General features: G+C 62.0%; 48 protein-coding genes (2 of these 48 cut by a window edge). 24 read left to right on the top strand and 24 right to left on the bottom strand.

Annotated elements, in window-relative coordinates; all coding sequences use genetic code 11:
- The 5 genes from accC to ACLH0J_RS00475 all read right to left on the bottom strand — a co-directional run.
- Positions 1 to 1011, bottom strand: the 5' portion of a protein-coding gene (gene accC / locus ACLH0J_RS00495) for an acetyl-CoA carboxylase biotin carboxylase subunit (protein ID WP_010563410.1). It extends 351 nt beyond the left edge of the window; only the first 1011 of its 1362 coding nucleotides appear in the window; its start codon is at positions 1009 to 1011; its stop codon lies off the left edge, out of view.
- Between the two features lie 17 nt (positions 1012 to 1028).
- Positions 1029 to 1487 carry an acetyl-CoA carboxylase biotin carboxyl carrier protein gene (gene accB / locus ACLH0J_RS00490; protein WP_411390435.1) on the bottom strand — a complete coding sequence of 153 codons (459 nt, stop codon included), beginning with the start codon at positions 1485 to 1487 and terminating at the stop codon, positions 1029 to 1031.
- Between the two features lie 24 nt (positions 1488 to 1511).
- Positions 1512 to 1967, bottom strand: a complete 456-nt coding sequence (gene aroQ / locus ACLH0J_RS00485) for a type II 3-dehydroquinate dehydratase (protein ID WP_010563412.1) — start codon at positions 1965 to 1967, stop codon at positions 1512 to 1514.
- 223 nt (positions 1968 to 2190) lie between these two features.
- Positions 2191 to 4152, bottom strand: coding sequence for a methyl-accepting chemotaxis protein (locus ACLH0J_RS00480; protein WP_411390434.1), 1962 nt, complete (start codon positions 4150 to 4152; stop codon positions 2191 to 2193).
- Positions 4153 to 4205: 53 nt separating this feature from the next.
- Positions 4206 to 5876, bottom strand: a complete 1671-nt coding sequence (locus ACLH0J_RS00475) for a diguanylate cyclase (protein ID WP_411390433.1) — start codon at positions 5874 to 5876, stop codon at positions 4206 to 4208.
- A gap of 388 nt (positions 5877 to 6264) precedes the next feature.
- Between ACLH0J_RS00475 and ACLH0J_RS00470 the strand changes: the two genes are divergently transcribed.
- From ACLH0J_RS00470 to speA, 4 genes are all read left to right on the top strand, one after another.
- Positions 6265 to 7242: a DUF2333 family protein gene (locus ACLH0J_RS00470; RefSeq protein WP_411392756.1), complete on the top strand. Its 978-nt coding sequence runs from the start codon at positions 6265 to 6267 to the stop codon at positions 7240 to 7242.
- Positions 7243 to 7244: 2 nt separating this feature from the next.
- On the top strand, positions 7245 to 7781 hold the full coding sequence (locus ACLH0J_RS00465) for an NUDIX hydrolase (protein ID WP_411390432.1): 537 nt from the start codon (positions 7245 to 7247) through the stop codon (positions 7779 to 7781).
- A 226-nt stretch (positions 7782 to 8007) separates the two neighbouring features.
- The gene (locus ACLH0J_RS00460; RefSeq protein ID WP_010563417.1) at positions 8008 to 8379 is read left to right on the top strand and encodes a translation initiation factor Sui1; all 372 of its coding nucleotides are present in this window, start codon (positions 8008 to 8010) and stop codon (positions 8377 to 8379) included.
- 143 nt (positions 8380 to 8522) lie between these two features.
- Positions 8523 to 10436 (top strand): arginine decarboxylase, encoded by a 1914-nt coding sequence (gene speA, locus ACLH0J_RS00455; protein ID WP_411390431.1) that lies wholly within the window; start codon positions 8523 to 8525, stop codon positions 10434 to 10436.
- 72 nt (positions 10437 to 10508) lie between these two features.
- On the opposite strand, the gene ACLH0J_RS00450 is transcribed toward speA, so the two are convergent.
- Both ACLH0J_RS00450 and ACLH0J_RS00445 read right to left on the bottom strand, forming a co-directional pair.
- Positions 10509 to 10898, bottom strand: a complete 390-nt coding sequence (locus ACLH0J_RS00450; RefSeq protein ID WP_411390430.1) for a hypothetical protein — start codon at positions 10896 to 10898, stop codon at positions 10509 to 10511.
- A gap of 116 nt (positions 10899 to 11014) precedes the next feature.
- A complete protein-coding gene (locus tag ACLH0J_RS00445) occupies positions 11015 to 12376 on the bottom strand; it encodes an MATE family efflux transporter (RefSeq protein WP_411390429.1) in 1362 nt (453 codons plus the stop codon).
- Positions 12377 to 12753: 377 nt separating this feature from the next.
- Here ACLH0J_RS00445 and ACLH0J_RS00440 point away from each other — a divergent pair, with 377 nt between their 5' ends.
- The 8 genes from ACLH0J_RS00440 to ACLH0J_RS00405 all read left to right on the top strand — a co-directional run bounded on the left by ACLH0J_RS00440 (position 12754) and on the right by ACLH0J_RS00405 (position 27508).
- Complete coding sequence (locus ACLH0J_RS00440) at positions 12754 to 13272, top strand: Hcp family type VI secretion system effector (RefSeq protein ID WP_411390428.1); 519 nt, start codon at positions 12754 to 12756, stop codon at positions 13270 to 13272.
- Positions 13273 to 13353: 81 nt separating this feature from the next.
- Positions 13354 to 15426: a type VI secretion system tip protein VgrG gene (locus ACLH0J_RS00435; RefSeq protein WP_411390427.1), complete on the top strand. Its 2073-nt coding sequence runs from the start codon at positions 13354 to 13356 to the stop codon at positions 15424 to 15426.
- Positions 15411 to 16244: a DUF4123 domain-containing protein gene (locus tag ACLH0J_RS00430; RefSeq protein ID WP_411390426.1), complete on the top strand. Its 834-nt coding sequence runs from the start codon at positions 15411 to 15413 to the stop codon at positions 16242 to 16244. The genes ACLH0J_RS00435 and ACLH0J_RS00430 overlap by 16 nt, the downstream gene beginning before the upstream one ends.
- A gap of 1 nt (position 16245) precedes the next feature.
- Positions 16246 to 19263, top strand: coding sequence for a hypothetical protein (locus ACLH0J_RS00425; protein ID WP_411390425.1), 3018 nt, complete (start codon positions 16246 to 16248; stop codon positions 19261 to 19263).
- Entirely contained in the window at positions 19256 to 20227 is a 972-nt protein-coding gene (locus ACLH0J_RS00420; protein ID WP_411390424.1) for a tetratricopeptide repeat protein, read from the top strand. Before ACLH0J_RS00425 ends, ACLH0J_RS00420 begins: the two co-directional genes overlap by 8 nt.
- 16 nt (positions 20228 to 20243) lie before the next feature.
- Positions 20244 to 21284, top strand: a complete 1041-nt coding sequence (locus tag ACLH0J_RS00415; RefSeq protein ID WP_411390423.1) for a tetratricopeptide repeat protein — start codon at positions 20244 to 20246, stop codon at positions 21282 to 21284.
- Between the two features lie 136 nt (positions 21285 to 21420).
- Positions 21421 to 22392, top strand: a complete 972-nt coding sequence (locus ACLH0J_RS00410; protein WP_411390422.1) for a tetratricopeptide repeat protein — start codon at positions 21421 to 21423, stop codon at positions 22390 to 22392.
- Between the two features lie 220 nt (positions 22393 to 22612).
- Positions 22613 to 27508, top strand: a complete 4896-nt coding sequence (locus ACLH0J_RS00405) for an alpha-2-macroglobulin family protein (protein WP_411390421.1) — start codon at positions 22613 to 22615, stop codon at positions 27506 to 27508.
- 114 nt (positions 27509 to 27622) lie between these two features.
- Here ACLH0J_RS00405 and ACLH0J_RS00400 read toward each other — a convergent pair whose 3' ends face one another.
- A complete protein-coding gene (locus tag ACLH0J_RS00400) occupies positions 27623 to 27913 on the bottom strand; it encodes a hypothetical protein (protein ID WP_010567661.1) in 291 nt (96 codons plus the stop codon).
- Between the two features lie 99 nt (positions 27914 to 28012).
- On the opposite strand from ACLH0J_RS00400, the gene pbpC reads away from it, so the two are divergent.
- From pbpC to ACLH0J_RS00370, 6 genes are all read left to right on the top strand, one after another.
- On the top strand, positions 28013 to 30343 hold the full coding sequence (pbpC, locus tag ACLH0J_RS00395) for a peptidoglycan glycosyltransferase PbpC (protein ID WP_411390420.1): 2331 nt from the start codon (positions 28013 to 28015) through the stop codon (positions 30341 to 30343).
- A gap of 99 nt (positions 30344 to 30442) precedes the next feature.
- The gene (locus tag ACLH0J_RS00390) at positions 30443 to 30751 is read left to right on the top strand and encodes a MazG-like family protein (RefSeq protein WP_411390419.1); all 309 of its coding nucleotides are present in this window, start codon (positions 30443 to 30445) and stop codon (positions 30749 to 30751) included.
- The gene (locus tag ACLH0J_RS00385) at positions 30744 to 31493 is read left to right on the top strand and encodes a methyltransferase (RefSeq protein WP_411390418.1); all 750 of its coding nucleotides are present in this window, start codon (positions 30744 to 30746) and stop codon (positions 31491 to 31493) included. Before ACLH0J_RS00390 ends, ACLH0J_RS00385 begins: the two co-directional genes overlap by 8 nt.
- A gap of 24 nt (positions 31494 to 31517) precedes the next feature.
- Positions 31518 to 32120 (top strand): DUF4136 domain-containing protein, encoded by a 603-nt coding sequence (locus ACLH0J_RS00380; protein ID WP_411390417.1) that lies wholly within the window; start codon positions 31518 to 31520, stop codon positions 32118 to 32120.
- 45 nt (positions 32121 to 32165) lie between these two features.
- Complete coding sequence (locus tag ACLH0J_RS00375) at positions 32166 to 32723, top strand: DUF4136 domain-containing protein (protein WP_411390416.1); 558 nt, start codon at positions 32166 to 32168, stop codon at positions 32721 to 32723.
- Positions 32724 to 32827: 104 nt separating this feature from the next.
- Positions 32828 to 34774 (top strand): pilus assembly protein TadG-related protein, encoded by a 1947-nt coding sequence (locus ACLH0J_RS00370; protein ID WP_411390415.1) that lies wholly within the window; start codon positions 32828 to 32830, stop codon positions 34772 to 34774.
- On the opposite strand, the gene ACLH0J_RS00365 is transcribed toward ACLH0J_RS00370, so the two are convergent.
- Positions 34759 to 37497, bottom strand: a complete 2739-nt coding sequence (locus tag ACLH0J_RS00365; protein ID WP_411390414.1) for an ATP-binding protein — start codon at positions 37495 to 37497, stop codon at positions 34759 to 34761. The two genes, ACLH0J_RS00370 and ACLH0J_RS00365, sit on opposite strands and share 16 nt — an antisense overlap.
- Positions 37494 to 37937 carry a TadE/TadG family type IV pilus assembly protein gene (locus tag ACLH0J_RS00360; RefSeq protein WP_411390413.1) on the bottom strand — a complete coding sequence of 148 codons (444 nt, stop codon included), beginning with the start codon at positions 37935 to 37937 and terminating at the stop codon, positions 37494 to 37496. The genes ACLH0J_RS00365 and ACLH0J_RS00360 overlap by 4 nt, the downstream gene beginning before the upstream one ends.
- Before the next feature lie 72 nt (positions 37938 to 38009).
- On the opposite strand from ACLH0J_RS00360, the gene ACLH0J_RS00355 reads away from it, so the two are divergent.
- Positions 38010 to 38459, top strand: a complete 450-nt coding sequence (locus ACLH0J_RS00355; protein WP_411390412.1) for a prepilin peptidase — start codon at positions 38010 to 38012, stop codon at positions 38457 to 38459.
- A 125-nt stretch (positions 38460 to 38584) separates the two neighbouring features.
- Positions 38585 to 39373: a response regulator transcription factor gene (locus ACLH0J_RS00350; protein WP_411390411.1), complete on the top strand. Its 789-nt coding sequence runs from the start codon at positions 38585 to 38587 to the stop codon at positions 39371 to 39373.
- Positions 39374 to 39385: 12 nt separating this feature from the next.
- On the opposite strand, the gene ACLH0J_RS00345 is transcribed toward ACLH0J_RS00350, so the two are convergent.
- Genes ACLH0J_RS00345 through cpaB form a run of 8 tightly spaced genes read right to left on the bottom strand, consistent with a single transcriptional unit; the run spans position 39386 to position 46792 of the window.
- The gene (locus ACLH0J_RS00345; RefSeq protein ID WP_411390410.1) at positions 39386 to 39655 is read right to left on the bottom strand and encodes a DUF3613 domain-containing protein; all 270 of its coding nucleotides are present in this window, start codon (positions 39653 to 39655) and stop codon (positions 39386 to 39388) included.
- Between the two features lie 10 nt (positions 39656 to 39665).
- Positions 39666 to 40373, bottom strand: coding sequence for a tetratricopeptide repeat protein (locus ACLH0J_RS00340; RefSeq protein ID WP_411390409.1), 708 nt, complete (start codon positions 40371 to 40373; stop codon positions 39666 to 39668).
- A 10-nt stretch (positions 40374 to 40383) separates the two neighbouring features.
- Positions 40384 to 41271 carry a type II secretion system F family protein gene (locus ACLH0J_RS00335; protein ID WP_411390408.1) on the bottom strand — a complete coding sequence of 296 codons (888 nt, stop codon included), beginning with the start codon at positions 41269 to 41271 and terminating at the stop codon, positions 40384 to 40386.
- Position 41272: 1 nt separating this feature from the next.
- Positions 41273 to 42154 (bottom strand): type II secretion system F family protein, encoded by an 882-nt coding sequence (locus ACLH0J_RS00330; RefSeq protein ID WP_411390407.1) that lies wholly within the window; start codon positions 42152 to 42154, stop codon positions 41273 to 41275.
- Between the two features lie 13 nt (positions 42155 to 42167).
- Positions 42168 to 43436: a CpaF family protein gene (locus tag ACLH0J_RS00325; protein ID WP_411390406.1), complete on the bottom strand. Its 1269-nt coding sequence runs from the start codon at positions 43434 to 43436 to the stop codon at positions 42168 to 42170.
- A complete protein-coding gene (locus ACLH0J_RS00320; RefSeq protein WP_411390405.1) occupies positions 43433 to 44626 on the bottom strand; it encodes a pilus assembly protein in 1194 nt (397 codons plus the stop codon). The genes ACLH0J_RS00325 and ACLH0J_RS00320 overlap by 4 nt, the downstream gene beginning before the upstream one ends.
- Positions 44623 to 45840 (bottom strand): type II and III secretion system protein family protein, encoded by a 1218-nt coding sequence (locus ACLH0J_RS00315; protein WP_411390404.1) that lies wholly within the window; start codon positions 45838 to 45840, stop codon positions 44623 to 44625. The genes ACLH0J_RS00320 and ACLH0J_RS00315 overlap by 4 nt, the downstream gene beginning before the upstream one ends.
- Before the next feature lie 19 nt (positions 45841 to 45859).
- Positions 45860 to 46792, bottom strand: a complete 933-nt coding sequence (gene cpaB / locus ACLH0J_RS00310; protein ID WP_411390379.1) for a Flp pilus assembly protein CpaB — start codon at positions 46790 to 46792, stop codon at positions 45860 to 45862.
- 330 nt (positions 46793 to 47122) lie between these two features.
- Here cpaB and ACLH0J_RS00305 point away from each other — a divergent pair, with 330 nt between their 5' ends.
- Both ACLH0J_RS00305 and ACLH0J_RS00300 read left to right on the top strand, forming a co-directional pair.
- Entirely contained in the window at positions 47123 to 47320 is a 198-nt protein-coding gene (locus tag ACLH0J_RS00305; protein ID WP_411390378.1) for a Flp family type IVb pilin, read from the top strand.
- 49 nt (positions 47321 to 47369) lie between these two features.
- Positions 47370 to 47771, top strand: a complete 402-nt coding sequence (locus tag ACLH0J_RS00300) for a response regulator (protein ID WP_411390377.1) — start codon at positions 47370 to 47372, stop codon at positions 47769 to 47771.
- A 29-nt stretch (positions 47772 to 47800) separates the two neighbouring features.
- Here ACLH0J_RS00300 and ACLH0J_RS00295 read toward each other — a convergent pair whose 3' ends face one another.
- The 4 genes from ACLH0J_RS00295 to ACLH0J_RS00280 form a co-directional block, all read right to left on the bottom strand.
- The gene (locus ACLH0J_RS00295; RefSeq protein WP_411390376.1) at positions 47801 to 49483 is read right to left on the bottom strand and encodes a ShlB/FhaC/HecB family hemolysin secretion/activation protein; all 1683 of its coding nucleotides are present in this window, start codon (positions 49481 to 49483) and stop codon (positions 47801 to 47803) included.
- Between the two features lie 183 nt (positions 49484 to 49666).
- A complete protein-coding gene (locus ACLH0J_RS00290) occupies positions 49667 to 50887 on the bottom strand; it encodes a collagen-like triple helix repeat-containing protein (protein WP_411390375.1) in 1221 nt (406 codons plus the stop codon).
- A 300-nt stretch (positions 50888 to 51187) separates the two neighbouring features.
- On the bottom strand, positions 51188 to 52036 hold the full coding sequence (locus ACLH0J_RS00285; protein WP_411390374.1) for a MaoC family dehydratase: 849 nt from the start codon (positions 52034 to 52036) through the stop codon (positions 51188 to 51190).
- 2 nt (positions 52037 to 52038) lie between these two features.
- Complete coding sequence (locus ACLH0J_RS00280; protein WP_411390373.1) at positions 52039 to 53382, bottom strand: 3-oxoacyl-ACP reductase; 1344 nt, start codon at positions 53380 to 53382, stop codon at positions 52039 to 52041.
- 103 nt (positions 53383 to 53485) lie between these two features.
- Here ACLH0J_RS00280 and ACLH0J_RS00275 point away from each other — a divergent pair, with 103 nt between their 5' ends.
- Together ACLH0J_RS00275 and ACLH0J_RS00270 are read left to right on the top strand one after the other, a co-directional pair.
- The gene (locus ACLH0J_RS00275) at positions 53486 to 54763 is read left to right on the top strand and encodes an acetyl-CoA C-acetyltransferase (RefSeq protein WP_411390372.1); all 1278 of its coding nucleotides are present in this window, start codon (positions 53486 to 53488) and stop codon (positions 54761 to 54763) included.
- A 134-nt stretch (positions 54764 to 54897) separates the two neighbouring features.
- Positions 54898 to 55797, top strand: coding sequence for a PA4780 family RIO1-like protein kinase (locus ACLH0J_RS00270; protein ID WP_010567652.1), 900 nt, complete (start codon positions 54898 to 54900; stop codon positions 55795 to 55797).
- Positions 55798 to 55878: 81 nt separating this feature from the next.
- Here ACLH0J_RS00270 and cueR read toward each other — a convergent pair whose 3' ends face one another.
- Together cueR and ACLH0J_RS00260 are read right to left on the bottom strand one after the other, a co-directional pair.
- The gene (gene cueR, locus ACLH0J_RS00265; RefSeq protein WP_411390371.1) at positions 55879 to 56283 is read right to left on the bottom strand and encodes a Cu(I)-responsive transcriptional regulator; all 405 of its coding nucleotides are present in this window, start codon (positions 56281 to 56283) and stop codon (positions 55879 to 55881) included.
- Positions 56280 to 57671: the 3' portion of a heavy metal translocating P-type ATPase gene (locus ACLH0J_RS00260; protein ID WP_411390370.1), read on the bottom strand. It continues 810 nt past the right edge of the window; the window shows 1392 of its 2202 coding nt (coding positions 811-2202); its start codon lies beyond the right edge, outside the window; the stop codon is at positions 56280 to 56282. The genes cueR and ACLH0J_RS00260 overlap by 4 nt, the downstream gene beginning before the upstream one ends.

Raw genomic sequence — 57671 nt, 5'->3', positions numbered from 1 at the left:
GTGGATCTTCACGTCGTCCTGGGTGAAGGACAGTTCGTTACCGGCGGCGATGCTCAGCATCTCCTTGACGATGTCGATACCGGTGACCATCTCCGAAACCGGGTGTTCCACCTGCACGCGAGTGTTCATCTCGATGAAGTAGAAACGACCGTTCTCGTAGAGGAACTCGAAGGTACCGGCGCCACGGTAGTTGATGTCGATGCACGCCTTGACGCAACGCGCCAGCACTTCCTCGCGGGCTTTCTCGTCGAGGCCCGGTGCCGGAGCTTCTTCCAGTACCTTCTGGTGACGACGTTGCAGCGAGCAATCGCGGTCGCCCAGGTGGATGGCGTGGCCCTGGCCGTCGGACAGTACCTGCACTTCCACGTGACGTGGGTTGGTCAGGTACTTTTCCAGGTAGACCATCGGGTTGCCGAACCAGGCCGCCGCTTCGGAGCGCGTCTGCTTGGCCGCTTCGATCAGGTCTTCTTCCTTGTGCACCACGCGCATGCCGCGACCACCACCGCCACCGGCGGCCTTGATGATCACCGGGTAACCGACTTCGCGACCGATGCGCAGAGCGGTTGCCTCGTCTTCAGGCAGCGGGCCGTCGGAACCTGGAACGGTAGGCACGCCGGCGGCGATCATGGCGTCCTTGGCCGAGACCTTGTCGCCCATCAGGCGAATGGTTTCGGCTTTCGGGCCGATGAAGGCAAACCCGGATTTTTCCACCTGTTCGGCGAAATCGGCGTTTTCCGCGAGGAAGCCGTAGCCCGGGTGGATGCCATCGGCGCCGGTCACTTCTGCCGCAGCGATGATGTTCGAGACTTTCAGGTACGAGTTCGCAGCCAGTGGCGGGCCGATGCAGATGCTTTCGTCCGCCAGTTTCACGTGCATCAATTCGGTATCGGCCGTCGAGTAAACAGCGACGGTCTTGATGCCCTCTTCCTTACAGGCGCGCAGGATACGCAGCGCGATCTCGCCGCGGTTGGCGATCAGGACTTTTTGCAGTTTCTTCGCAGGTTTCAACATCGAAGGCGCTCCGCGGTTCAAACGATGGTGAACAGCGGCTGGTCGTACTCAACCGGCTGACCGTTTTCCACCAGGATGGATTCGATGACGCCGGCTTTTTCAGCGGTGATGTGGTTCATCATTTTCATCGCTTCCACGATGCAGATGGTGTCGCCCACTTTCACGGTCTGGCCCACTTCAACGAAGGCTGGCGAGGTCGGTGCCGGGGTGCGGTAGAAGGTACCGACCATTGGCGACTTGACCACGAAGCCGTTCAGCACTGGCGCGGCCGGTGCGGCAGGCGCAGCGGCAACAGGTGCGACGGCCGGAGCGGCAGCAGGTGCCGGCGCGTGCATTTGGGGGGCGTAGAACTGTTGTGCCGGGGTCTTGCTGTGGCGGCTGATCCGTACGGACTCTTCGCCTTCCTTGATTTCCAGCTCGTCGATACCGGATTCTTCCAGCAGTTCGATCAGTTTCTTAACTTTACGGATATCCATGAATCATCAACTCCCAAGGGTCGGTCAGGGGCGCTTGGCCTGTTCTTCAAGCTGTTCCAGGGCGGCCTCCAGGGCCAGTCGGTAACCGCTGGCGCCAAGGCCGCAGATCACTCCTACCGCTACGTCGGAGAAGTAAGAGTGATGGCGGAAAGGTTCGCGTTTGTGCACGTTGGACAAATGCACTTCGATGAATGGGATGCTCACCGCCAGCAGCGCGTCACGTAATGCAACACTTGTGTGCGTAAAAGCGGCGGGATTGATCAGGATAAAGTCCACGCCTTCGCCGCGCGCGGCATGGATGCGATCAATCAATTCGTACTCGGCATTGCTTTGCAGGTAGAGCAAATGGTGGCCGGCTTCACGGGCCCGTCGCTCCAGATCGAGGTTGATCTGTTCCAGGGTCACTGCCCCGTAGACGCCCGGTTCGCGGGTGCCGAGCAGGTTCAGGTTGGGTCCGTGAAGAACCAGTAAGGTCGCCATCGGCTGTTCCTTGTTTTTGATGTGGGTACGGCAGAACCCGGCGACTATGCCGCAAAGCCTTTATGACTGTCCAGTTCTATGCAGTAGGCGGCACGATTAGCGAGGATTGCGCGAAATTTGTGACTGCGAGTCTGAATCCAGTCATTGGCAATACCGTCTCGAGATCGACGCAGGCCCACCGCCATCGCTGGCAAGCCAGCGCCTACCATTGATCTTCGTGGGGTCAGACGCGGAAGGCCTGCACGGCGGTGTTGAGTTGCCCACCCAGTACCAGCAGGTGCTCGCCCTGGCTGCGGCTCTGGCCGATGCGCAACAGATTGTCCTCGCCCAACTGGTGAATCCGCTCGCTGTTGTCGCGAATTTCACTGACGGCGCCACTTTGCTGCGCGGTCACATCGGCGATGCGCACGGCGGTGTCGGAAATGGTCTGGATCGCGCCGACGATTTCATCCAGCGCACCATCCGCCGCCTGCGCTTGCTGGGCGGTGGCTTCGGCGTGTTCGACCTGGGCGCGCATGCCTTCCACCGATTGGCGCGCGGCGGTTTGCAGGCCGGCGATCAGGCCCTGGATTTCGGCGGTGGCGCCAGCGGTGCGCTGGGCCAGGGAGCGCACTTCGTCGGCGACCACGGCAAAACCCCGCCCGGCGTCTCCGGCGCGGGCGGCTTCAATGGCGGCATTGAGCGCCAGCAAGTTGGTCTGGTCGGCAATCGAGCGGATCACCGTCAGCACGCCGCCGATGGTGGCGGATTCTGTGGAGAGTTTTTCGATCATCTGCGCGTTCTGCTGCACTTCACCCACCAGCGCATACAGCCCGGTCAGGCTCAGGCCGATCACCCGCTGGCCTTGCTCCACCGCCTGGCCGGCACTGCGACTGGCGCCGGCGGCCTGGCTGGCATCGCCGGCGACTTGCTGGATGGTCGCTTCCAGTTCGCCCAACGAGTCGCGAATCTGCGCGGTGTCCCCGGCCTGCCGTTCGGCGCCGTCGTGCAGGCCGCTGCTCAGTTCGGCGAGGGCGCGGCTGCTGCCGGCCACTTCTTCGGCATTGCCGCGAATGGTGCCGACCAGGTCCACCAGGTAGGCGCGCAAGCGGTTGAGGGACGCTTCGATGTCGCGCAGTTCACGGTTGGTCTTGCCCAAGGCGATCGGCTGGCTGAAGTCGCCTTCGGCCCAGGTCGACAAGGCCGGTGCCAGATTGGTCAGCACCCGCGCCAGGCGCCGCTGGAGGGTGTCGATCAGCAGGGCGATCAGCAGGATCAGGCCGATCATCAGCCCTTGCATCAGGCGCACTTCGCCCTGGATTTTGCCGTGCTGGGCGCGCACCACCGGCTCAAGGCCAGCGATAGCCTGCTGCACGGCGGCAATTTTCAGGTGGGTGCTCGCGGCCAGGTCGGCGCGTTGCCGGATCTGTTCGCGGGTGCGCTTGAGTTCGGCGGGGTAGCGGGTGAGCAGGGTGTTGAGTTCGCGCTTGAGGTCGACGCCGGTGTCCTGGGCTTCGGCTTTTTCGGTGTTTTCCAGGCCCATCAGCGCAGAAAAGTCATCGGCACCGGATTCGGTGCTGGCCTTCACGCCAAGCAACGGCAGTTGTTCCAACTGATCGGCCTGGCTGCGGATATTGCCGACTTCGCGCTCGACATCGTCTGCCAGCTCCGCGCGCCCGCTGCTCACCAGCTTGTCGCGGGCCAGGGACAACTTGCCCAGGTGCTGGGACGCTGCCAGCAGCGGCGGCAGGTAACGCGCCGCTTGCGCCGAGTTGACGCCGATGGCGTATTGGCTCAGTTGCTCCAGGTTCGCGCCCAATTCGCGCTCGGCTTGCAGCAACAGGGCTTGTGGGTCGCCCGCCAGCTTGCCGGCCGCGAGCAGTTCGGTTTTGCTGAAAGTATCCAGGTCCGTGAGGCTGGGGCGCAGGTTGCGGGCGAGATCGGCGGGCAATTCGTCCAGGTGCTGCAGCAGGCTTTCCAGGCTCTGGCTGGCGTTGCTCAAGCGCAGCGCATCCCCGCTGGCCAGGTAGTCGTCGATATTGCGCGCCGCCTGATTCTGGAAGGTCTGCGACAGGCCCAGGTAGCGCTCCATCAGCAAGTAAGGCTGCTCCAGCGCACGTTGCGACCACCAGAGCGTGGCCCCAAGGGCCAGGCAGACCGCCACCAGCAGGAGGGTATTGAGATTGGTCAGCAGCTTCAGGCGCATGCGGAATATCAACCGACAGCAAAGGGTAAGTGCCTGAAGTTATTGCGTTTGCGTTACAGAGTTATGACGGAATCAGTGGAATCCGATGAAAAGATGGCACTTTGCTTTGATGTGCGCGCAGCTTGCACGCGATTGCGTCCGGCATCCTTGGCGCGGTACAGCGCTTCGTCGGCTTCGGCGGCCATCATCAGGCTGTCGGACCCGTCGCACAGTTCAGCCACTCCGGCGCTGAAGGTGCACCACAAGTCTTCGGGCTGGGCCGGGTAGTGAATTTCGGCAAAGCGCCCGCGAATGTCGTCCAGCACGCGGCAGGCCGATTCCAAGTCGGTGTCGGGCATCACAATCGCGAACTCTTCACCGCCGTAGCGCCCGATGTAGTCGGTCTTGCGCAGGCGCTGCTTGAGAAACAGCGCCAGGCTCTTGATCACCCGGTCGCCCATGGGGTGACCGTGGCTGTCATTGACCCGCTTGAAGTGGTCGATGTCGAGCATGGCAAAGCTCAGCGGCTTGTTCTCGCGACGGGCGCGAAAGCTGCAGTCTTCGAGCAATTGCAGGATATGAGTGTGGTTGTACAGCCCGGTCAGGCTGTCGCGCACCATCCGTGCCTTGAGGTTGCGCGCGCGGGCGGCGCGGTTGCGCACGGTGGTGATCAGGTGACGCGGCTTGATCGGCTTGGTGAGGAAGTCGTCGCCGCCTTCGCTCATGGCGTCCAGTTGTTTATCCAGGTCGTCTTCGGCCGACAGGTAGATGATCGGCACGCTGACGTAGCGGTCGTTGTGGCGAATCACCTTGGCCAGTTCGGTGCCGGTACAGGCCGGCATGTACATGTCGAGGATGATCAGGTCGGGCTGGAAATCCGCCAGCTCGGCCATGGCCTGGATCGGCTCGATCAAGGTACGAGTGATGATGCCGGCGCTGTTGAGCAGCCGTTCGGTGTGCATCGCCTGGGCCCGCGAGTCGTCGATGATCAGCACTTTGTAGGGGTCGTACTGCGCGACGCAGGTCAGCACTTCGATCTTTTCCAGCAGGCTGGAGGCTTCCAGGGTGCCGGTGAGGAATTCCTGGCCACCGGCGCGCACGGCGGCGAGTCGAGTGGGGGTGTCGGTTTCGTGCAGGCTGAAAAACAGCAGCGGCAGCCGTTGCTCCAGGCCTTCCTGGGCTTCGGCGGCGAGCATGAGGCCAAGGCCGGCGCCGCAGAAATCCACGTCCATCACAATGGCCGACGGCAGGCGTTCGGCCATGCACGCACGAAACGCCTCGATGCTGTCCAGAGGCTGGGCGCTCATGCCAAAGAATTCCAACTGCTTGGCCAGACGTTCGGCGCGGTCGTAATCGTCGAGCATCACGTAGATCGGCTTGCGCATCGGCGGCAGGAAGGTTTGTTCCAACTGATCGCCCTGGCGCAGGCCGGTGCGGGACAGGCGCTGCATCAAGCGGTTGAGGTCGGTGATCAGGTGGCTGCTCAGGCGGCCGCGATTATCATCGACCGCCTTGAGGGATTCGCCGATGTGCTGCGCCAACTGGCTGTGCTCGGGCTGTTCGAAGCGCTCGGCAAAGCGCAGCAGGCGCAAGTTGGCTTCGCTGAGCTCAGAAAGATCGGTGCTGGACCATTCGCTGCGTTGCAGGCGCTGCCAGATCTCAAGAATTTGACGTGCCTGATGAATTACCCGCTGGGCAAAATGCTGCTTGAGGCGCTCACGGCTGGGGTCTTCTGGCTCGGTCATATCCTGACTACTAGTGAGGGAGCATACTGAGGTCGACTGGTGGCTGTATGCTAGCACCTCTTTTCCATGGGGTGAGTGTCATATATCAATTAACTGCCCGAGGTGGATATTCATTTATTGACCCATTGGTCTGGCAGCGGAAAAACTGTGCATCCCTTATAGTCGAACCTCCCTGGCGCGCCGGTTTGATGAAAAGCACCGCGCCGGCGGGCACGATGGGGTAGGGTTGTGGTCGGAGTGTTTGAACGCACGCCGTCAATTGAAGTGCATGAACTCAAGTGATTGAAAGGATATCGCCATGCTGGACTGGAAAAACCGTGCAGGCAGTGCCAAAGGCCCCGCGCCTGAGCCCAAGTCGGCCAATCGCGGCTATTTTCGTACGTTGCTGATGAGCCGAGCCTTGCTCAGCGTGATTGGCCTTTACCTGTTGGTCACCGGTGCCCTGGGTTGGTACTGGAGCGAAGAGCCGGCGCTGTTCCCGGTCCAGCAGAACGCCCAGCTTGCCGCCGAAAAGGAAGGCAAGCCGATGGTGGTGGGCTACACCACGGTGGAAACCCTCAAGACCGTGGCCGGCACCTTGCTGAACAAGCCCGGTGGCTATATTTCCAACGACCGTTTCCCGCCGGGCCTGTGGATGGACAACATGCCGAGCTGGGAGTACGGCGTGCTGGTGCAGGTGCGCGACCTGACCCGCGCCCTGCGTAAAGACTTCGCCCGTTCCCAGTCGCAGTCGGCGGAAGACGCGGACCTGGCCAAAGCCGAACCGCGTTTCAACTTCGACAACAAGAGCTGGGTGCTGCCTTCCAGTGAGTCGGAGTATCAGGAAGGCATCAACTCCCTGAGCCGCTATGAAGCACGCCTGTCCGACCCGAACCAGCGCGGCGCCCTGTTCTATGCGCGCGCCGATAACCTCAACAACTGGCTGGGCGATGTCGCCACGCGCCTGGGTTCGTTGTCGCAACGTCTGTCGGCCAGCGTTGGCCGGGTCAAGCTGAACACCTCTCTGAAAACCGAAGCGCTGGCGCCGGGTGAAGTGCCGCAGCTCGATGAAGAGGTGGTGGAAACCCCATGGATGCAGATCGACAACGTGTTCTACGAAGCCCGTGGCCAGGCCTGGGCCTTGTCCCATCTGCTGCGCGCCATCGAAGTCGACTTTGCCGACGTGCTGGCCAAGAAGAACGCCACCGTCAGCGTGCGTCAGATCATTCGTGAGCTGGAGGCGTCCCAGGAGCCGGTGTGGAGCCCGATGATCCTCAACGGTAGCGGCTTTGGCATATTGGCCAACCACTCGTTGGTGATGGCCAACTACATTTCCCGGGCCAACGCGGCGGTGATCGACTTGCGTCAACTGCTCAACCAGGGTTGATGATGGACGCCACTCAAAAGGAGGCCGCGCATCGCGCAGCCTCTGATGCGGAACTGATCTGTTGGGTGGACGAGCACGATAATCTGCTCGGCCACCTGGTCAGGTCCGACCTGCGTCAGCGCGGCCTCATCGGCCGCTGCACGTTTATCTTCCTGTTCAATTCGGCGGGTCTGCTGTGTGTGCATCGGCGCACACTGAGCAAAGCCCTGTACCCCGGTTTCTGGGACACGGCGGCCGGTGGAATGGTCGCAGCGGGCGAGTCCTATGCGGTGTCCGCTGCCCGCGAGCTGGAAGAAGAGCTGGGCGTCGGCGGGGTGGAGTTGATCGAGCATGACCACTTCTACTTCGAGGATGGCCATAGCCGCCTGTGGTGCAAATCCTACTCGGCGGTCTGGGATGGCCCGCTGAATCTTCAGCCTGAAGAGGTCATGGAAGCGCGCTTCTTACCGATTGAATCTGTGCTGCAGGAAGCCGAACAAAAGCCGTATTGCCCGGACGCCCGAGAGGGCTTGCGGCGCTATCTGGCCTCGCGTCGCTAAAGTTGCATGAATTGGCGCTATTTGGCTCTTAGCAAGTGAGCTTTTTGTGGTTACACTGCGCGACTTTTCACCCGAACCACCCTTGCTCCACCCCCTGATTCCTGTAGGAACGGGGGCCATGACGTTGGTGGTTCGGTAGCGCTGCCCCTGCCTGAGTGGGGCTTCGCGGTCGGTCATTCCCCTTTGCGGGTGCCGATCAGTCTTTGTCCTCCCAAGAGGATTGCCGGTGGCCAAAAAAGCCGCATCCTTCGCCGCCCTTGGTGGCCTGGTATTTTCCACCGACGCAGGTCGACACTGCCCGGACTGTCGTCAGCCCGTGGATTCGTGTACCTGCAAACAGACCCTGATCCCCGAAGGCGACGGCATTGCCCGCGTGCGCCGCGAGAGCAAAGGCCGCGGCGGCAAGACGGTGACCACCATCACCGGCGTGCCCCTGGCCGAAGACGCCCTTAAGGAACTCGCCACTGCGTTGAAAAAGCGCTGTGGCACCGGTGGTGCGTTGAAAGACGGCGTCATCGAGATCCAGGGCGATCACGTCGAGTTGCTGTTGGCCGAGCTGATCAAGCGCGGTTACAAGGCCAAGAAGTCCGGCGGCTGAAAGCCTCTTCCCAACCTGTGTCTAAACTCTGTCCTGCGAGTGGGGTCTACCTCTCTTACAGGCAAATCGTCATTTTCATTCTTTAGACTGCGCCTGCCTCGAACGAGGGGTGGCGCTTTCGCCTTCATTTATAGGGGACTTCGATGTCCGTACGACGCACACGCAAAGACGATGGCAGCCAATGGACAGTTGCGGACAGCCGCAGTGTCTACGGGATTCGCCATTGGGGGGCCGGGTATTTCGCGATCAATGATGCCGGTCGCGTTGAAGTCCGTCCGAACGGCCCGAGCAGCACACCTGTCGACCTTTACGAACAAGTGGACGCGCTGCGCAAAAGCGGTCTGTCCCTGCCGCTGCTGGTGCGTTTCCCCGACATCCTGCAAGACCGTGTGCGTCAGTTGACCGGTGCCTTCGACGTCAACATCGAGCGCCTGGAATACCAGAGCAAGTACACCGCGCTGTACCCGATCAAGGTGAACCAGCAGGAGGCGGTGATCGAAAACATCATCGCCACCCAGGACGTGTCCATCGGCCTGGAAGCCGGCTCCAAGCCTGAGCTGCTGGCCGTACTGGCCCTGGCGCCGAAGGGTGGCACCATCGTCTGCAACGGTTACAAAGACCGCGAGTTCATCCGTCTGGCGCTGATGGGCCAGAAGCTCGGTCACAACGTGTTTATCGTCATCGAGAAAGAATCCGAAGTCGGCCTGGTGATCGAAGAGGCCGCCAGCCTCAAGGTCAAACCCCAGGTCGGCCTGCGCGTGCGGTTGTCGTCCCTGGCGTCGAGCAAGTGGGCGGACACCGGTGGCGAGAAGTCCAAGTTCGGCCTGTCGGCGGCGCAACTGCTGTCGGTGGTCGAGCGCTTCCGCGCGGCCGGCCTGGACCAGGGCATCCGCCTGCTGCACTTTCATATGGGCTCGCAGATCGCCAACTTGGCCGACTACCAGCACGGCTTCAAGGAAGCCATCCGTTACTACGGCGAATTGCGCAACCTCGGCCTGCCCGTGGACCACATCGACGTGGGCGGTGGCCTGGGCGTGGACTACGACGGCACCCACTCGCGTAACGCCAGCTCGATCAACTACGACATGGACGACTACGCCGGCGTCGTCGTGGGCATGCTCAAGGAATTCTGCGATGCGCAGAGCCTGCCGCACCCGAACATCTTCTCCGAAAGCGGCCGCTCCCTGACCGCCCACCACGCCATGCTGGTGGTGCAGGTGACCGACGTCGAGAAGCACAACGACGAAATGCCGCAGATCGAAAACAAGGACAGCCTGCCGGAAACCGTGCAATGGCTGGTGGACCTGCTGGGCCCGACCGACATCGAAATGGTCACCGAAACCTACTGGCGCGCCACCCACTACATGAGCGACGTGGCCAGCCAGTACGCCGACGGCAAACTGACCCTGGCGGAAAAGGCCCTGGCCGAACAATGCTACTTCGCCGTGTGCCGCCGCCTGCACAACTCACTCAAGGCCCGCCAGCGTTCGCACCGCCAGGTGCTGGACGAACTCAACGACAAGCTGGCCGACAAGTACATCTGCAACTTCTCGGTGTTCCAGAGCCTGCCGGATACCTGGGCGATCGGCCAGGTGCTGCCGATCCTGCCGCTGCATCGCCTCGACGAAGAGCCGCTGCGCCGCGCGGTGCTGCAGGACCTGACCTGCGACTCCGATGGCAAGATCAAGCAATACGTCGACGAGCAAAGCATCGAGACCAGCCTGCCCGTGCATGCGCTGAAGGACGGCGAAGACTACCTGCTGGGGATCTTCCTGGTGGGCGCCTATCAGGAAATTCTCGGTGATATGCACAACCTGTTCGGCGATACCGACTCGGTGAACATCTACCAGCGTGAAGACGGTTCGGTGTTCAGCGCCGGTATCGAGACCCACGACACCATCGAAGACATGCTGCGCTATGTGCACTTGTCGCCGGAGGAGTTGATGACGCATTACCGCGACAAGTGCGCGAGCGCGAAGATCAGTGCCAGTGAGCGTACCCAGTTTCTGGATGCCTTGCGCTTGGGGCTGACGCGTTCGTCTTACCTGTCTTCCTGAGTTTTTCGCCGATCTTCTCGGAGGGCCGCTGCCAGTGCAGTGGCCCTTTTTTTACGTCTGTGGTTGTTGGTTTTACTGAACAATCAGGCAAAGGTCTTGTTGGCAGTTTTTCGTTTTTCCGATTGCCGTGACGTACTTCAAGCTGTTTTCTTTGTCGGCGGGTGTTATTGACACGGGGTATTGAGACATATCTCGTTCGAGGGTCTGCTTAGGGGCGAGCGTTTCTTTGAGCCCTTTCTGAACCACCAATACATTGACCGCACTGTTGTTCCTGATCTCAACTTTTTTCAGGGCCGGGGAGGGGTCTACACTCGGTGCCTGTACCGGGTCCACAGTGATTTGACCGTCGGGCAAAGTGTCCATTGGGCCCGCGTCAGAGCCGGTAGCGTCCAGCGCCAATGTGGCTTGCGCCCACAGGGCAATCAGTCCGATGACAATTCCTTTGCTTGCTTTCAGGTCCATTGGGCGACTTCCCGGGTTGTTGGGGCCACGGTAATGGAGGTGGTTAATCCTCCGCTATTCATAGCCTATTCAACGCTTGTCCCGACTGCTTGTAACCTGTGAAAACTAACAGGTGCTCATGTGCTCTCGACGTGAGCTGCGCCATTGAGCCAGCGGTCCTGCTTATTCAAGCGCCAGGCAATCGTCCACAGCGTAAGACTGCGCAGGGCCATGAACAGCAGGAAGCTGATCCACAGGCCGTGGTTGCCGTAGCCCTGCAACAGCCAGGCGAATGGCAGCAGGATCAGCACCGTCAGCAGCATGCCATTGCGCATCTCCCGCGCGCGCGTGGCGCCGATGAACAGCCCGTCCAGCACGTAGCTCCACACCGCAATCAGTGGCAGAACCGCCAGGTATGGCAGGTAGATGTCGGCGGTTTCGCGCACGCTGGGGATATCGGTCTGCATGGCGATAAACAGGTGGCCGGCGAAGGTGAAGAGCAGGGCGAAACCGACGCTGGCGATCAGCGACCAACCGCAGGCGACCACCAGTGAACGGCGCAACGCCTGACGGTCGTGCGCGCCAATGGCATGGCCGCACAGCGCTTCGACCGCATGGGCCAGGCCGTCCAGGGCGTGAGCGGTCAGCAGCAGGCCGTTGAGCAACAGCGCGTTGGCGGCCACGGTGGCGTCGCCCAGGCGTGCGCCCTGCACCGTGATCATGAAAAACACCGATTGCAGCGCCAGGCTGCGGATAAAAATGTCGCGGTTCACCGCCAGCAAGGGGCGCCAGTTTTGCCACACCTTCAACGCGGCCCAAGCGATATGCCCAGGGTAGGCGCGCAGGGCTTTTTGCGTGAGCGCCAGGCCCAGGACGGCGCCGGTCCACTCGGCGATCACCGAGGCACGGGCGGAACCGACCACGCCCCAGTCCAGGCCGAGGACGAACCACAGGTTCAGGGCGATGTTGACCAGGTTGGTGGTCAGCAGGATCGCCAGCGGCGCGCGGGCGTTCTGTGTGCCGAGGAACCAGCCGACCAGGGCGTAGCTGGCCAGGGCGGCGGGCAGGCCGAACAGACGGGTGTGGAAGAAGTCGCGGGTCAGTTGATTCAGTTCGGGGGAGGGTTGCATCCACCCCAGCGCCAGGTGGCTCAGCGGTATGCCCAGCGTGCCGAGCAGCATCGCCAGCCCCAGGGCCAGTAGCAAACCCTGCAACAGGATCTGTCGCAACGCCGCCCCATCGTTACGCCCGGCGGCCTGGGCGGCGAAGCCCGTGGAACCCATGCGCAAAAAGCCCATGGCCCAGGCCAGGAACGTATACAGGCTGGCCCCGACCGCCACGGCACCCAGTTGATGGGCGTGGGGCAGGTGGCCGATGACCATGCTGTCCACCAGGGCCACCAGCGGTACCGAGATGTTCGACAGAATCATCGGCGCGGCCAGGGCCCAGACGCGGCGATGGGTGGGGCGATGGCGCCAGTCGGTGAGCAGAACAGTCATTTGGGCTCCTTTGGGGGGCGCATTGTAACCGGCTGTCAGGGGGCAGCAGGACCCATGCAAAGCCTATTTCGTCACTCACCCCACATGGCAAAAAGTTGCACAGTAAAAAGCTGAAAAATCACCCCTAAATCCTCTACAGCCCTTGATTAACAAGGGCTACAGCCAAGTGCGCAAGAAGTTGCACAGCACTGTGCAACTTCTTGCGCACTTTTTCGCCTTTTTTCGTCCAAAAAAGCTGTTTTGTCTGCCTTTTTTAAGCTAAGTCACTGTTCTGTATAGCAATTATTTGTCTTGGCACGCTGTTTGATATGAAGACGCTCCCCAACGGGCAATTTCGCCCCTTGGGCACCTTCATTTTTCAAGCAAGGAGCATCTCCATGGCAACCCCCGCTTACATGTCCATCACCGGCACCAAACAAGGTCTGATCACCGCCGGGGCCTTCACTGCCGACTCGGTGGGCAACACCTATCAGGAAGGTCACGAAGACCAGGTCATGGTCCAGGGTTTCAGTCACGAAGTGATCATCCCCCGCGATCCGCAGTCCGGCCAGCCCACCGGCCAGCGCGTGCACAAGCCCGTCAAGATCACCAAGGTCTTCGATAAATCCTCGCCGCTGCTGCTCGCGGCCCTCACCTCCGGCGAGCGCCTGAGCGAAATCACCATCCAGTGGTACCGCACCTCGGCGGCCGGTACCCAGGAGCACTACTTCACCACCAAGCTTGAGGACGCAATCATCGTCGATATCAAGGACCACATGCACAACTGCCAGGACCCGGCGAACGCGCATTTCACTCACTTGGAAGACGTTGCATTCACCTACCGCAAAATCACTTGGACCCATGAAGTATCCGGCACTTCCGGCTCCGATGACTGGCGCGCGCCGGTCACTGGCTAAGCCTGGCTGACCCTGCGGGACATCGGCCAGCCGCACTGGCCGATGTCGTTTTTTTCGCGGCATGACAGAAGGAAAAACGGGATGTTCGCACCAGCCGACCAGACCCACTTCAGCCTCGCCCTCAAGGGGCTCAAATACGAGCTTCTAGTCCTTTCCCTGACGGGACGCGAAGCCATCAGCCAACCGTTCGCGTTCGACCTTGAACTGGTCAGTGAACACTCGTCGCTCGACCTCGAGAGCCTGCTGCACAAGCCGGCTTTTTTGCAGCTCGCACCGGACGGCCGCGGCATTCATGGCCAGGTTTATCGCGTGGCCCAGGGCGACGCCGGCAAGCGTCTGAGCCGTTACTCGATGACCCTGCGCCCGCAACTGGCGTACCTCGCGCACCGCTTCAACCAGCGCATCTTCCAGAACCTCACGGTGCCCAGCATCATTGCCCAGGTTCTCGAAGCACATGGCATCCAGAGCAATGCCTACACCTTTCACCTGGGCACGACGTATCCCACACGCGATTACTGCGTTCAATACGACGAATCCGACCTGCAGTTCATCCAGCGTCTGTGCGAAGAAGAAGGGATTCACTACCACTTCCAGCACAGCGCCACGGCCCACAAAGTCGTGTTCGGCGACGACCAGACGGTGTTCCCCAGGCTCACCCCCGTGGCCTACCAGCAAGACTCCGGCCTGGTCGCCAGCGAACCGGTCATCAAGCACTTCGGCCTGCGCCTGGAAACCCGCACCAGCCGCACCACCCGCCGCGACTACCACTTTGAAATCCCGCGCGTCAGCCTCGAAGGCGACGAGCGCAGCGACGCCCTACCCGACCTCGAAGACTACGACTACCCCGGCCGTTTCCACGACAGCCAACGCGGCAGGCACCTGGCCAAGCGCGCCCTCGAACGCCACCGCAGCGACTACCGGCTCGCCGAAGGCACAAGCGATCAACCGCTGCTGCTCAGCGGCCATTTCCTACCCCTGACCCACCACCCCAAGGCCCGCTGGAATGACCTGTGGCTACTGACCGAAGTCATCCACGAAGGCAAACAGCCGCAGGTCCTGGAAGAGTCGATCACCAGCGACACCCCCGATGACGATTTCCACCAGGGCTACCGCAACCGTTTTCTCGCCACCCCGTGGGACGTGTTCTACCGCCCGCCGCTGAACCATCCCAAACCGCGCATCCTCGGCAGCCAAACCGCCGTGGTCACCGGTCCCCAAGGCGAAGAGATCCACTGCGACGAATACGGCCGCGTCAAAGTGCAATTCCACTGGGACCGCGAAGGCCAGGGCGACGACCACAGCAGTTGCTGGCTGCGCGTCTCGTCCGCCTGGGCCGGCGCCCGCTACGGCGGCATCGCCATCCCCCGCGTCGGCATGGAAGTGCTGGTGACCTTCCTCGAAGGCGACCCCGACCAACCGCTGATCAGCGGCTGCCTGTATCACAAGGAACACCCGGTTCCGTATCCGCTGCCCGCGAATAAAACCCGCACCGTATTCAAAACCCTCAGCTCACCGGGTGGCAGTGGCTTCAACGAACTGCGCATCGAAGACAAAAAAGGCCAGGAACAAATCTTCCTGCACGCCCAGCGCGACTGGGATGAAAACATCGAACACGACCAAAAGATCCGCGTCGGCAACGAACGCCACGACACGGTCGAGAAGAACGCCTACAGCGAATTCAAGGCCGAGGAGCACCACACCGTCCACGCCGACCGCAAGGTTCAAACACAGGCGGACGATCACCTCACGGTGGCGCTGAATCAGCACATCAAGATCGGCACGGGGCTATTCGTCGAGGCAGGCCAGGAGATTCACCTGAGCAGCGGGCTGAAGGCCATGCTGGAAGCCGGTATGGAACTGACGCTCAAGGCCGGCGGGAGTTTTATCAAGATCGACCCCAGCGGCGTGTGGATCAGCGGGCCGGCGACGAATCTGAATTCCGGGGGCAGCCCTGGCAATGGCACGGGGGCAGCGCCGTTGTTGCCGGGGCTGTTGAAGGCGGTGGATGCGGACAAGGCCGGCCAGCTACTGGTCCCCGCCATGCTCAATCCATTTATACGAAAAAGCACCCAAGGGGTTCCCCTTGTCCCCATTTGTGGCAAGCAAGCCAATGGTGTGTGCACACGGGAGGTCTGCCCATGTCTACCTGGCTGAATACAGTGCTCAAGCAGCCGAGCGCTGCGGAACCGTGGTCAAACATCGCAAGCCGCTCGCTGTATTGCATCATCGACACGGTGCGCCAACCCCGCGCGCTGGAGCAGCTCTACCAACAGGACGGTATCAGCGGCATTGACCGACTCTTTCGAAATACCCCATTCGTTGACATGAGCGATGTCAGCCCGCTCTGGGTGCCCTTGAAACCAGGGAGCCCGGTGGCATCCAAAGCCATCGAGCTATGCCGGAACAACCGCTCCGGTCTCCTCCTCAGTTGCGGCGCCAAACCGGAAGCTGCCTTCCTGCACGCTCAACGCCTGCTGCGAATGAGCTGTCGTCGGCAGGGTGAGGTGTTGGCCAGATACTACGACCCGGCCTTTTGGATTGCATTGGCGTTGACCACGTCCACGCACAGGCTTTATGGCCCTTGGGACAGCGTTTTCACCCCACCCGCTCACCCCAGCGAACGAGCCTGGCGGATCTGGGAACAGCCACCGCCACCCCATGAATATTCAGCGGCGCATGACCAGCCGTTGCTGCTGGATGACAGCACATTGACTGCCGCCGAAGGCACTCGATGGTGGTATTGGGTGCGCGCACGCGAAGCGGAGTCAGCCCAGACGCTACGCGATGAACAGCTGCCGACGGTGTTCGACAACTTGGGCCTGCTTGTAGAAAAGGGCATCGATGAAGGACGTCACCTCGAACGTCTACTGCCCCATCTCAGCCAGTGCGCTTGGCAAGAACGTCCCGAAATCATGAGTGTGCTGAGCAGCAACCTGCCGCCCTTCGAAAAAGTACAGCGGTTGGAGGTTTGAAATGACAGACACATCCGAAACCCAAGCAAACACACAGCAGGCGCCTGTCGTTCTCCCGCCGGAAATGTCAGGCGTTCCCGTCGATCTCGAAACATTCTGCGCCGATAAAACGCCCGACTGCAGCACGAGCTTCTACGACATCATCTACGTCACCGGACAGCGACGGTTCTGGTTGCTGCCCAAACGCCTGGCCGAGCAGCTACAGGAAAGTGTCAGCGCACTCAAAAAGAAGACGGTCGACACCGACAAAGCCACCCGCATGAGCAACATTGCCGACGCAGGTTTGCTGGATTATTTCCTCACCCCAGGACCGGAAGCGTTCCTGGAAAGTACCGATGGCGAAACCGGAGAACTCGGCCGCTATACCCAGTCCAGAGAGGCCATCTCCGATGACACCGCCAAGACAGCTCAATGCCGTCGGGATTGGGACGCGGCTAAAGCGAGTGGCGACAGCACCGCAGCGATGCACGCCGAGCGCGAGATGTTTGCCGCTCAAAAACGCATCGAAAAAAATCAAAAGCGCATGGCCGATCTGGAAAAAATTTCCAGCGCACGTGCCGAAGCCTTGGGCTACAAGCGTGAGAACGGCGTGTTCTATACCCCGCGCGCCTTACAGGCCCGGGACGCGATGGATCGATACCTGGCCGAACGGAAAAAAGCCAAGGCTCATGGTTTCAGGATGTTCGATCCGGGCACGAAGACGGTCGAGTCCGCCTGGGAGCACCTGAAGCAATACAAGGCCTTTCAGAAAACATTCCTGGAAACCGGGATCGTCGACGAGAAAGCGCTCAAAAGCCTGCAAATCAACATCCTGACGCTTGAAGCAGTGATGGCAACGTACATCAATGCCATCGTCGAACTCGCCGAATGCGGTATTGCCGTGCCCGAATTTGCACTCAGCCCCGATGACCAATATGAAGGCACTGAGGCGTTCCAGGCCTACATGAAACTGCAGAGCAAACGCGCCCTCCTGGAGCGAAGTATTGAAGCGCGTTACGAAGAGTGGGTCTCGGCGACTGCGGGTAAGGCTGCACCGCCCGGCGTGCTGTTCGCCGACCTTCAAGAGCAGTGGCATGAGCTGAACAAAGAGGACGAGCAGATCAGAAACACCGCCGAGGGCACGGTACGGTGGGCGTTGCCGCCACGGCTTTTTGTCTGGGATCCGGAAAGCTACAAACCCAACGCCATCGAACGGTTGGCCAAGGCGAATATTCCCTTGCGGGAGATGAGCAGCGCCTCATCCGACGACTTGCTAAACCATATCAGCCTCAAGTACCTCGCCCGGGAAACCGGTGGCGCGCTGGGCAAAGCCCTCGAGGATCTGAAATCGCTGCCCAAATCCTTAGCCAGAGCAGCGGACGATGACCGCGTCTTCAGCGATTGGCTGAAGGCCGGGGGCGCCCATCCACTGGATGAAAAGGGCCCCTGGTTTGACAGTGCCGGGTTGTTCCTCCCGGACCGCTTTTTTGCCGCGCTGAAAACCGCCAACTTCAAGGTTGAAAGCCTGGAAGCAGCCGACAAACGCGAGCGCTGGGGCAATACCCTCAAGGCCATGATTTTCGAGGACAAACAACTACGCAATCTGATGCTCTTCGACAACAGCCCCCAGGCCCAACTTGTGCGCTGCTTGCTACCCGAAGGCAGCAGCCTGCAGGCCGGGGTCAAGCTGGAAGGCCCCACATGGAACAACGGCCCGCAAATGGCCAGCGCCAAGGTCAATCTGGACGTAGCGGGATGGCGGGGTGAAGTCACCCTGTTGAACCTCGAACTGCCGAAACGAAGCAAAGCGCAATCGTTGACAGCCGACTACACCGCCTATGACGGCAGTGTGCGCACGGTCGACTTTGGCAAGCTGTCGCTCGACCTCAGCGCCAAAGCCTGGGGCTTCGCCGGCGCCGGCCTGATGCTCGCCCGAGACCTGACCCTCGACCAGGCCACGGGCTACACCAGCCTCTCGGGCATCGACATCGCGGAACGATCCGGCGACCTGGCCAAGTTCGACCTATTCGTCGGCGCCCAGGCCGGCTGCAAACTCAGCGGCCAATTATTCTGGTGCCCACCTCCCGGCATTCTCCCCCCCGCCCCGATTCCCAATCGCGCGTTCGACAGCCAGTGGCGTCCATTGGCCAAACTCGACATGGAAGTCGCAGCGGCTGTGGGCGCCAGTTTCTCTGGCAACCTGAAACTGCGTATTGAAGGCGGGCGTTTCCTGCTGTCCCTAAAAGGTTCATTGGTCTGGGGGGTTGGCTTCAAAGGCTATATGACCTTTGAAGTGGGATATGAAAGCGTCATCGCCCTGCTCGAACTGGTGCGCAAGGAAATGGCCGCAAATCGCTATCAGGACCTTGATTGGGTCGACGGTGAAGCATTGGCTTATGTCAGAAACTTGAGTTTCCTGGGGGCTGTAGGGGTCGATGTTGCATTTGTGTATGTGCGTGGGTATGCGGTGGTTAAGGAGGTTTATGGGCAACTTACGGATGGGGGGCGTGGGGGGCTGATTGCTTATAAGTTGGTTCAAAATAGAACTCAGAGAGTTATGGAGGATTGGGTGCGGAACCTGCAGCCTCAGGCTTTTGGACCGCTACTGTTGGCGTTGAGTAGCGCGCCCAAATCCTTTTCAGTAACAGAGGAGCGAGGTGTCCGTAGTTTTAATGAGACCCAAGCCCACCTATTGCAACAACAAGCAATCGAAAGATGCGTTGGATGGATATCACGCAAGTCCGACGCTTGTCAGCAGTTTGAAGAGGCAGTCATTTGTATGAACAGGGATGGCACTCGCCCGATATCGGCAGGCCTAGCCTATTGTAAAAATAAGGCGCGACTTGATTTGTTCATGGCTGAAAAAATCTGGGTGCTCGATAGAGATAACAACGATATCAGAGCTAGATATCGTCAGTGTGTAACGACTTTAGGGGAACGGTTGAATGGTTATTGCGAGTACAGTAAGACATATGCAGGACCAGCTTTCGCACCTGTTGAAGAAATCAAGACAGTCTATAAGGGGCCAAACATTGATTAATCAAGTCATTGCCAGCACTATCTTTACTTTATTGTTTTCGAGCGCGGCCATTGCCCAACTTACACAGGAGCAACAAACGGCAAAAGACCGTGGGGTCGCACTATATAAACAAAGTGACTGGTACGATTCTCAACCACTCCTAAAGACGGCAGCAGAAGCGGGCGATAGACAGGCTCAATATTATCTAGGCGAGGCTATTCGACTCAGTAATTGGCACGCCACTGCTGAAGCAAGAAAATGGTATGAAGCCGCTGCCGAACAGGGCGATCTTTACTCCATGCTCCGTCTTAGCAGTAAGGATGACTTATGCAAGTATATGGGTACATGCAATGAAAAGTCTGGAAAAGACTGGCGACAACAGGCACTTAAAATTGCCTTTGAACGCGCGGAAAAAGGCGACACAGAGGCAATGACAGTCCTTTATACCGCCGGACGAGGATTGGGATGGTTAGAAAAAGCCGCTGATGCAGGAGATAGCTATGCTCAGAACTTATTAGCGAACGCTTACAAGGATGGATATGGGTGGTTCTTAATTCCTGGAAACCGAGAAAAGGCTGTTGAACGATGGTTCAAAGCTTCGGCAGAAGGTGGGGATCCAGAAGCAATGTTCTCCTATGCAAATCTGTTGTATGAAAAGAATGGCGATAAGAAAGAGGTCGCACATTGGCTTAAGAGGTCAGCAGAGGGCGGATATATTACTGGGGTTAGCAACTACGCAGTTCGACTTGCTCATCTGCCTGATGAGCTTGGGTATCCACTCGACTTGGTAAAAGCTTATGGGTTGACTTACTTGCTCTCCAAGCTTGAGGGCGGTGGCACTGCACCTGAGAATGGTCAAAGAAATCTTCCAAGAATCGCTGAAAAGATGAATGAACAGGAAATCCAGGAGGGCATAGCTTTTGCTAAGGAGTGGGAAAAAAACCATCCCCCGCTTTCCTATTTTCACCCCATTTTCGGTTACTGAGTTTGTATGAACAGGAATGGTGCTCGCCGACACCGGCAAGCCCTACCTGTTTAAGAAATCAAGACAGTCTATAAAGGGCCAAACATTGATTAATTACATTGTTGTCAGCACCGTCTTTACTCTATTGTTTTCGAGCGCAGCCGCTGCCCAGTTTACACCGGAGCAACAAGCGGCTAAAGACCGCGGGGTTGCACTATATAAACAAAGTGACTGGTACGATTCTCAACCACTCCTAAAGACGGCAGCGGAAGCGGGCGATAGACAGGCTCAATATTATCTAGGGGAGGCTATTCGACTTAGTAAACGGTACACCACTGCCGAAGCAAAAAGATGGTATGAAGCTGCCGCTGAGCAAGGTGATCTTTACGCCATGCTTCGCCTTAGCAGCAAAGACGACTTATGTCGTTATATGGGGACTTGCAATGGAAAGATCGGCGAACAATGGCGAAAACAGGCAATAAAAATTGCTCGTGAGCGTGTCGAAAAAGGTGACACGGAAGCAATGATTATACTTTTTGCCGCTAACCAAGGTCTGGCATGGTTAGAAAAAGCTGCCGAGGCAGGAGATGGATTCGGCCAGCAACTATTAGCCAGTGCTTATAAAGGTGGCGGAGGTTGGTTTCTTATTCCGGGCAACCGTGAAAAAGCCATTGAGAAATGGTTTAAGGCATCGGCGGAGAGCGGTTTTCCGCCGGGAATGTATTTATATGCAAATTTTCTATATGAACATGGCGGAAGCAAGGCCGATGTCGGATATTGGCTTAAGAAAACCGCTGAAGCTGGACATATTGATGCAATGGGAAGCTATGCTCTAAATGTTGCGCATATGCCAGATAGCTATGGGTATCCGTTGGATCTAGTGAAGGCTTATGGTCTGGCATATCTCATTTCCAAGCTTTCAGGCGGTGGCGCCGCGCCAAAAGAAGGTAGAGAGACTCTTTCAGAACTTACCAGGCATATGACACCGGATCAAATAAGTCAGGGTGTAGAGTTTGCGGCTGAGTGGGAAAGTAGCCATCCTCCATTGTCTTATTTTGAACCGGTTTATGGGTATTGAGTACGTTATGGTAATGTGAAGAGAGTTTCTTGAGTTTTTATTGGTTGAGTTCTGCGTTTTATATATTTGGGTGTCATAGAGTGTAAGGAAAAATAAAAATGTTTGGCGAAAATGCAAATTTATAAGGGGTGGGGTGATGCTTAATCAAGTCGTAATCAGCACTGTGTTAACGTTATTTTTTTCATCCTTTGCACTTGCCCAGTTGATGCACGAGCAACAGGCAGCCAAGGACAAAGGTCTCGAGCTTTATAATCAAAGCGATTGGTACGACTCTCAACCTTTACTGCGCATTGCCGAAGAAGCTGGAGATCGGACGGCTCAATATTATCTAGGCGAGGCTATTCGGCTTAGTAGTTGGTACACCACTACTGAAGCAAGAAAATGGTATGAAGCTGCCGCCGAACAGGGTGATCTTTACTCCATGCTCCGTCTTAGCAGTAAGGATGACTTATGCCGTTATATGGGGACTTGCACTGGAAAGTCCGGCGAACAATGGCGAAAACAGGCAATAAAAATTGCTCGTGAGCGTGTCGAAAAAGGTGACACGGAAGCAATGATTGTACTTTTTACGGCCAACCAAGGTCTGGCATGGTTAGAAAAAGCTGCCGAGGCGGGAGATGGATTCGGCCAGCAACTATTAGCCAGTGCTTATAAAGGTGGCGGAGGTTGGTTTCTTATTCCTGGTAGCCGTGAGAAGGCCATTGGAAAATGGTTTAAGGCTTCGGCGGAGAACGGTTTTCCGCCGGGAATGTATTTGTATGCCAATTTCCTATATGAGCATGGCGGCAGTGAGGCGGATGTTGGATATTGGCTTAAGAAAACTGCTGAGGCAGGACATATTGAAGCTATGGTAAGTTACGCTCTAAATATAGCGCACTTGCCCGAAAGATACGGGCTTCCTCTTGATCTAGTGAAGGCTTATGGCTTGACTTATATGCTTTCTAAACTTGAAGGAGGAGGTGTTGGGCCAGAAGATGGCAAGAGAAACCTTCCAAGAATTGCTGAAAAGATGAATGAACAGGAAATCCGGCAAGGAATAGCTTTTGCTGAAGAATGGGAAAAACCCCACCCCCCACTTTCCTATTTCGACCCCATCTACGGGTACTGACCCTTGGACTAAAACCTCATGACGATGCCCCTGCGGTTGCTTCGGAAAATGACGCTGACGGTCCAGGCCTCCGAGTATCGATGTGTGTGGGATTTGGCTGGGTTTGCCGGTGTTCGAGAACCAAACCACCCCCCGTCGGTCAATGTGACCAGCGCCTCATCAGTCTGGTCGGCGCTGATCTATAGTTCATCCCTCGGTTCCCCCTGATTACGAGTGCCCCATGCTTAACAAAGGACTGTTCCTGGCCTGTGCGTTGGCCCTGCTGAGTGCGTGCGATTCTTCCGATAAGCCGGTGGCTCCGCCGACGCCTTCCGTGGCAACGGCGCCGCAGCCGGCCAAGGCGGTGGTGGATGTGGCGGCGTTGAAGCAGCGTTATGCCGGGCGTGAGTTGAGTGTGGTGGATGTGTCCGAGGTGCAGCTCGATGGGGCCAGTACGTTGTCGGTGAGTTTTTCCATTCCCCTGGACCCCGAGCAGAAGTTCGCTGACACGCTGCATCTGGTGGATGCCAAGTCCGGCAAGGTCGATGGCGCCTGGGAGCTTTCCGATAACCTGATGGAGCTGCGCCTGCGCCATCTGGAGCCGCAGCGCAAGCTGGTGCTGACGGTCGACGCCGGGGTCAAGGCGGTCAATGGCAATACGCTCGCCGCCGAATACAGCGCCCGCCTGGAAACCCGTGATCTGCAAGCCACCGTCGGCTTCGCCAGCCGGGGCACGTTGTTGCCGACGCGTTTGGCCGAAGGCTTGCCGGTGATCGCGCTGAACGTCGACAAGATCGACGTCGAATTCTTCCGCATCAAGCCCGAATCCCTGCCGTCGTTCCTGGCGCAGTGGGGGCGCAATACCAGCCTGCAAAGTTATGAATCCCGCGAACTGCTGCCGATGGCCGATCTGGTCTACGGCGGGCGTTTCGACCTGAACCCGGCACGCAATACCCGCGAAACCCTGTTGCTGCCCATCGCCGGCCTCAAGCCATTGCAGCAACCCGGTGTGTACCTGGCAGTCATGCGCGCGTCGGGCACTTACAACTATTCGCAACCGGCCACGTTGTTCACCCTGAGTGACATCGGCCTGTCGGTGCACCGTTACGCCAATCGCCTGGATGTGTTTACCCAGGCGTTGGAAGGCGGCAAGGCCCTGGATGGCGTCGACCTTGAAGTGCTCGATGCCGATGGCCGTGTGCTTGGCCAGGGTAAGACCGAAAAGGGCGGCCACGCCGAGTTGCCGTTGCCGAAAAAGGCCCAGGTGTTGCTGGCCAAGCAAGGCGAGCAGACCAGCCTGCTGCGTCTGGACAGTGCCGCCCTCGACCTGGCGGAGTTCGACATCGGCGGCCAGCCGTCGCATCCGCTGCAGTTCTTTGTGTTTGGCCCGCGGGATTTGTATCGCCCCGGCGAAACCGTGCTGCTCAATGCGCTGCTGCGCGACAAGGATGGCAACGCGGTCAAGCCGCAACCGGTGAGCGTCGAAGTGCGGCGCCCAGATGAACAGGTGAGCCGCAAGTTCGTCTGGGACGCCGACGCGTCCGGCCTCTATCAATATCAACTGCAACTGGCCGGCGAAGCGCCGACCGGGCGTTGGCAACTGGTGTTCGACCTGGGTGACGGCAAGCCGCAGTTGTATGAATTCCTCGTCGAAGACTTCCTGCCCGAGCGCCTGGCGCTGGAGCTCAAGGGCAGCGACACGGCACTGAGCCCGGCGGACAGCCCGGTCATCCACGTCAATGGCCGCTACCTCTACGGCGCGCCGGCGTCGGGCAACCGGGTCAGTGGGCAAGTCTATGTGCGGCCGTTGCGCGAGGCGGTGAAGTCGCTGCCGGGCTATCAATTCGGCTCCGTCACCGAGGAAGAGCTGAGCCAGGATTTCGAGCTGGACGAAAGCGTGCTCGACGCCAACGGCCAGGAAGACCTGACCCTGGAAAGCAAATGGGCCGAGGCCAAATCCCCCTTGCAGTTGATCGTGCAAGCCAGCCTGCAGGAGTCCGGCGGGCGGCCGATCACGCGGCGCCTGGTGCAGCCGATCTGGCCGGCGGAGCAACTGCCGGGCCTGCGCGGGCTGTTTGACGGCAAGGAAACCAACGGTGATGGTCCGGTGGAATTTGAAGTGCTGCTGGCCAATCAGGACGGCCAGAAACTCGCCGCGCAGAACCTCAAGGTGCGCCTGGTGCGCGAGCGCCGCGATTACTACTGGAACTACTCCGACAGCGATGGCTGGAGCTACCACTACAACGAAAAATTCCTCAACCTCGACGAGCAGTCCCTGAACATCAAGGCCGGCGACACCGCCAAGGTCAGCTTCCAGGTGGAGTGGGGCCCGTACCGTGTCGAGGTCGAAGACCCGCAGACCGGCCTGGTCAGCAGCCTGCGTTTCTGGGCCGGCTACCAGGCTCAGGACAACACCGAAGGCGGCGCCGTGCGCCCCGACCAGGTCAAGTTGGCGCTGGATAAACCGGCCTATGGCGACGGCGATACCGCCAACGTCACGGTGACGCCGCCGGCCGCCGGTAAAGGCTACCTGCTGGTGGAATCCGCCGAAGGACCGCTGTGGTGGCAGGCCATTGATGTGCCGGCCGAGGGCAAAAGCTTCGCCGTGAAGCTCGACCCGAAATGGTCGCGCCATGACCTGTACGTCAGCGCCCTGGTGATCCGTCCCGGCGAGCGCAAGGCCAATATCACGCCCAAACGCGCAGTGGGTCTGCTGCACCTGCCGCTGGATCGCACCCAACGCAAGCTCGCGCTGACCCTCACCGCACCGGAAAAAATGCGTCCCAAACAAGCCCTGACGGTGAAGATCGCCGCCAAGAATGCCGACGGCAGCGTGCCCAGGCAGGTGCATGTGCTGGTGGCGGCGGTGGATGTGGGCATCCTCAATATCACCGAATACCCCACGCCCGATCCGTACTCCAGCCTGTTTGGTCGCAAGGCCTATGGGGTGGACCAGTTCGACATCTATGGCCAGTTGATCGAAGCCGGGCAGGGCCGGCTGGCCAGCCTGGCCTTCGGCGGTGACGCGGCGTTGGCCAAGGGCGGCAAACGCCCGGACACCAGCGTCACCATCGTCGCCCTGCAAAGCGCGCCGGTGACATTGAACGCGCAGGGCGAGGGCGAAGTCAGCGTCAACATTCCCGACTTCAACGGCGAGCTGCGCCTGATGGCCCAGGCCTGGAGCGACGACCGCTACGGCATGGCCGAAGGCAAGACCGTCATCGCCGCGCCGCTGATTGCCGAGCTGTCGGCGCCGCGTTTCCTCGCCGGCGGTGACCAGACCACCTTGGCGCTGGACCTGTCCAACCTATCGGGGCGAGCGCAGAAACTCGCCGTGCAACTGAGCGCCGAAGGGCAGTTGGAGTTGGTCAACGCGGGCGCGCAAGCGGTCGACCTCAAGCCCGGCCAGCGCACCACCCTGCGCATCCCGGTCAACGCCTGGGGCGGTTTGGGCCAAGGCAAGGTCAAGGTCACGGTCAATGGCCTGGACCTGCCGGGCGAGAACCTGCCGCCGTTCAGCCGCGAATGGACCCTGGGCGTGCGCCCGGCGTACCCGGCGCTGCTCAAGCATTACCGTGCGGTGCTTAAAGACCAGCCGTGGAGCCTGCCGGCCGGAACCCTGGATTCGTTCGAGGCCACCGGGCGTGAAGCGTTGCTGAGTCTGTCGAGCCGGCCACCGCTGAACCTCGGTGCGCAGATCAGCGCGCTCAAGGCCTACCCCTATGGTTGCCTGGAGCAGACCGCCAGCGGGCTGTACCCGTCGCTGTATGCCGACGATGCCTTGCTCAAGCGCCTGGGCGTCAAGGGCGAGGCGGATGCCGAGCGTAAACGCAAGATCGAGTTGGGCATCGAACGCCTGCTGGGCATGCAGCGCTACAACGGCAGCTTCGGGTTGTGGGGCGCCGATGGCGAGGAAGAATACTGGCTGACGGCCTATGTCACCGACTTCCTGCTGCGTGCCCGCGACCAGGGTTTCGCCGTACCGCCTGAAGCCTTGAAGAAAGCCAGCGAACGCCTGTTGCGTTATGTGCAGGAACGCAACCTGATCGAAGTCGCCTACAGCGACAACGCCGAACACACCCGCTTTGCCGTGCAGGCCTACGCCGGCATGGTGCTGGCCCGCAGTCAGCAGGCGCCGTTGGGCGCGTTGCGCAGTCTCTTCGAGCGGCGCACGGATGCGCGGTCCGGGTTGCCGTTGGTGCAGTTGGCCATCGCCCTGCAGAAAATGGGCGATCAACCGCGTGCCGATCAGGCCCTGCTCGCCGGTCTGGCGGCACAGCGCAATGCCAATGAGTGGCTGGCCGACTACGGCAGCCCACTGCGTGACCAGGCGATGATCCTGGCCTTGCTGGAAGAAAACGACCTGGCCAAAGGCAAGCGTGAGGAGCGCTTGTTCACGCTGTCGGATCAGTTGGCGGCCAGCCCTTATCTGTCGACCCAGGAGCGTAATTCACTGTTCCTTGCCGGGCGTCTTGGGTTCGCCCAGCCCGAGGCGAACTGGCAGGTGTCGCTCACCGGCAGCGGCGGTGCGCATGAGTTGAACAATCAACAATCGACCCTGGCACTGGACGGCCAGCAACTGTCGGGCGACCTGACCTTGAGCAATCAAGGCGAGGCGCCGGTGTACCAGCAATTGACGATCTCGGGTTATCCACAAGTGCCGCCGGCCGCCGGTGGCAACAACCTGAGCATCCGCCGCGAGTACCTGGGCATGAACGGCCAGCCGCTGAACCTGCGCACTCTCAACAGCGGCGATCTGGTGCTGGTGCATCTGGCGGTGAGCGCCAAGCAGCGCGTGCCGGATGCGTTGGTGGTGGACTTGCTGCCGGCGGGCCTGGAGCTGGAAAACCAGAACCTGGCCCAAAGCGCCGCCAGCCTGGAAAACGCCAGCAGCCAGGTCAAGCAATGGCGTGAGTCGATGCAGAACGCCTCGCTCAAGCATCAGGAATTCCGCGATGACCGCTATGTGGCGGCGATGAACCTCGATGGCTATGGCACCACGCATCTGCTGTACCTGGCACGGGCCGTGACCCCCGGCACCTACCGCGTGCCGCCGCCGCAGGTGGAGTCGATGTATCGGCCGAACTGGCAGGCGGTAGGCGAAACCCCGGCGGACCTGGTGATCAAGGGCAAATAACCCGTAGGAGTGAGCTTGCTCGCGAAGGTCGTCAACGATCACGCGGGCAATGCTGGATGAACGCGGTGTTCTTGGGGTTTTCGCGAGCGAGCTCGCTCCTACAGGGGCGGGGGGTTAGTGGACGACCCAACTGAGCAGCCACAGGCCGAGCATCAGCCAGATGACGCCGATGATGATCGAGGCGCGCATGAACGCGCGTACGGCCGAATACAGGAAGAGCAGGCCGATGATCAGTGTGAGGATGCTGATGATCGAGGTGTCCATGCCCAGTGCGCGGGACATCCCTTCGACAAAGTCGCCGCCGGCGTTGGACAGCATGTTGAACACGCCGCTGAAGAACTCGACGATGTAGTGGATGATCAGGCCAAGGGTGTGACCCAACCATCCGAAAAAGTCTACTTGCATAGGTGTGTCTCGATGAAGGAGTGGACGAAATTGCCAGCACTGAGCCTTTGGTCGTTTATCAACCTGGCGAGTTCCCTTGAAGCATAGAGGTTTCACCGCTTGAATTTGCGTTTAGTTGCCCGTTGGACCCTGGCGAGCCTGGTCTTGACGATGACCCTGCTGTGGCTGGCCGATCGCATCTGGCCGTTGCCGTTGCCCAAGGATGACCTCGCGCGCGTGGTGCTGGCCGAGGATGGCACGCCATTGTGGCGGTTCGCCGATGCCAACGGCGTGTGGCGTTACCCGGTGCAGACCCGTGAAGTGTCGCCGTATTACCTCGATGCGTTGCTCACCTACGAAGACCGCTGGTTCTATCGACACCCCGGCGTGAACCCGCTGGCACTGGTGCGCGCGAGCTGGCAGAACCTGACGGGCGCACGGGTGGTGTCGGGCGGCAGCACGTTGTCGATGCAGGTCGCGCGTCTGCTCGACCCGCACTCGCGCACCTTCCTGGGCAAATTGCGCCAGTTGTGGCGCACCGCGCAGTTGGAGTGGCACCTGTCCAAGGACGAGATCCTCAACCTCTACCTGAACCGCGCGCCGTTTGGCGGCACGTTGCAGGGCGTGGCGGCCGCCAGTTGGGCGTACCTGGGCAAGTCCCCCGCGCAACTGACCTACGCCGAAGCCGCCCTGCTCGCGGTATTGCCCCAGGCGCCGAGCCGCCTACGCCCGGACCGCCACCCCCAGCGCGCCCAGCAAGCCCGCGACAAGGTGCTGCGCCGCCTCGGCGAATTCCAGGTGTGGCCGCAGTCGGCGGTGGATGAAGCCCTGCAAGAACCGCTGCTGCTCGCCCCGCGCCTGGAACCCAGCCTGGCACCGTTGCTCGCCCGCCGCCTGAACCGTCCCGACAGCCCGCCACTGATTCGCACTACCCTAGACGCCACCCTGCAACGGCGTCTCGAAGATTTGCTGCTGGGCTGGCGCGCACGTCTGCCGGAGTACACCTCCGCCGCGATCCTGGTGGTGGAAGAAGAGACCATGGCCGTGCGCGCCTACCTGGGTTCGGTGGACATCAACGATGCCAAGCGCTTTGGCCATGTGGACATGATCAGCGCGCTGCGCTCGCCAGGCTCCACCTTGAAACCGTTCCTCTACGGCATGGCGTTGGACGACGGGCTGATTCATTCCGAATCGTTGCTGCAGGATGTGCCCCGGCGTTATGGCGATTACCGGCCGGGCAACTTCTCCATGGGGTTTACCGGCGCAGTGCCGGCCAGTACGGCGTTGTCCAGTTCGCTGAACCTGCCGGCGGTGCAATTGCTGGAAGCCTACGGGCCCAAACGGTTTGCCGCGCAGATGCGCATCGGCGGCATGCCGTTGGCCCTGCCGGTGCTGGCCGAGCCCAATCTGGCGCTGATCCTGGGCGGCGCGGGCAGTCGTCTGGAAGACCTGGTCAGCGGTTACAGCGCGTTTGCCCGCGGCGGCAAGTCTGCAACCCTGCGATTGCAGCCGGACGATGGGCTTAAAGAACGCCCACTACTGTCGCCAGGGTCCGCCTGGATTGTGCGGCGCATCCTCAGTGGTCAGGCGCGGCCGGACCGCGACCCGCGCGCCGAGCTGGTGCAGCGCCCGGTGCTGGCCTGGAAGACCGGCACCAGCTACGGCTTTCGCGACGCCTGGGCGATTGGCGTGGGCCCGCGCTACTTGATTGGCGTGTGGATCGGCCGGCCGGACGGCACGCCGGTGCCGGGGCAGTTCGGCTTGGCGTCGGCGGCGCCGTTGATGTTGCAGGTGCACGACCTGTTGACCAACCGTGACAGCCAACGCGGCATCCGCGCGCCGGTGTTACCGGTGCCGGCCAATGTCGGCGTGGCCGCCATCTGTTGGCCGCTGGGCCAGCCCATGAGCCGCAGCGACCCCAATTGCCGGCGCCAGCGTTTTGCCTGGACGCTGGACAACACCACGCCGCCGACCTTGCAGGCGTTGGATCAACCCTTGAGCGTGGGCCTGATGGAAAGTGTATGGGTCAACGCCAAGGGCCTGCGGGTCGATGCCCATTGCCCGGGCGCCGAGCCAAAAAACATCGCCCTGTGGCCCGCGCCCCTGGAGCCCTGGTTGCCCAGGGCCGAACGCCGTGAAGCGCGCATCCCGGCCGCCGACCCCGATTGCCCGCCACCGGCGCTGGCCGCGTCGTCGCCGCTGTCGATCGTCGGCGTGCGCGAAGGCGATCAACTGCGCCTGCCGGCTGGCAGCCAACAAACCCTGCACCTGAAACTCTCGGCGTTGGGCGGCAGCGGCCGGCGCTGGTGGTTCCTCAATGGCGCGCCGTTGGGTGACAGCGCCAACCAGGAATTCATCAACGCCAGTTTCGAGCAATTGGGCCGCTACCAGCTCAGCGTCCTCGACGAAGCCGGCCAGACAGCCCGGCTCGAATTCAGCGTCGTCGATTGAACTGTGGGGCTTGCTCCCGATGGCGTCCTCAACGACCCCCCCTATTCACTTGCCTTCCCGGCGGATCCCCCCGAAGCTATACCCCTTCAGGAGCCCACCATGAACCTCGAACACCTCACCGAACGCCTGCACCGCATCCGCGATACAAACAATTGGAAACAATTCCACAGCCCGAAAAACCTGGCCATGGCCGCCAGCGTGGAAATGGCCGAACTGGTCGAGATTTTCCAATGGCTGAGCGAAGACCAATCCCGCCAATTGCCCGCCGAAAAACTCGCCCATGCCGGGCAGGAAGTCGGCGATATCGTGCTGTACCTGCTGTTGCTGTGCAGCGAGCTGGGCCTGGACATGAACGAGGTGGTGCGCGCCAAACTGGCCGACAGCGAACGGCGGTTTGCCCATGATTGACCGCCATTTCGACCAGTTGGCCACGCGCTTCGCCGAGAAGATCTACGGCGGCGCCAAAGGTGCGATTCGCTTGGCGGTGCTCCAGGCCGACCTCGCCGAAGCCCTGCCGGAGCGCCCGTTGCGCGTGCTGGATATCGGCGCGGGCCTGGGGCATATGTCGCTGTGGCTGGCCGAGCGCGGCCATCAGGTGACCCTGGCCGAACCCGCCGCGCCCATGCTCGAAGGCGCACGCCAACGTTTCGCCGAAGCCGGGCAGAGCGCGACGTTCATCCAGGCGCCCTGGCAAGACCTGCTCGGCCAGCTCACCGAACCCTATGACCTGGTGCTCTGCCATGCGGTGCTGGAATGGCTGGCCGAACCCCACGCGATCCTGCCGGTGCTGCACCAACTCACGGTGCCCGGCGGCTGGTTGTCCCTGGCGTTCTACAATCGCGATGCGTTGATTTACCGCAACCTGCTCAAAGGCCATTTCCGCAAAATGCGCAAGAACGACATGGCCGGCGAAAAGCAGAGCCTGACCCCGCAACAACCCCTCGACCCACGCGAGCTGGCGGCGCAACTCGAAGGGCTGTGGCAGGTCGAAAGCCAGAGTGGCGTGCGGGTGTTCCACGACTACATGCCGGTGGAGTTCCAGGCCCGCGCCGATTTACAGGACCTTGTGGAGATGGAACTCGCTCACCGTCGTCACCCAAGCTTTGCCGGACTTGGGCGTTATTTGCACTGGATCTGCCGTCCGGTTTAAGCGGCCCAGTCTGCGGAGGTCAAAATGCGTCGTCTCGGTTTGATCCTGTTGTCCCTCGGTCTGGGCGCCTGTTCCAGTCCCAATCCTTATGTGGCCGCTTCCGCGCCGATGCCGCCCGCCCCGGCGCAGGCGGCCAACACCTTCGATGCCAGCGCCTACCCGGCGCCGGTGCGCGACTACGGCGCCTATCGCAATTGGGCCTGGCGCAACGGCCAATTGCCGGCGGGCTCGGCCTGGGCGGACTCGGTGCAAATCGCCGAAGCGGTCAGCGGTGCCCTCGACCAGCGTGGCCTGCGCCCGTTGCACGACAACCGCCCGGCGGACCTGCTGGTAAGCGCCGACGTGCACCTGGAGAAGCGCCTCAAGCAAGTCCAGGATGACTACGGCTACGGTTACGGCGGCTACAACCGTTATGGCAACGGTTACGGCATGTACAACGCGGTGCCGATCGTGCGCACCTATGAGGTCCAGGTCGTGGTGGTGCGCGTCAATCTGTTCGATGCCCGCACGGGCCAGCCGGTGTGGAGCGCCAGCGCGGAAACCGCCAGCCAGGGTAGCCTCAGTGAGCGCGCCGATGCCTTGCGCCAGGCGGTGCAAAAAGCGATGACCGCGTATCCGCCCCATTAACCGCTATTCTTATCTCTAGCGCCGTTCGCTCCTTGGAGAAGCACCATGTTTCGTCGTCTCGCTATGCTTGCTTTTGCCGTGCTGCTGGGCGGTTGCCAGACCAGCCAGGTCAACCACGATTTTGACGCCAGCCGAGACTTCGGCGCCTACCGCAGTTGGGCCTGGAAAGAGCCGGCCCTGCAATACCGTCCCGATGATCCACGGATCAAAAGCGACCTCACCGAACAACGCATCCGCCAGGCCGTGGGCGAGCAACTCGACCAGCGCGGCCTGCGCCCGGCGGCGGCCGGCACCAAGGCTGACGTGAACGTACAGGCCTACCTGATCGTCGAAGACCGCCAGCAACAAGTCACCACCAACTACGGCGGCGCCTGGGGCGGCCCGTGGAACGGCTACTGGGGCGGGCCGATGTACAACGAAACACGCAACATCACCTACAAAGTGGCGACCCTGCAGATCGACCTGCTTGACGGCAAGGACGGCAAGCTGGTGTGGCGCGGCAGTGACGAGCAGATGATGGCCAGCTCGCCCAACCCACAAGACCGCGACAAGGCGATCCGCACCACGGTCAGCCGAGTCCTCTCCAGCTATCCCCCCCACTAACCCCCCGCGCCGCCGTTCACGATTTTCGCCAGCCCGCTCGCACCTCCAGAACCCTTGTCTACACTCCACAGCAATCACGGAGAGTAAGCGCTAAGGAGTGCCTGATGTCTCCCCGGTTCGGTTCCCGGCAACAGGGTGCGATTGGCTTGATGGCGGCGGGCACCCTGGCGGTGGCCTTGGTGTTCATGTTGCTGGCGGTGGACAGCGGTCGCCTGTACCTGGAAAAGCGCAAACTGCAATCCATCGCCGACACCGCCGCCCTCGAGGCCGCCGGCCGCGGCGGCGTATGCAGCCCCACCACCACCGCCAACGACTACGCCAAGGAAAACGCCACGCGCAACGGGTTTACCGTGGTCGCCGGTGACAGCAGCCGCGCGCTCGCCGTCACCTGCGGCACGCTCGCGACCAATGCGAGCAATCTGCGGGTGTTCAGCGCCGACGCCAGCAAGAACGACGCGGTGCGGGTGGTGGCGACGCGCAGCGTGATGACCAGTATCGCCACTGGCATCTGGAACCTCTTCAGCGGTACACCGGTTTCCCCACAGATGACATTGAGCGCCACCGCCGTTGCCGCGTATGCACCGCCGGTGGCGCAACTGACGATTCGCAGCAGCCTGGCAACGGTCGACGCCAGCCAATCGCCTCTGCTCAACGCCACGATTGGCGGCTTGCTGGGCGGCAATCTTGCGCTCACGGCCGCCGGTTGGAATGGGCTGTTGCAAACCAATGTGAACCTGCTCGGTTATCTGGATCAGTTGGCGGTTCAACTGAATGTGAAAGCGGGCGACTACGATGCGCTGCTCAGCACCGCCGTATCCGCTTCCCAGCTGATCGACGCCACGGTGAAGGTCCTGCAAAAAAACGGCGCGGTGGCTGCGGCGGTCATCAACGATGTGACGTCGTTGAAAGCCATCGCCCCCACTACCCAACTGTTGAAGGTGGGCGATCTACTGAACGTCGCCACCGGCACACCGGCGGCCGCGCTGAACACCAACGTGCAACTGTTCCAATTGCTGCAAGGCGTGGCGCAGTTGTCGAGCAGCAAGAGTGCGGTGAGTGCGGCGGTCCAGGTGAATGTGCCGTTGATAGGCAACGTGTCCATCCAGACCAAGGTGATCGAGCCGCCGCAGTTGTCGGCCATCGGTAATCCGGCGAAGGCGAAAGCCGGGTTGTCGAAGAGTCCGCGGACGGATCAGATTTCTGTCAGAACCGCTCAGGTCAGGACCCTGGTTTCCATCGACCTGTCGGTGTTGAAGGGCGTTTCCGCACTGGTTTCGACAGTCGGCAGTCTCGCCACGCCCGTTGCCGGCCTGGTCAATAACCTGCTGCACCTGAACCTGGCCGGGGTGGTGAGTTCGGTGCTGTGTGCAGTCGCGTGCGATTCCACCGATGTCGAAATCGCGAGCAAGCTGGACATCCTGATTGAAGCCGGTGGCGCGGACAGTCATGTCACCGATTTCAGTTGCGTCAGTGACGCCACGAAGTCACTGACGGTGCAGGCGACAACCACCCTGGCGACGCTGTCTGTCGGCAGTATCGATGCGGCTTCCGCGTTCTCTTCGTCGGCCCCGGTGGTGGTGCAGCCCGTGCGTCTGGTCGATATCGGCTCCAGGCATTGCGTGCTGGTGGTCATTTGCGGCGCGCGTACGCCCAATGTCGGCGGCGGGCTGTTGTTGAAGGCCCAGTCCACCCTCGGCGCACAAACGGGCACGCTGTTCTATTCACCGGTGGCGCAAATGAACCTGGCGCCGACGTATCAGTCATTGCTGCCCACCAGCAATATCGTGGCGAGCCTGAGCGGGACGTTGACCGGTCTTCAGGTGACCTATGCGCCGCCCAGCGGCTCGGTTTCAAGTGGCGCACTGGCTGGGGTTGCCGGCCTTATGACGTCGATCACCACCACGCTGGTGGGGGCCATTCAAAATCTGCTGGCGCCGATCCTCGACCCCATCGTCAACACCCTGCTCAAAGCCCTGGGCATCAGCCTGGGCAATGCCGATGTCGGCGCCAACCTCAGTTGCCACATGGGCCGCGCCTACCTGGTGATCTGAACCACCGGCAGCTCCACACAAAACCTCGCGCCGTGTTCACCATTGGCGACGCTCAAGTGTCCGCCCATGTTGTCCACGATGGCGTAGCTCACCGACAGCCCCAGCCCGGTGCCCAGGCCAATCGGCTTGGTGGTGAAAAACGGCTCGAAAATCCGCTCCAGCAAACGGCAGTCAATCCCGCCGCCGTTGTCTTCGACCCAGATACGCAGATGCCGGCTGTCGTGCTCGCAGTGCAGCGCGATCCAGGGACGCAACGTCGGGTGTTTTTCGCGTTCGCTCAGCAGCGCGTCGCGGGCGTTGACCAGCAGGTTGATCAGCACCTGTTCCAACTGGTCGACGTAGCCGTTGACCTGCACGGCAAAGTCCGCCGGGACGCTGCGCACCTCCACGCCTTTGCCGCGCAGCCCTTCGCTGAGCAGCGACAACGTGCCTTCCACCGCCTGCGCCGGGTCGAAGGGTTGCTGCTCGATGGCCGAGCGGCGGCCGAACACGCGCATATGGTCGACTACCCGCGCGGCGCGCTGCACCTGGGCGTCGATGCGCTGGAGTTTCTCGGTGAGGTAGTCGATCTGTACGTCGCCGCTGTCCAGGCGCTTGAGCACATTGGTGATGGCCATGCGCATCACGTTCAGCGGCTGGTTGATCTCATGGGCCAGGCCGGTGGCCATTTCGCCCAGGGTGGCCATCTTCGCGCTTTGGGTCAGTTGCTGCTGGGCGCGGCGCACGTCGGTGTTGTCGCGGCCCACGGCCTGCACTTCCACCAGCGCACCGCTGTCATCGAACACGCCACGGTCCGACCACACCCACCAGGCATGCTCGTGCCCCGGCAGTTGCAGGCTGATTTCGGCGGTGCTGACCGGGAACGCCGGGGTCAGTCGGTGGATGCGTTGCACAAAGGCCTGGCGCTGTTCATCCGACAGCCAGTGCCCCAGGTTCAGCCCCGGCAACTGCGCGGGCAGGCACTCCAGGTAATGGGCCAGCGGCGTGTTGCCGAAGGTCAGGGTCAGGTCCGGGCGGTAGCGGCAGATCATCGCCGGGGAGTCTTCCACCAGAAGGCGGTAGCGCTCTTCACTCTGCTTGACCTGTTCGGCGGCCAGGGTCGCTTCGGTGACGTCGAGCCACAAGCCGACGGCCTCCACCGGCAGGCCGAGGTCATCGCGCAGCAGTTTGGCTTCGTCGAGCAGCCAGTGGTAATGGCCCTGTTTGTCGCACACACGGTAGCGGCTGCGCGCGCTGCCTTCGCGTAGCAATTGGCGGGTGCGTTCGAAGTAGAGGTCGCGGTCTTCAGGGTGGATCAGCGACGCCAGGTTGTCGTGGTTGCACTCGGCCAGGGTCCAGCCCAGCAGCGGCAGCAGGCTGGCGCTGAAAAACGCCGGGTGCAGGGCGCCGCCGACATAGCGTTGTACATAGATCACCGCCGGTGAGCTGGCGATCAGGTTATCCAGGCGGGCATGGGCGGCGGCGGCTTGCAGTTGCTGGTTCTTGATGTCGCTGATGTCGAGCATGAAACCGATCCAGCGGCGCTGCTCGCCCATCCCCAGCACTTGGCCCTGCACGCGATACCAGATGGGGGGATGGTCGGCGTCGCTGCGGTGCAGGCGCACGCTGGTCAGCAGCGGTTTGTCCAGGGCATGCAGGTCATGCAGGCGGCTGTTGAGTTCGTCGCGGTCGGCGGGGTGGATCAGTTCCAGCCAAAGGTCCAGTGCCTGGCGCGTCGCACCCTCTTCGTGGCCCAGGCTGCGCAACAGTTGCGGCGCGAGCTGGATCTCCCGGGTGGCGGGCAGCAGCTCCCACCAGCCGGTGCCGAGCAGACCTTGCAGGGCTTCCATGCGCTCCAACTGTTGATGGTGACGTTGCTCGCGCAGACGGCTCAGCACGGGGGCGGCGAGGGCGGCGGTGAGGTTCAGCCAGTCCGGCTCATGGGCGGGCGGCGAGTCCGGGGCGAGGCCGCACAACAACCAGGCGGCAACGCCGTGACCGTCGCGGTAGGGCACCAGGTACCCGTCGGCATGGCCGAACACGCTCTGCAGGCGCGGGTTGTCGCTGTGCGCCGGGGACACGCTCAGCGGCGCGTTACCACTGGCACTGTCGAGGCGGGTGCCGAGCTGTTGACCGGTTTGCCACAGGACCGGGGCGTCGTGGGCGGTGTAGTGGCTGTAGATGCGCCAGCCCTGGTCTTCTTCATCGAGCAATGCCAGAGCGATGCACGGCAGGCGCCAGTGCTGGGCCAGGTTGCGCAGGTGTTCGTTGAGGACCTCGGGCAAGCGGCTCAGGCTGCACACGCGCAGTTGCTCGCTCATGCGGCAGGCCAAGTGGTGATCCTGTTCGCGCTGCCGGGCCTGTTGGCGACCGGCGAGCAAGTCGCCGATATCGAGCAGGCGCAGACACCAGCCGTCGCCGTTGGGCTCGATCCCGCCACGGGTGTGCAAGACCTCACCGTTAGCGCACCGCAAGTCCAGGTCCAGGCTGTGGTGTTGCCAGTCGGCGGGACAGCCTTCGAGGCTCAGGCTGCTGGTGGCGCACAGCAATTCATGCAGCAGTGGCCTGGCTTCGTCCGAGACCTGCGCGGCCAACTGCGAACGCAGGGTGCCGCCGATGCTGAGCACATGGCCCTGATGATCCAGTTGCAGTTGTAGCCCCGGCGCGGGCGTGGTGGGGGCTTGAGACGGCTGCGCACTGGTGCGGCCGAGCAGGCGCCCGAAGCGGTTATCCCCCGAGGTCAAAACTGCAGGCTCGAACGGGCGGAAAGGGTGGTGGGCAGGTTCGGCACCGTGCCGACGCCCGGCACCACCAGCGCCGGGAACACGGCGTAGAGGTTGGCGCTGGGGTAGCTGATCGCGACGGTCAGTGTGGTGCCGACATAGGTGGCGCTGATGTAGTCGCTGGAAAACTGGAAGCCGGCGGGAATCCAGTTCAACTGCGCCACGGCCGTGTCTTTCGCGCGTTGGGTGACCTGGGTGGGGTAGGCGGTGCCGGCGGCCACCGGGTCCACCGCCATGGCCTGGCGCACCGCCTCGGCCGCTGCCTGGTTGAACGACTGCATCAACAGCAGTGGCAGGCTATAGCTGACCAACCCATAGAACACCGCAAAAAAGATCCCGAAGACCAGCGCGAACTCGATCGCCGCGGCACCTTTTTGCGTTCTACGGAGGCCTGTGTGCATGACTGCGTCTACCCTGACGGCGAGAACTTGATATCAGCATAGAATCATTCAGCGAAAAGGGATGTTTTTAACGTGATCCATGGCGTGGTGATACTGCTCTGGCTGGGGCTCTGTGCCGTGCAGGATATGGGGCAGCGACAGATCGCCAACCGGTTGACCCTGGGCGCGGTGCTGCTGGCGTTGATCTATCTGCTGGGGACGGGCAGCACCTGGCTGGGCGCACCGGCCAACGAAGGGGGCTGGGCCTTTGCCCTGGCGTTGCTGTTGACCCTGCCGGGCTATGTGCTGGGTCGCTTTGGCGCGGGGGATGTGAAGCTGGTCGCGGCCCTGGCGCTGGCGTCCACGCTGGAGCATTTGCTCTGGTCGCTGATCGGTGCCGCCGTCGTCCAGGCGGGCTGGTTGCTTACGCGTCAATGGCTTAGCGGGCGTGGTGATGCCGTGGCGAAAACAGCGTCAATAAAGCAGCCTTTCGCCCCGTTTTTATTCACAGGGTTTGCGTTGTATTGGTTTGTGCTGCGTTAGTCGGCCAACGCCTCTATCGCGCTGTACAGCGTCGCAAAGTGGTCTACGTTTGATTCGTGGATGGAGAAGATATTGGGTTAAAAAAGATAGGCACTTTTTGAATGTGCCAGGGCATGGAGTCGCGCGTGAACAAGCTTAAATCGGCAGTAAAAGTGCTTGTGGTCGACGATCAACCGTTGATCGTGGAAGAGCTCTGCGAGTTTCTTGAAAGCAGTGGTTACCGAACCGTCCCATGTGAATCCAGCCGGCATGCCGTGCAGCGCTTCAGCGAGGACGCCGAAATCGGCCTGGTGCTGTGCGACCTGCATATGCCCGACATGGACGGCATCGAGCTGGTCCAGGCCCTGCAAGCGGTTGCGGGCAAGCAGCGGGCGTTCGAGGCGATCATGCTGACCGGCCGTGCCGACAAGCAGGACGTGATCAAGGCCTTGCGCGCCGGGATCGCCGATTACTACCAGAAGCCGATCAACCTCGATGAGCTGCTGGAAGGCTTGCAACGCCAGGAAGTGGCGCTGCAGGAGCGGCAAAAAGAATTGCACCTGGGGCACCTGAACCAGAAGTTGCAGTACCTTTCCGAGTCCATCAATGATCTTTACCAGGACCTCGACAAAGCGCGTCGCAGCCCGAGCGCCGGGGTGATGGACGAGGGCGAGTTGTCGGGCGATGAGGCCGCGTCGGTGGAAATCCCGACGATCTTCAATCGGCTGTCACCGCGCCAACTGGACGTTGCCCGCCTGGTGGGCAAAGGGCAGACCAATTACCAGATCGCCTGTGAACTGGGGATCACCGAAAACACGGTCAAGCTGTATGTGTCCCAGGTGCTGCGCCTGACCCACATGCACAACCGCACCCAACTGGCGCTGGCACTGTCGCCGAGCAATTCGGCGATGCGCCAGCGGGTGACTGCTCACTGATGCGCAAGGGCGTTATTGACTATCAGCACTTTGAGAAGCCCCGCCCGATGGCGACTCAAAGAATTCCGGAATCGGATGCTTGTTACTGTCCAGCCAGCGCTGCAAGGCCTGCTCCCGTTCGATGGGGGTGGTACTTTGCGGCGTTGGCGAGGCGGCACGGCCATTGACCTGTAACGCCAGCCAGTTTTCCGTTTCCGCTTGCTGTGGCGACGATGGCCCGGGGTCGATGGCCGCTGCGCTTAACGGCAGCAGCACCAGGGCGATGAGGTAATGCGCTTTCATCAAAGACTCCTCACTGAAGGGTCGCGGGCAGGGCCTCGCTGACCGTTGCGATTTTGCCGGCGGTGGTTGAATGCTTGAGTGTTGCCGCGCGCGCCTGGGCCTCGGTCACTTGCTCGGGGCTCATTCCCAACTGGCTGACCACTTTTGCCGCTTGCCCCCAGTTGTCCTGATAGATCAGCAAGGTCACCAGGTTGACGGCGGCCAGGGCATCGCTCGGCTTGAGCTCAATGGCGGTCATGAACTCGAAGCGGGCGTCTTCCAGGCGCAATTGATTGAGGTAGACCACGCCGAGGTCATTGCGGATTTTGTCGTCGGTGGGCGCCAGGCGTGCGGCGCGTTGCATGTGGGCCAGCGCCTGGGCGTTATCGCCCTTGGCCGCCGCCAGTTGCCCCAGGCCATGTTCACCCTCGGCGGCCATGCAGGTTCCGACCAGGCTGCGGTACAACGCTTCGGCCTCGCTGCGACCCAGCAAGCGATAGGCGCGAGCCTTGCGCTGACGCACCTGGGGCAGCGTGTCGGGCAGATTCTGCAGGTTGGCCAGGCTGGCGTGCAGCTTGCCTTCGTTGGCCAGGTCGTCGGCCAGGTTCAGCGCAAGCTCCTGGTCCGAGCTGGGTTTGGCACAACTTCCCGGCGTCATCAGCGTCGACCAGGGCGCTTGCCCGTGACTGGCGCAACCGCCGAGCATCAGCAGGGCCATGGCGGCCATCAGTGCTTTCATCCGGAGTTCCTCAAAAGTGGGCCAGGGCTCGGGCGATGCCGATAAAGGCCGGGCCTCCGAGCACGATCAGCAAGGCTGGAAACAGAAACACCATCATCACCACGGACATCTTCGCCGACATCTTCGAGATGTACTCTTGCAGGCCCGTCAGGCGCCGGTCATCGAGCAATTGCTTGAGGGCCAGCAGGGATTTCATGGCGCCGCCGCCTTGCTGGATCAATTGCTGGAGGATGACGCAGGTGTCAGTGAACTCATCCACTTCCAGCACCCGCGCGGTCTTGCCCAGTTCTTCGCCCAGTTCCAGCCCGGAGTCGACCCGCGCCAGGATCAGCCGCAACTCGTGGGTAAGGTCGGGCAGCAAGCGTTGGGCGTCGTGGCCCAGCACGCGCAGCGACTGTTCAATCGCCATGCCCGACTCGAACAGGATGCGCAGCAGCGCAATGAAGGTGGAGATCTCCTTGGCGATGCGCTGCTGGCGATGTTTGGCCGCTGCCGCCAGCACGCGCTTGGGCAGCAGGTAACCGACACCGAGCGCCATCGCCGGGGCGATCCACACAGGTTCCGTGTGCGCGAAAAATACCTGTTGGCCGAGCGTGGTCAGCCCCAGCAGCGCGATGGGCACGCCGATCTGGAACGCGGCAAACAGCGAGCGCTGGCTGGCCTTGCGCCAACCGACGCGGTTGAGCAGGACCTGGGTTTCGTTGTCCAGGCTGACGGCGCGCTGGGCCAGGGAACTGGCCCCCAGTTGACGCACGAGCGTACCGATTTTGTCCTCGCCGACCATGTGCCCTTGCAAGCGTTCGCTGACCCGGCGCTCGCGCCGTCGATGCGCGAGCACCTGGCCGCCCACCAGCCCCAGGGCGGCGAGCAACAACAGCGCGCTGGCCAGCAGAAACATCTCAGACACTCCTCAGCATGCGCCACATGGCGTAGGTGCCCGTCAGGTCCATCGCCAGGGCGCCGAACAGCATGTAGCGGCCCGTGGCGTCGTTCCACAGGGTCATCAAGTAGCCGGGGTTGACCAGGATGAAGTAACCCACCATCAGGATCGGCAGGCCGCCCAGCACATAGGCGGTCATGCGCGTTTCGCCGGTCATGGCCTTGAGTTGGCGGGCGGCCTGTTCCCGCTCGCGAATCATCTTGATCAGGTTCTCTAGCAGTTCGCTGGCGTTGCCGCCGTAGCGATGGTTGACCTTCAACCCGAGGGCGAACAGGCGGAATTCGTCCTGCTCGTAGAACTCGGCGAAGTCGCTGGCCGAATCCGGTAGGCTGACGCCCATGCGCACGTTGCGTTGCACCCGTCCCATGGCGTCCTTGAGCGGGTTTTCAACGCTGTCGATACCGCCCAGTACCGCGTCGGCCAAGGTGCGCCCGGATTTGAGGCTGCGCACGCTATGGTCGAGCAATTGCGGCAGTTGTTGGACCATGCGCTGCACGCGGCGCTGGTAACGCCAGCCGATATACAGGCGCAGTGCGAGGGGCGGCGCCACAACCATCAGCGCCAGGCCCAGCCCATCGGCGAGCAGGTAACCGAGCAGGGCGCCCAGCATCCAACCGCTCAGCCACAGGCCCAGGCGATCGGTGGGTTTGCCCAGGCCGGCGCGCAGAAACAGACGCTCAAGCCCGGTCCAGGTGGTGGCTTGCCGCTGGGCCTCGGGTTGCCCGTTGCCGAGGCGTTCGAGCACGCGGTGGGTCTGGGCGTTGCGCAAACCATGGTGAAACAGCCAAAGCGACAGGCCGATCAGCAGCAGGCAGACAAGCAACAGCAGCGGTCCTTTCATCCGCGACGCCCGTTCATGGCAAGGCCGGTTTGCGGCGCAGTTTGTCGCCGGCCGGGTGCATGGCTTCGCGCAGGAAGCCGACGCCGGTGCGTCGGTCCAGGCGGAACAGGGTATTGGTCACGTACACGTCATCGCGCAGGCCAACCACTTCCACCACTTCGCTCACGCAGCGGCGGCCATCGGGCAGGCGCGTGAGTTGAATCACCACGTCCAGGGCGGCGCAGATCATCTGGCGCAGGGTCTTTTCCGCGATCGTGCGACCGGTCAGCCCCACCAGGGTTTCCAGGCGCAGCAGCGCATCCGGCGCGTTGTTGGCGTGGACGGTGCTCATGGAACCGTCGTGACCGGTGTTCATGGCGGTCATCACGTCGAGCACTTCCACGCCACGGATTTCCCCGAGGATGATGCGGTCCGGGCGCATGCGCAGGGCGTTGCGGATCAGGTCGCTGGACCTCACTTCACCGTGGCCTTCGGCGTTGGGCGGACGGGTTTCCAGGCGCACCACATGGGGGTGGCCCAGTTGCAGTTCGGCGACATCCTCGATGGTCACCAGTCGCTCATGGGGGTTGATCAACTGGCTGAGGATATTGAGCAGGGTGGTCTTGCCGGTGCCGGTGCCGCCGCTGATGAGGATGTTGCAGCGCTTGCCCACGGCCTCCTGGAAGAACTCGAAGATGCTTTGGTCGATGGTCTGCATGGCGACCAGGTCGCTGCTCTTGAGCATGTCCTTGCGGAATTTGCGGATTGACAGGCACGGCCCGTCCAGGGCAATCGGCGGGATGATCGCGTTGACCCGGCTGCCGTCGGGCAAGCGTGCATCGACCATCGGCGAAGACTCATCCAGGCGCCGCCCCAGGGGCGCGAGGATGCGTTGCATCACGCGCTCCACATGGTGGTCGTCGATAAAGCGCAGATCGCTCTGGTGCAGCAGACCATCGCGTTCGATAAACACCCGGTGCGGTCCGTTGACGAGGATTTCGGTCACTGACGGATCGCGCAGCAGCCCTTCCAAGGGGCCGAAGCCGGTGAGTTCGTCGACGATCTCTTCGGCCAGGCGCTCCATTTCATAGCGCGAGATCGCCAGGCGCATGCGCGTGATGTAGTCGCAGACTTTGTCGATGACAAATTGCGCCAGGGATTGGCGCGTGCCTTCGAGCAGGTTGCGCCCCGACTCTTCGATGGCGTCGATGATGTAGCGATGCAGCACCAGTTTCAGCCCATCGTGATCGCTGTTGCCGCCAACGTTGCGGGCCGGGCCGCCGAACAGTTTTTCGCCGCTCATCGTCCCGCCCCCAGGAAGCGCCCGAACCAGCGCATCGACGGTTTTTCCAGGCCCTCGGAGCGTTTCGCCAGACGCTCTCCGAGGACGCGCACGGCTTGGGTAAAGGGTTCGCGCGGGGCCAGGGCAAACAGGGTCTGGCCCTGGTTTTTCACGTTCAGACGCAGTTCGGCGCTCAGGGGCAGCACGGCGATGCATTCGAGGCCGTAGCTTTTTTCCAGGGCTTCGATGTCGGGGGCGCAGGACTTGATGTAGCGGTCGATCACCAGCTTGGCGTGATCGAGCTTCATGCCTTTGTCGCGCCAGCGGTTGATCACCGCCAGGTTGCGGCGGCAGTCCAGTACATTCTGGTCGGTGCACCACAGCAATTTGTCGCAGTGGCTGACAAAGGTGCGCAGCGCTTCGCTGTCCGGTTGCCCGGTGATGTTCACGACGATGTGCTGGAAGTGTTGGCGCAGTGCACTGAGCAACATGTACAGCTCGGCGGCGCTGGTCAGTTTGAGCGGCTCGTCGCCGGTGGCGTACGCCAGGATGCGCAGGCCGTCGAGGGCTGTAGTAAACGCGCTGTTGATCAAGGTGGTATCAAGGCGGCGCAAGTGCCGCAGCGCATCGCCGAAATTGAACGTGCTCTCCAGACCCAGCAGGGCCAGGCTGTCGCTGCGCGGCAGCCCGAGGTCCAGCAACAGGGTCTGCTGCCCGCTTTTCTGTACTACCAGCGCCAGGTGGGTCGCGAGCATCGCGCCATCGGCGTTGCTCTGGGTGCCGAACAGCACGGTCAGGCCGCCGAGTTGGGCGTTGGGCGGGGCCGGTGGCAGGCGCTTGCTCAGGCGCCGCACCAGCCCCGCGACTTCGCTGGAACGCGAGCCATAGGCGACGAAATCCCGCGCGCCGGCGCGCATCGCGTTGAGCACCAATTGGTTGTCCATGCCATCGCCCAGGGCGACCACGGCGAGCATCGGTTTGGCCTCCAGCGCGCCTTCGATCAGCGCGCTCTGGGCCACCACGTTGTCACGGTCCAGGCCGATGAACACCAGGTTGCTGAAGGTCACGTCCACCAGCGCGAGCAGTTCGTCCAGGCTGCCGGTGCCGGCGCTCACGACTTGGCCAAGGGGGGCGAGGGCGCCCTGGAGCCATTCCAGGTCGGTGGCGTTGCGGGTCATTGCCAGAAACGTCTGGCTCAGGTTATCGCTCATTGGGAAAGTCCACTGCGCCGGTCGAAATTGCCGTTTTCCAGGAAGAACAGGCGATACCAGTTCGGGTCGTAGCCGCGCAGTTGCTCGCCGGGTAAAGAGGGCAGTTGGGCGTTGGCCGCCAGCGGCTGCACCAGGTGCGGCGTGACGATCATCAGCAGTTCCTTTTCTTCGCGGCTGCTGGTGGCGTCGCGAAAAAACGCGCCGAGGATCGGGATGTCACCCAGCCCTGGAAACTTGCTGACCGAGGCGCGGTTGTTGGTGCTGATCAGGCCGCTGATCACGAAGCTTTCGCCATCGGCCAGGGACACGCTGGTGTCGGTGCGGCGCACGGTCAGGGCCGGCACCTGGATGCCCTGGATCTGCACGGCGTTGCTGTAGTCCAGTTCGCTGACTTCCGGCGCGACCTTGAGAGTGATGCGGTTGCGGTCGATCACCGTGGGCGTCAGGGTCAGACGAATGCCGAATTCTTTGTATTCGATGGCGATGGTGTCGCTGCCGGCGCTGGGCACCGGGATCGGCACCTCGCCGCCGGCCAGGAAGGTTGCGCTCTGGCCGCTCATGGCCAACAGGCTCGGGCGCGCCAGGGTATAGGCGAAGCCGCTGCGTTCCAGGGCGTTGATCATCGCTTTGACCCGGCCACCGCCAAAGCCGACGTTGAAACTGTCCGTGCTCACCGGCAGTCTGAACACGCCTTCGCTGGGGGACAGCAGGTTGGGACTGCCGAGGAAAAAGTGTGTGCCCGCGCCGAGGAAATTGGTGCTGGCTTCCTTGAGCTTGGAGCGGCTGACTTCGACAAAACGGATATCGGTCTGTACCTGGCTGGGCAGTGTCGGGTCTTGCGACGGTGACAGGGTCAGGCTGGTCAGCGCCGATGTGGCCTTGCCTTTGACGAACACCATGCTCTGGCGCGGCGCGCTGGCGCAGGCGGTCCAGACCATCAGGCTGGTGGCGCCGCTGCCCACGCCGGTCAGCAGAAAACTACGGTCGCCATTGACCCGCACGTCGGCGATTTTCGGCTCGCCGATCGCCAGGCGGGTGATTGCCACCGGCGATTGCAGTTCTTGTTGCAGGCCTTCGCCCACCTCGACGACGGGCGGCAACTGGCCCAGGGCGCTGCAATTGCCCGGCGCCGCGACGGCCAGGCCAATCGGCAGGCTCGTCAGCATCAGCGCCCAGGCAATCGGCGCGAACAGGGGTGCGTAGCGATGGCTCATTCAAGGCATCCTTGCTCGATTACGGGGTTTGGGGCGCCGCCTGGGCGCCGCGAATCACTTCAATGCCACGTCGTACGCCAGGCTCGCCGCCGGCTGCCGCGAGTCTTTTCGGTGGGCCGATCAGGGCCAGTTGGGTGAATTGGTAGAGGTCGCGGTTGGTGCTTGCCAGTTTGTCCGGCGCCGCGTTTTCCCCGGCCCAGTAGCGGCTGAGCAATTGCTCCTCGGCGCTGCGTACGGCCAGGCGCAAGGTGCCGGCTTGAGCCGCGAGCATCAGGCGACTCAATAACGGTTCCGGCACCGCCAGCACCACGGTGCGCGCCGCAGCACGCCGCTGGGCGGCCTGGGCGCGTTCTTCGGCGGTGACGGGGGGCGGCACGGCCGGCTGGCCATCGTTGGCCAGGCCCATTTGGTCGCCGACGCTGAGCAGGCGCATGGCCGGGAGGACGACCTGGGCCGACTGTTCGGCATTGACCGCGTCCTGGCGCAGAAACAGCAGCACATCCACGTAATCGCCGGGGCTCAGCTGCCCGCCGGCGCCGATCACCTCGTCCACGGCGACGGCCAGCGCGCGTTCGCCAGGGCGGATCATGCGGGCCAGCGGGCCGCCGGCGCTGAAGCTGTCTTCGTTGAGCCAGGTGCCGGCGCCCAGCGTGCGCAGCGGCATGCGGCCGATGGCCTGGTCGAGTCGGGTCAGGCTGCCGGCGGGGACCGTGCGCAGTGTTTCCACCGCGAGGTCGGCGGCGGTGAGCGGGACGAACGCCGGGGCATCCTTGACCAGCACCACGACGGGTTGACGGCTCTGGTCTTCGACGGTGGCAACGGTGTTTGCAACGGAAACGACAGGTGCTGCGACAGGTTCCGTTGGGCGACTCAACACCAGCCCCCAATACCCGGCGATCAATGCCCCAATAAGCAGCACGCCCGCCAGGACCATGCTGATACGACTGTTCATGACGGCTCTCCCTTTCCCTGTTGCACTACGCATTCGTTTAATCCAAACGAATTAATCTGCAACTTGGCTGTAATGAACATCTAACGATTTGGCTATTGGACGGTAGCTCAGCTAGGACAAAATGCCATTACCTGCAAAAAATATAGCTAAACGAAAAAAGATACCCTTATAGATACGCCGGTTTTACGCGTTAACGTTGCGACTAATACTTTATGACTAATCAGTTCTTACAGTTGTGAGGCCGCGGTTTGTTGACAATGCTCAAGTCGCACGCCGCGATCACGTGCCAGAGCCGTGCCGGCTTTCCGTGGCGTTTTAGGGAGAAGTCTTATGTTCCTTGACCTGATGTTGAAACTGTATGTTCAGACACAACTATTCTTCAAACGCAAAGACGGTGCCTCGGGTATTGAATACGCCATTATTGTCGCGCTGGTTGCGCTTGTTATTGTCGGTGCCGGTACAGGGCTTGGAACCAAGATCAGTACAATCTTCACGAACATGGCTACCAAGATGCCGACCGGGACGTGATCCTAAGTTGGCGTAGCGATTACCGATACTTCCTCTTGCAGGGGCGGCCATGAGCGCATCGTCTTCACGTCAACAACTCTTATTGGTGGACGATGAAGAGGACGCTCTGATCGAACTTGCCGAATCCCTCACCCATGAGGGATTTGTCTGTTTCACCGCCAATTCCGTGACCTTCGCCCTGCAAGAATTGACACTTCACCCTGATATCGCCCTGGTCATCACCGACCTGCGCATGCCCGAGGAAAGCGGTATGTCCTTGATCACGCGCTTGCGCGAATACAGCTCATGCCCGCACCTGCCGGTGATGGTGATGTCGGGTCATGCCGAGATGGATGACGTCAGCGACATGCTGCGCCTGCAGGTGCTCGACCTGTTCCGCAAACCGATCTACCTGGTGCGGTTGATTGAAACGTTGAACCACCTTTTTCCCCGTGCAAAAAGCCACCTGTAGGCGCGAGCTCGCGCCGCCAGGTTTTTCAATCAGAGTTGATAACTGAAACTCAGCGTATAGCGCGCACGCCGGTTGAAATTGTCCAGCGCCACGTCGGACATCGGCTTGGCCGCTTCCAGGGCGACGTTGTAGTACTTGGCGTCGCCAAAACGCAGGCCCACGGCCGCCGACGACATGTCGTTGCCCTTGACCGGCAGGTCGTTGAACCAGGTCTTGGCGCGGTCGAACACCACATAGGGCTGCAGGATGCGCACCCAGTCGCCGGCGCGGTTGTAGCTGTAGTTGACCTCATAAGCCACGCCCCAGCCTTTGTCGCCCGAGCCCTGGTCGTCGGGGTAACCACGGCCGAAGTTCTGCCCGCCGAAGGTGGCGCGTTCGCTGTCGGGCAGGGTGGCATCGCTCCAGTACAGCGCGCCGGACAGCACGCCCTGCCAGTGCTCGAACAGACTGTTGCTCTGCACGCCGGACAGGCGCAGGCGCAAGAAATCGAGGTCCGGTTTGAGGCCGCCGAAGTCGCTGCGGGTTTTGGCGCCCAGGCCGTTGATGCCCTGGTACAGCCCGGCGCTGAGGATGCGCAGTTGGGTGGTGTCGGCCTTGCGCCAGTCGCCCTCGAACGCCACGGCGCGCAGGTCGGTTTCCAGCGTCAGGCGTTGTGGGAAACCGACCAGTTGGTAGCGGGTGGCCTGGTCGACGGCGTAGTAGCGCGCGCCGAGGTTCAACGACTCCGTGGGCGAGGCGATCAGCGGATGGCTGACGCCGATGGCATAGCGGTCGATTTGCTGGTGCGGCTTGAGTTCGAAACCGTCGCCCAGTTGCAGGTTGCTGCGCGGGTCGGCGCGGTAGCGTTCGCCCGACAACGCCAATTGGGTGCCCTCGGCATTGATGAACTGGCTGTAGGCTGCGCGGTAGTAGTGTTCTTTGTCCTCGCCGGGCGGGAACAGGCCGCTGACGCTCAGTTGTTCGCCCATGGCGGTCCATGAGTTGCTGGTGGCGGTCAGCAGCGCTTGGGTGCCGCCGCGGCTGGCTTCGTTCAGGCTCATGCTGGTGGTGAAGGGTTTGCGGCTGGCGCTGATGTGCATGCGGGTGCCGCCATCGGTGGTGCCGGGTGGCGGCACCTGGGCCTGCAAGGTCACGCCCGGGATGGCGCTCATCAGGGTGGTGTAGCGCTCGAAGGTCTTGCGCGTGAGTGGGCGTTCGGCCTGAAGTTTTGCCGCGAGTTTGTCGACGTAGGACGACACCGCGCCGATGTCGCCTTGCACCTGGTAATCGCGGATATAACCCTCGACCAGCACCACCTGCACCAGACCGTCTTCGAAGCGTTGTTGCGGCAGGAAGGCGTAGGACAGCAGGTAACCGTCTTGCTGGTAGCGCCGGGTGATGCTGCGGGTGGCTTCGATCAATTGCGCCAGGTTGGTTTCATGGCCGATCAGCGGCGCGAAAGCCTGGGCGACCTCCTTGAGTGGATACACCGTACCGCCGTCGATCTGCAGTTTGCGGATGGTCACTTGGGTGTCCATCTGCAACGGCTGCGCCTCGGTGGCAGCGGGCGCCGGCAGTTGGGTTTGCGGGGTGGCTGGTCGGTAGGCGTCGGCGGGCAGGTTGGGTACCGGCAGGTTGCGGATGGTGTCGTTGCTGTTGAGGAAGCTGGGAAGGGTATCGGCGTGGGCGTAAGCATTGAGGGTGAGCACTAACAACGGTGTCAAAGCGCGCATAGGACACTCCATGGTCAAAACTGCTGCAGCGTTTGGCTGGTTTTCGCCGGGCTCTGGGGCGCGGTTCGGGGGCTTTCGGGATCACTCATTGATCCCAAAAAAAGACGAGAGACTTAGTGGGTCTCTCGTCTCAACCAAGCGTAGGCGCTGTAGGGGAGGCCGTCTAACCGGCCAGGTGCAATTCTATTGTTTGCCGCTCAGGCCACCCAGCAGCCCGCCGAGCAGACCACCGTTTGCACTTGCCCCGGCACCGGCCGAAGCCCCGGCGCCGACGCTCAGGCCGCCAGCGAGCAAGCCACCGCCGGTGCTGGTGCCGCCGCTGACCAGGCCACCGACCGACGCCACGGTGTTACCGACTGCGCTCACCGTACCGCCCACGGCGTTGGTGATCGGGTTGGCATGGGTGCCGCTGATCTGACCGCCCAGGCTGCTGACGGCGCTGCCCACATTCGTCACCAAGCCGTTGACGGGCGCACCCAGGCCGACGGTTTGGGTCAGGTTGCTCACGCCGCTGGTGCCTGCACCGGGATCGACATAACCGCCGGCCTTGCCGACCGCGCTGCCTACACCGTTGAGTACATTGCCCACGGCGCCGGTCAGCGGGTTGCCGGTACCGCCGGTGCTGGCGACTTTATCGCCCAGGCCATCGACGGTAGCGCCGACTTTTTGCAGCAGGCCGCCGACCGGGGAGTCGAGGCCCGTGGTGGTGCCGACTTTACCGGTGGTGTTTTCCACCAGGGACACCACCGGCACCAGGACTTTCGCGCCCAGCGTATTCGTGACCGAACCCAGCGGGCCGGAGGTGCTCGCGGTGCTCAGGGTGTCGCCGAGCATGGTCACGGCATTGCCGACCTTGCCGACGACGTCGCCCACCACCGGTGCCGCCGTGCCCACTACCGGCACTTGCCCCAGCAGGGTGGCGACGTTGCTGCCGGTGACGGTTACGCCATCGCCCAGGTCGGCGACGCCGTTGGCCACGCCGGCGACGGTCTTGCCCAGGGCATTGCTGTCGGTACCCAGCGAGCCGAGGCCGTCCGACAGCCCGGTGCCGATGCGGCTGACCGCCGTGCCGGTAGCCGTCACCAGGCCATCAGCGGTTTCGCCGACGATCGGCAGGCTGCCCAGGGTCGTACCCAGGCTGCTGACGGTGCCACCGAGGTCGGTCACGGTGCTGCCGAGGGTATCGACCACATCGGCCGTGACCAGGGTGCTGGTGGTGCCGGTACCGCCGCCGGTACCGCCCGTGCCGCCACCGCCGGTGCTCCCGCCGGCTGCGGCGGTATCCGAGGAGGAGGAATCGCTACTGTGATGCCCGCCACCACCGCTGCTGCAACCGCCGAGCGTCAGTGCAATGGCCAGGGCCAGCGCGGTACTTGTTTTCCACAACACGACTTGAGTTTGCATGATTGAGTTCCTTGCACCTGTACAACCTGGGTTGTCTCAAACACTCGCTATTTCTTGGGATAGTGATGTGTTTGTCCGTGGGGCTATAACAGGCCTGGGTGCTCTTTCTCACAATGCTCTACTTGGTATTAACGATTTATATACAGCGCGGGTGTACCGGTTAAGTCATTAATACCAACGGTATAACGGTCGGATGTAGCAAGATATATATGCTTTATGAATCAAAAGCTTGAATAAAATAGCGGACGTTAAAACGTCCGCTATATCGTAGGGTGTATATATACAATTAATCAGTGTGTTTCAGGCGATCGGCCGCCATCGGCCGACCATATGTTCAATCTCCCCGGCGCCTTTCAACAGCCACTCACCGCTGGAACCGGCGGCGCTGGCCAATAACGTTACTTCACTGGGCAGGCGCACGGGCTTGCTGAATTCGACGTCTATTTCGATAGGGGCGGCAGGCAGGTGTTCGCCCAACGCGGCGAGGCTGCGCGCCGTGTTCCACAACCCGTGGGCGATGGCCTGGGGGAAGCCGAACAGCTTGGCGGTCAGGGCGCTGAGGTGGATGGGGTTGTAGTCGCCACTGACCCGCGCATAACGGCGGCCGATATCGGCGGGCGCCGTCCAGCGCGTCAGTTCGCGGACATGAGTGGGCGTGGGCAATGCCGCGTCAGTCGCTGCGCCTTCGAGCTTCACGCCGCGACACAGCATGCGGCTCTGCGCTTCCCACAGCAGGCCGAGGGCATCTTCGGCGGTGGTCACGATGTCAAAGGTCGCGCCCTTGTGATGGGGCTTGAGGTTCTGCGCGTGCACACTTATCCACAGGTGGCTGACACCGCCCAGAGGGCGATGGCGGCGGATGCGGTTGCTCAGGTGAATCAACCCCAGCAGCGGGAAGGGGAACGAGGGGTCAGTGAGCAACTGCATCTGCACACCGAACGCCAGGATGTGCGGATACGTCGCCGGCAGCAGGGGGCTGTCGGCAAACCCGCAGACCTTGCGATACGCCGCCACATCCCGCGGGTTGATGCTCACCTGACAGCGCAAGCCGTGGGCGGGCAAGGTGCTGCCGCTGATCTTGCGCTTGAGCGCCGCGCGCCAATACAGCGGCGGCAGAAACGGTGTTGTGTCTAAGGTTTGCCAGTGCATGCTTACGCTCCCAATAGACTTTGCCCACACACCCGCAGCGCTTGCCCGCTGACCGCACCGGAGCCCGGCTGGCCGAGCCAGGCCACGGCTTCGGCGACGTCCTGTGGCAAGCCGCCCTGGCCCAGGGAACTCATGCGCCGCCCGGCTTCGCGCAGGGCGAAGGGGATATGTGCGGTCATCTGGGTTTCGATAAACCCAGGAGCCACGGCGTTGATGCTGATGCCGCGCGCCTTGAGCAACGGTGCCCAGGCCTGGGCCAGGCCGATCAGCCCGGCCTTGCTCGCCGCGTAGTTGGTTTGCCCACGGTTGCCGGCGATTCCGCTGATGGAGGCCAGCAACACCACGCGCGCGTTGTCGTGCAGGGTGCCGCTGTCGAGCAGGGCCTTGGTCAGCACCTGCGGTGCGTTGAGGTTGACCGCGAGCACCGCGTCCCAGTATTCCGGGGTCATGTTGGCCAGGGTCTTGTCGCGGGTGATGCCGGCGTTGTGCACCAGGATGTCGAGGCCGTCGGGCAGTTGTTCGATGAGCTGGCTGGCAGCGTCTTCGGCGCAGATATCCAGTGCCACGGTGCGCGCACCCAGGCGCGCGGCCAGGGCGTCGAGGTCGGCCTTGGCCTGGGGCACGTCGAGCAGGATCACCTCGGCACCGTCGCGGGCGAGGGTTTCGGCGATGGACGCGCCGATGCCCCGGGCGGCGCCGGTCACCAGCGCCTTGCGCCCGGCCAGTGGGCGGGTCCAGTCCTCGACCGGCGTGGCGCAGGCGTCCAGGCGGATCACCTGGCCGCAGATGTAGGCACTTTTCGGCGACAGGAAAAACCGCAGCGCACCTTCCAGTTGGTCTTCGGCGCCGTCGCCGACGTAGAGCAATTGCAGGACGCCGCCGTTGCGCAGTTCTTTGGCCAGGGAGCGGCTGAAGCCTTCAAGGGCGCGCTGGGCGCTGGCGGCAAACGGGTCGTCGAGGCTTTCCGGGGCGCGGCCGAGGATCACCAGGTGCGCGCTGTTCTGCAGGTTTTTCAGCAGCGGCTGGAAAAATTCGCGCAGTTGCTTGAGTTGATCGGTGTGCCGCAGGTCGCTGGCGTCGAACACCACCGCCTTGAGCTTGGGGCCGTGGCCGGGAATCCAGGTCGAGGACTCGCAGCCGTACGTGTAGATGGCGTCGGTGAGCTTGTGGGCAAACGCCTGTACATGAGTTGTCAGCGTGCCACTACTCAACAGCAGCGCGCCTTCCACCGGGCGCAGGCGCCCGGCTTGCCAGCGTTCCAGGCGTACCGGTGACGGCAGGCCAAGGGCGGCGACCAGGCGATGGCCGAGGCTTGAGTTGGCGAAGTCGATATAACGGTCAGACATGGAACGCTCTCCGAAGGCTGGGGTTCAAAGGGTTGACCACCCCAGGGTAGCAGTCGTTCGACTAGGCTCAGATATCCAGCCCACAACAGACAGGGAGCTTTCCATGACTCAATTGCGCCGTGTAGCGATCATTGGCGGTAACCGCATTCCTTTCGCCCGCTCCAATGGCCCCTATGCCACCGCGAGCAATCAGGCGATGCTCACCGCCGCCCTGGAAGGCCTGATCGAACGCTACAACCTGCACGGCCTGCGCATGGGCGAGGTGGCCGCCGGCGCGGTGCTCAAGCATTCGCGCGACTTCAACCTGACCCGCGAATGTGTGCTGGGCTCGCGCCTGTCACCGCAAACCCCGGCCTACGACATTCAGCAGGCGTGCGGTACCGGGCTTGAGGCAGCGCTGCTGGTGGCCAACAAAATCGCCCTGGGCCAGATCGAATGCGGCATCGCTGGCGGCGTGGACACCACCTCCGACGCGCCGATCGGCGTGAATGAAGGCCTGCGCCAGATTCTGCTGCAGGCCAACCGCAGCAAGTCCATGGCGGATAAATTAAAACTCCTGTTACAACTTCGGCCCCATCACCTCAAACCTGAGCTGCCGCGCAACGGCGAGCCGCGTACCGGTCTGTCCATGGGCCAGCATTGCGAACGGATGGCCCAGACCTGGCAGATTCCCCGCGCCGAGCAAGACCAGTTGGCCCTGGAAAGCCATCAGAAAATGGCCGCCGCCTACGCCGAAGGCTGGCACAACGACCTGCTCACGCCGTTTCTGGGCCTGACCCGCGACAACAACCTGCGCCCCGACCTGACCCTGGAAAAACTCGCCGCGCTCAAGCCCGCCTTCGAGCGCAGCGAAAAGGGCACGCTCACCGCCGGCAACTCCACGCCGCTCACCGACGGTGCCTCCCTGGTGTTGCTGGGCAGCGAAGCCTGGGCCCGGGAACGCGGCCTGCCGATCCTGGCGTATTTGCGCGATGGCGAGGCGGCGGCGGTGGATTTCGTCAACGGCGCCGAAGGCCTGCTGATGGCGCCGGTGTATGCGGTGCCGCGCTTGCTGGCCAGGAATGGTCTGACGCTGCAGGATTTCGATTACTACGAGATCCACGAAGCGTTCGCTGCCCAGGTGTTGTGCACGCTCAAGGCGTGGGAGGATGCGGATTACTGCAAGACCCGCCTCGGGCTGGACGCGCCGCTGGGGTCCATCGACCGCAGCCGGCTCAATGTGAAGGGCAGCTCCCTGGCCGCCGGCCACCCGTTTGCCGCCACCGGCGGGCGCATCGTCGCCAACCTCGCCAAGTTGCTCGATGCGGCGGGCAAGGGGCGCGGGTTGATTTCGATCTGTGCGGCCGGCGGCCAAGGTGTCACTGCGATCATCGAGCGTTGATTGCCGGCGAAACTGGCATATTGGATGCATTCTTGAGTGGTCAGAGGTCGGTAGCCTCTCCCACCGGCGAGCCGATTGCCGTATAACGAGTGCCATACGCGTATTTGGTAATAAAGGACCCACAATAAAAGCTGATGAAGACTCCTAAACGCATTGAACCCCTGATCGAAGACGGTCTGGTCGACGAAGTGCTGCGCCCACTCATGAGTGGTAAAGAAGCAGCTGTTTATGTGGTGCGCTGCGGCAACGAATTGCGTTGCGCCAAGGTTTACAAGGAGGCGAATAAACGAAGTTTTCGTCAAGCGTCCGAATACCAGGAAGGCCGTAAGGTCCGTAACAGCCGCCAGGCCCGGGCCATGGCCAAGGGCTCCAAGTTCGGCAAGAAAGAAACCGAAGATGCCTGGCAGAACGCTGAAGTGGCGGCACTGTTCCGCCTGGCCGGTGCGGGCGTTCGCGTGCCTCAGCCGTACGACTTCCTCGAAGGCGTGCTGTTGATGGAACTGGTGGCCGACGAATACGGCGATGCGGCGCCGCGTCTGAATGACGTGACGCTGGAGCCGGACCAGGCGCGTGAATACCACGCCTTCCTGATTTCCCAGATCGTGCTGATGCTGTGTACCGGCCTGGTGCACGGTGACCTGTCCGAGTTCAACGTACTGCTCACGCCCACGGGCCCGGTGATCATCGACCTGCCCCAAGCGGTGGATGCGGCGGGCAACAACCACGCGTTCAGCATGCTGGAGCGGGATGTGGGCAACATGGCCTCCTACTTCGGGCGCTTTGCCCCGGAGTTGAAAAAGACCAAGTACGCCAAGGAAATGTGGGCCTTGTACGAAGCCGGCACCTTGCACCCGGCCAGCGTCCTGACCGGCGAGTTCGACGAGCCGGAAGAGTTGGCGGACGTGGGCGGTGTGATCCGCGAGATCGAAGCCGCGCGGCTGGATGAAGAGCGTCGCCAGGCGATTCGGGCGGCGGATGATGCGCCACCGAGCAAAACACCTGACGAGCCACCGCCGCCGCCGTGGATGCAGTGATCCCCCGGCAAGTGGCAATCTGAAAAGTGTGGGAGGGGGTAAGCCCCCTCCCACATTGGATTGTGTGTGCCGTCAGTTACATCATCCGGCGCAGCAGCTTCCGGACGCCAACTCCTTGAGAATCGGGCAGTCCGGGCGATGATCGCCCTGGCAGTGATCGACCAGGTCCTGCAAGGTATCGCGCAGTTGCCCCAGCTCCAGAATCTTTTGGTTCAACTCTTCTATGTGCTGGCGCGCCAAGGCCTTCACATCGGCGCTGGCGCGGTGCCGGTCCTGCCACAACGTCAGCAGCTTGCCGACTTCTTCCAATGAAAACCCCAGGTCCCGCGAGCGTTTGATGAACGCCAGGGTGTGCAAGTCGTCGTCACCGTACACGCGATAGCCGCTGTCGGCGCGATGGGCGGCTTTGAGCAGACCGATGGATTCGTAGTAGCGAATCATCTTCGCGCTCAACCCGCTGTGGCGGGCGGCCTGGCCGATGTTCATGGGTGTCGATCCTCCAGATCCTTGGGTTTCCAGGTTTTCAACAGCAGCGCATTGCTCACCACGCTGACGCTGGACAAGGCCATGGCCGCGCCGGCGAGGACCGGGTTGAGCAGGCCGAACGCCGCGAGGGGAATGCCGATCAGGTTATACACAAAGGCCCAGAACAGGTTCTGGCGGATTTTGGCGTAGGTCTTGCGGCTGATTTCCAGGGCGGCGGGCACCAGGCGTGGGTCGCCGCGCATCAGGGTGATGCCGGCCGCGTGCATCGCCACGTCGGTGCCGCCCCCCATGGCGATACCGATATCGGCAGCGGCCAGGGCCGGGGCGTCGTTGATGCCGTCGCCGACCATCGCCACCACGCCGGTTTTTTTCAGCTCGGCGACGGTGGCGGCTTTTTCGGCGGGCAGCACTTCGGCGTGCACATCGTCGATGCCCAGCGCCTCGGCGACCACGCGTGCGCTACCGCGATTGTCGCCGGTAAGCAAATGGCTGCTGATGTGCTGCGCCTTGAGCTGCTGCACGGCCTCGAGCGCACCGGGCTTGAGGGTGTCTCCGAAGGCGAACAGTCCCAGCACGCGCGGCTGCGCACCTTGTTCGATCAACCAGGACAAGGTCCGGCCTTCGGCTTCCCAGGCGGTGGCGGAGTTGGCCAGGTCGCCTTCGCTCAGGCCGCTTTCTGCCAGCAGACGGCGGTTGCCCAGGGCGAGCGCCTGGCCATCAAGCGTGCCGGCAATGCCGCGTCCGGTCAGGGACTGGCTGGCGCTCACATCCGCGACGCTCAGCCCTTGCTCGGCGCAGGCATCCAGCACGGCCTTGGCCAGCGGATGTTCGCTGCCGCGCTGCAAGGCGCCGGCTTGTTGCAGCACGTGGGATTCATTGCCGTCCACTGCGGCCAGATGGGCGATTTTCGGCGTGCCGGAGGTGAGGGTGCCGGTTTTGTCGAACACCACGACGCTGACGGCATGGGCACGTTCCAGGGCGTCGGCGTCCTTGATCAGAATGCCATGGCGCGCGGCGACGCCGGTGCCGGCCATGATCGCGGTCGGTGTGGCCAGGCCCAGGGCACATGGGCAGGCGATCACCAGCACGGCGACCGCATTGATGATCGCGGTCTCCAGCGCGGCGCCATAGAGCCACCAGCCCAGCAGCGTGATCACTGCCAGCACCAGCACCGTCGGCACGAACACCTGGCTGACTTTATCCACCAGTTTCTGGATCGGCGCCTTGGCCGCCTGGGCGTCTTCCACCAGGCGGATGATTCGCGCCAGCACGCTTTCCGCGCCCAGGGCCAGGGTGCGCACCAGCAGGCGGCCTTCACCGTTGATGGCGCCGCCGGTGACCTTGTCGCCCGGTTGTTTCGGTACCGGCAGGCTTTCGCCGCTGATCAG

This window comes from Pseudomonas sp. MPB23 (assembly GCF_046605395.1).
In the GTDB taxonomy this organism is placed as follows: Bacteria; Pseudomonadota; Gammaproteobacteria; order Pseudomonadales; family Pseudomonadaceae; genus Aquipseudomonas.
Note: the sequence above shows the minus strand (reverse complement) of the source record. Positions and strands in the feature narration are given on the sequence as shown.

Excerpts from the sequence above, each read along its gene's own strand:
- accB (WP_411390435.1), bottom strand. The coding sequence starts at position 1,487 with ATGGATATCCGTAAAGTTAAGAAACTGATCGAACTGCTGGAAGAATCC.
- aroQ (WP_010563412.1), bottom strand. The coding sequence starts at position 1,967 with ATGGCGACCTTACTGGTTCTTCACGGACCCAACCTGAACCTGCTCGGC.
- ACLH0J_RS00480 (WP_411390434.1), bottom strand. The coding sequence starts at position 4,152 with ATGCGCCTGAAGCTGCTGACCAATCTCAATACCCTCCTGCTGGTGGCG.
- ACLH0J_RS00475 (WP_411390433.1), bottom strand. The coding sequence starts at position 5,876 with ATGACCGAGCCAGAAGACCCCAGCCGTGAGCGCCTCAAGCAGCATTTT.
- ACLH0J_RS00470 (WP_411392756.1), top strand. The coding sequence starts at position 6,265 with ATGAGCCGAGCCTTGCTCAGCGTGATTGGCCTTTACCTGTTGGTCACC.
- ACLH0J_RS00465 (WP_411390432.1), top strand. The coding sequence starts at position 7,245 with ATGGACGCCACTCAAAAGGAGGCCGCGCATCGCGCAGCCTCTGATGCG.
- speA (WP_411390431.1), top strand. The coding sequence starts at position 8,523 with ATGTCCGTACGACGCACACGCAAAGACGATGGCAGCCAATGGACAGTT.
- ACLH0J_RS00450 (WP_411390430.1), bottom strand. The coding sequence starts at position 10,898 with ATGGACCTGAAAGCAAGCAAAGGAATTGTCATCGGACTGATTGCCCTG.
- ACLH0J_RS00445 (WP_411390429.1), bottom strand. The coding sequence starts at position 12,376 with ATGACTGTTCTGCTCACCGACTGGCGCCATCGCCCCACCCATCGCCGC.
- ACLH0J_RS00440 (WP_411390428.1), top strand. The coding sequence starts at position 12,754 with ATGGCAACCCCCGCTTACATGTCCATCACCGGCACCAAACAAGGTCTG.
- ACLH0J_RS00435 (WP_411390427.1), top strand. The coding sequence starts at position 13,354 with ATGTTCGCACCAGCCGACCAGACCCACTTCAGCCTCGCCCTCAAGGGG.
- ACLH0J_RS00430 (WP_411390426.1), top strand. The coding sequence starts at position 15,411 with ATGTCTACCTGGCTGAATACAGTGCTCAAGCAGCCGAGCGCTGCGGAA.
- ACLH0J_RS00425 (WP_411390425.1), top strand. The coding sequence starts at position 16,246 with ATGACAGACACATCCGAAACCCAAGCAAACACACAGCAGGCGCCTGTC.
- ACLH0J_RS00415 (WP_411390423.1), top strand. The coding sequence starts at position 20,244 with ATGGTGCTCGCCGACACCGGCAAGCCCTACCTGTTTAAGAAATCAAGA.
- ACLH0J_RS00410 (WP_411390422.1), top strand. The coding sequence starts at position 21,421 with ATGCTTAATCAAGTCGTAATCAGCACTGTGTTAACGTTATTTTTTTCA.
- ACLH0J_RS00405 (WP_411390421.1), top strand. The coding sequence starts at position 22,613 with ATGCTTAACAAAGGACTGTTCCTGGCCTGTGCGTTGGCCCTGCTGAGT.
- ACLH0J_RS00400 (WP_010567661.1), bottom strand. The coding sequence starts at position 27,913 with ATGCAAGTAGACTTTTTCGGATGGTTGGGTCACACCCTTGGCCTGATC.
- ACLH0J_RS00390 (WP_411390419.1), top strand. The coding sequence starts at position 30,443 with ATGAACCTCGAACACCTCACCGAACGCCTGCACCGCATCCGCGATACA.
- ACLH0J_RS00385 (WP_411390418.1), top strand. The coding sequence starts at position 30,744 with ATGATTGACCGCCATTTCGACCAGTTGGCCACGCGCTTCGCCGAGAAG.
- ACLH0J_RS00380 (WP_411390417.1), top strand. The coding sequence starts at position 31,518 with ATGCGTCGTCTCGGTTTGATCCTGTTGTCCCTCGGTCTGGGCGCCTGT.
- ACLH0J_RS00375 (WP_411390416.1), top strand. The coding sequence starts at position 32,166 with ATGTTTCGTCGTCTCGCTATGCTTGCTTTTGCCGTGCTGCTGGGCGGT.
- ACLH0J_RS00370 (WP_411390415.1), top strand. The coding sequence starts at position 32,828 with ATGTCTCCCCGGTTCGGTTCCCGGCAACAGGGTGCGATTGGCTTGATG.
- ACLH0J_RS00360 (WP_411390413.1), bottom strand. The coding sequence starts at position 37,937 with ATGCACACAGGCCTCCGTAGAACGCAAAAAGGTGCCGCGGCGATCGAG.
- ACLH0J_RS00345 (WP_411390410.1), bottom strand. The coding sequence starts at position 39,655 with ATGAAAGCGCATTACCTCATCGCCCTGGTGCTGCTGCCGTTAAGCGCA.
- ACLH0J_RS00340 (WP_411390409.1), bottom strand. The coding sequence starts at position 40,373 with ATGAAAGCACTGATGGCCGCCATGGCCCTGCTGATGCTCGGCGGTTGC.
- ACLH0J_RS00335 (WP_411390408.1), bottom strand. The coding sequence starts at position 41,271 with ATGTTTCTGCTGGCCAGCGCGCTGTTGTTGCTCGCCGCCCTGGGGCTG.
- ACLH0J_RS00330 (WP_411390407.1), bottom strand. The coding sequence starts at position 42,154 with ATGAAAGGACCGCTGCTGTTGCTTGTCTGCCTGCTGCTGATCGGCCTG.
- ACLH0J_RS00325 (WP_411390406.1), bottom strand. The coding sequence starts at position 43,436 with ATGAGCGGCGAAAAACTGTTCGGCGGCCCGGCCCGCAACGTTGGCGGC.
- ACLH0J_RS00320 (WP_411390405.1), bottom strand. The coding sequence starts at position 44,626 with ATGAGCGATAACCTGAGCCAGACGTTTCTGGCAATGACCCGCAACGCC.
- ACLH0J_RS00315 (WP_411390404.1), bottom strand. The coding sequence starts at position 45,840 with ATGAGCCATCGCTACGCACCCCTGTTCGCGCCGATTGCCTGGGCGCTG.
- cpaB (WP_411390379.1), bottom strand. The coding sequence starts at position 46,792 with ATGAACAGTCGTATCAGCATGGTCCTGGCGGGCGTGCTGCTTATTGGG.
- ACLH0J_RS00305 (WP_411390378.1), top strand. The coding sequence starts at position 47,123 with ATGTTCCTTGACCTGATGTTGAAACTGTATGTTCAGACACAACTATTC.
- ACLH0J_RS00300 (WP_411390377.1), top strand. The coding sequence starts at position 47,370 with ATGAGCGCATCGTCTTCACGTCAACAACTCTTATTGGTGGACGATGAA.
- ACLH0J_RS00295 (WP_411390376.1), bottom strand. The coding sequence starts at position 49,483 with ATGCGCGCTTTGACACCGTTGTTAGTGCTCACCCTCAATGCTTACGCC.
- ACLH0J_RS00290 (WP_411390375.1), bottom strand. The coding sequence starts at position 50,887 with ATGCAAACTCAAGTCGTGTTGTGGAAAACAAGTACCGCGCTGGCCCTG.
- ACLH0J_RS00285 (WP_411390374.1), bottom strand. The coding sequence starts at position 52,036 with ATGCACTGGCAAACCTTAGACACAACACCGTTTCTGCCGCCGCTGTAT.
- ACLH0J_RS00280 (WP_411390373.1), bottom strand. The coding sequence starts at position 53,382 with ATGTCTGACCGTTATATCGACTTCGCCAACTCAAGCCTCGGCCATCGC.
- ACLH0J_RS00275 (WP_411390372.1), top strand. The coding sequence starts at position 53,486 with ATGACTCAATTGCGCCGTGTAGCGATCATTGGCGGTAACCGCATTCCT.
- ACLH0J_RS00270 (WP_010567652.1), top strand. The coding sequence starts at position 54,898 with ATGAAGACTCCTAAACGCATTGAACCCCTGATCGAAGACGGTCTGGTC.
- cueR (WP_411390371.1), bottom strand. The coding sequence starts at position 56,283 with ATGAACATCGGCCAGGCCGCCCGCCACAGCGGGTTGAGCGCGAAGATG.